32 protein-coding genes and 4 pseudogenes (1 of these 36 only partly in view) are annotated in these 41669 nt (G+C 70.0%); 18 read left to right on the top strand and 18 right to left on the bottom strand.

Annotated elements, in window-relative coordinates; genetic code table 11:
• Window positions 1-254, bottom strand: a pseudogene (locus ACIBBA_RS15160) (LytR family transcriptional regulator); the annotation flags it as partial.
• A 650-nt stretch (window positions 255-904) separates the two neighbouring features.
• Between ACIBBA_RS15160 and ACIBBA_RS15155 the strand changes: the two are divergent.
• The 3 genes and pseudogenes from ACIBBA_RS15155 to ACIBBA_RS15145 form a co-directional block, all read left to right on the top strand.
• Window positions 905-958: pseudogene (locus tag ACIBBA_RS15155) on the top strand (hypothetical protein); the annotation flags it as partial.
• Between the two features lie 49 nt (window positions 959-1007).
• Window positions 1008-1712 (top strand): LysR substrate-binding domain-containing protein, encoded by a 705-nt coding sequence (locus ACIBBA_RS15150; protein WP_396697471.1) that lies wholly within the window; start codon window positions 1008-1010, stop codon window positions 1710-1712.
• A gap of 795 nt (window positions 1713-2507) precedes the next feature.
• Window positions 2508-3398: a peptidase M23 gene (locus ACIBBA_RS15145; protein ID WP_396697469.1), complete on the top strand. Its 891-nt coding sequence runs from the start codon at window positions 2508-2510 to the stop codon at window positions 3396-3398.
• A 206-nt stretch (window positions 3399-3604) separates the two neighbouring features.
• Here the strand turns inward: ACIBBA_RS15145 and ACIBBA_RS15140 are convergent, their stop codons facing one another.
• The 3 genes and pseudogenes from ACIBBA_RS15140 to ACIBBA_RS15130 all read right to left on the bottom strand — a co-directional run.
• Window positions 3605-4192, bottom strand: coding sequence for a hypothetical protein (locus tag ACIBBA_RS15140; RefSeq protein ID WP_396697467.1), 588 nt, complete (start codon window positions 4190-4192; stop codon window positions 3605-3607).
• A 710-nt stretch (window positions 4193-4902) separates the two neighbouring features.
• Entirely contained in the window at window positions 4903-5883 is a 981-nt protein-coding gene (locus ACIBBA_RS15135; protein WP_396697465.1) for a hypothetical protein, read from the bottom strand.
• 70 nt (window positions 5884-5953) lie between these two features.
• Window positions 5954-6328: pseudogene (locus ACIBBA_RS15130) on the bottom strand (response regulator transcription factor); the annotation flags it as partial.
• Between the two features lie 141 nt (window positions 6329-6469).
• Between ACIBBA_RS15130 and ACIBBA_RS15125 the strand changes: the two are divergent.
• Window positions 6470-6805, top strand: coding sequence for a hypothetical protein (locus ACIBBA_RS15125; RefSeq protein WP_396697463.1), 336 nt, complete (start codon window positions 6470-6472; stop codon window positions 6803-6805).
• A 399-nt stretch (window positions 6806-7204) separates the two neighbouring features.
• Here ACIBBA_RS15125 and ACIBBA_RS15120 read toward each other — a convergent pair whose 3' ends face one another.
• Window positions 7205-7918 carry an SDR family NAD(P)-dependent oxidoreductase gene (locus ACIBBA_RS15120; RefSeq protein WP_396697461.1) on the bottom strand — a complete coding sequence of 238 codons (714 nt, stop codon included), beginning with the start codon at window positions 7916-7918 and terminating at the stop codon, window positions 7205-7207.
• 153 nt (window positions 7919-8071) lie between these two features.
• On the opposite strand from ACIBBA_RS15120, the gene ACIBBA_RS15115 reads away from it, so the two are divergent.
• Both ACIBBA_RS15115 and ACIBBA_RS15110 read left to right on the top strand, forming a co-directional pair.
• Window positions 8072-8929 carry a helix-turn-helix transcriptional regulator gene (locus tag ACIBBA_RS15115; RefSeq protein ID WP_396697459.1) on the top strand — a complete coding sequence of 286 codons (858 nt, stop codon included), beginning with the start codon at window positions 8072-8074 and terminating at the stop codon, window positions 8927-8929.
• Entirely contained in the window at window positions 8926-9783 is an 858-nt protein-coding gene (locus ACIBBA_RS15110) for an oxidoreductase (protein ID WP_396697457.1), read from the top strand. The genes ACIBBA_RS15115 and ACIBBA_RS15110 overlap by 4 nt, the downstream gene beginning before the upstream one ends.
• A gap of 107 nt (window positions 9784-9890) precedes the next feature.
• On the opposite strand, the gene ACIBBA_RS15105 is transcribed toward ACIBBA_RS15110, so the two are convergent.
• From ACIBBA_RS15105 to ACIBBA_RS15095, 3 genes are all read right to left on the bottom strand, one after another.
• The gene (locus tag ACIBBA_RS15105) at window positions 9891-10967 is read right to left on the bottom strand and encodes an MBL fold metallo-hydrolase (RefSeq protein ID WP_396697455.1); all 1077 of its coding nucleotides are present in this window, start codon (window positions 10965-10967) and stop codon (window positions 9891-9893) included.
• Between the two features lie 91 nt (window positions 10968-11058).
• Window positions 11059-11976 carry an NmrA/HSCARG family protein gene (locus ACIBBA_RS15100; protein ID WP_396697498.1) on the bottom strand — a complete coding sequence of 306 codons (918 nt, stop codon included), beginning with the start codon at window positions 11974-11976 and terminating at the stop codon, window positions 11059-11061.
• Window positions 11873-12361: a transposase gene (locus ACIBBA_RS15095; protein WP_396697496.1), complete on the bottom strand. Its 489-nt coding sequence runs from the start codon at window positions 12359-12361 to the stop codon at window positions 11873-11875. Before ACIBBA_RS15095 ends, ACIBBA_RS15100 begins: the two co-directional genes overlap by 104 nt.
• Here ACIBBA_RS15095 and ACIBBA_RS15090 point away from each other — a divergent pair.
• Window positions 12264-12548: a hypothetical protein gene (locus ACIBBA_RS15090; protein WP_396697502.1), complete on the top strand. Its 285-nt coding sequence runs from the start codon at window positions 12264-12266 to the stop codon at window positions 12546-12548. The two genes, ACIBBA_RS15095 and ACIBBA_RS15090, sit on opposite strands and share 98 nt — an antisense overlap.
• Window positions 12549-12797: 249 nt before the next feature.
• On the opposite strand, the gene ACIBBA_RS15085 is transcribed toward ACIBBA_RS15090, so the two are convergent.
• Window positions 12798-13730, bottom strand: coding sequence for a helix-turn-helix transcriptional regulator (locus ACIBBA_RS15085; RefSeq protein WP_396697453.1), 933 nt, complete (start codon window positions 13728-13730; stop codon window positions 12798-12800).
• 114 nt (window positions 13731-13844) lie between these two features.
• On the opposite strand from ACIBBA_RS15085, the gene ACIBBA_RS15080 reads away from it, so the two are divergent.
• From ACIBBA_RS15080 to ACIBBA_RS15070, 3 genes and pseudogenes are all read left to right on the top strand, one after another.
• The gene (locus tag ACIBBA_RS15080; protein ID WP_396697451.1) at window positions 13845-16070 is read left to right on the top strand and encodes a hypothetical protein; all 2226 of its coding nucleotides are present in this window, start codon (window positions 13845-13847) and stop codon (window positions 16068-16070) included.
• A gap of 606 nt (window positions 16071-16676) precedes the next feature.
• Window positions 16677-17877: pseudogene (locus ACIBBA_RS15075) on the top strand (non-reducing end alpha-L-arabinofuranosidase family hydrolase).
• A gap of 820 nt (window positions 17878-18697) precedes the next feature.
• Window positions 18698-19198, top strand: coding sequence for a DUF5984 family protein (locus tag ACIBBA_RS15070; RefSeq protein ID WP_396697449.1), 501 nt, complete (start codon window positions 18698-18700; stop codon window positions 19196-19198).
• A 121-nt stretch (window positions 19199-19319) separates the two neighbouring features.
• Here ACIBBA_RS15070 and ACIBBA_RS15065 read toward each other — a convergent pair whose 3' ends face one another.
• Window positions 19320-20093, bottom strand: a complete 774-nt coding sequence (locus ACIBBA_RS15065; RefSeq protein WP_396697447.1) for a phosphotransferase family protein — start codon at window positions 20091-20093, stop codon at window positions 19320-19322.
• 101 nt (window positions 20094-20194) lie between these two features.
• Between ACIBBA_RS15065 and ACIBBA_RS15060 the strand changes: the two genes are divergently transcribed.
• The 7 genes from ACIBBA_RS15060 (at window position 20195) to ACIBBA_RS15030 (ending at window position 32473) form a co-directional block, all read left to right on the top strand.
• Window positions 20195-20587 carry a YybH family protein gene (locus tag ACIBBA_RS15060; RefSeq protein ID WP_396697445.1) on the top strand — a complete coding sequence of 131 codons (393 nt, stop codon included), beginning with the start codon at window positions 20195-20197 and terminating at the stop codon, window positions 20585-20587.
• A 204-nt stretch (window positions 20588-20791) separates the two neighbouring features.
• Window positions 20792-22294, top strand: coding sequence for a sugar ABC transporter ATP-binding protein (locus ACIBBA_RS15055; RefSeq protein WP_396697443.1), 1503 nt, complete (start codon window positions 20792-20794; stop codon window positions 22292-22294).
• A complete protein-coding gene (locus ACIBBA_RS15050) occupies window positions 22291-23316 on the top strand; it encodes an ABC transporter permease (protein ID WP_396697441.1) in 1026 nt (341 codons plus the stop codon). Before ACIBBA_RS15055 ends, ACIBBA_RS15050 begins: the two co-directional genes overlap by 4 nt.
• Window positions 23313-24314 (top strand): ABC transporter permease, encoded by a 1002-nt coding sequence (locus tag ACIBBA_RS15045; protein WP_396697439.1) that lies wholly within the window; start codon window positions 23313-23315, stop codon window positions 24312-24314. Before ACIBBA_RS15050 ends, ACIBBA_RS15045 begins: the two co-directional genes overlap by 4 nt.
• Window positions 24315-24346: 32 nt before the next feature.
• A complete protein-coding gene (locus ACIBBA_RS15040) occupies window positions 24347-25522 on the top strand; it encodes a substrate-binding domain-containing protein (protein ID WP_396697437.1) in 1176 nt (391 codons plus the stop codon).
• A complete protein-coding gene (locus ACIBBA_RS15035; protein ID WP_396697435.1) occupies window positions 25519-26370 on the top strand; it encodes a sugar phosphate isomerase/epimerase family protein in 852 nt (283 codons plus the stop codon). Before ACIBBA_RS15040 ends, ACIBBA_RS15035 begins: the two co-directional genes overlap by 4 nt.
• Before the next feature lie 136 nt (window positions 26371-26506).
• On the top strand, window positions 26507-32473 hold the full coding sequence (locus ACIBBA_RS15030; protein ID WP_396697433.1) for a ThuA domain-containing protein: 5967 nt from the start codon (window positions 26507-26509) through the stop codon (window positions 32471-32473).
• 242 nt (window positions 32474-32715) lie between these two features.
• Here the strand turns inward: ACIBBA_RS15030 and ACIBBA_RS15025 are convergent, their stop codons facing one another.
• From ACIBBA_RS15025 to ACIBBA_RS15005, 5 genes are all read right to left on the bottom strand, one after another.
• Window positions 32716-33180 (bottom strand): heme-degrading domain-containing protein, encoded by a 465-nt coding sequence (locus ACIBBA_RS15025; protein WP_396697431.1) that lies wholly within the window; start codon window positions 33178-33180, stop codon window positions 32716-32718.
• Between the two features lie 78 nt (window positions 33181-33258).
• Window positions 33259-34560 (bottom strand): vanadium-dependent haloperoxidase, encoded by a 1302-nt coding sequence (locus tag ACIBBA_RS15020; protein ID WP_396697429.1) that lies wholly within the window; start codon window positions 34558-34560, stop codon window positions 33259-33261.
• Between the two features lie 125 nt (window positions 34561-34685).
• Window positions 34686-35177: an SMI1/KNR4 family protein gene (locus ACIBBA_RS15015; RefSeq protein WP_396697427.1), complete on the bottom strand. Its 492-nt coding sequence runs from the start codon at window positions 35175-35177 to the stop codon at window positions 34686-34688.
• Window positions 35178-35910: 733 nt separating this feature from the next.
• Window positions 35911-36441 (bottom strand): hypothetical protein, encoded by a 531-nt coding sequence (locus tag ACIBBA_RS15010; RefSeq protein ID WP_396697425.1) that lies wholly within the window; start codon window positions 36439-36441, stop codon window positions 35911-35913.
• Between the two features lie 118 nt (window positions 36442-36559).
• Entirely contained in the window at window positions 36560-38080 is a 1521-nt protein-coding gene (locus ACIBBA_RS15005) for a phosphatase PAP2 family protein (RefSeq protein ID WP_396697423.1), read from the bottom strand.
• 324 nt (window positions 38081-38404) lie between these two features.
• Here ACIBBA_RS15005 and ACIBBA_RS15000 point away from each other — a divergent pair, with 324 nt between their 5' ends.
• Window positions 38405-39505, top strand: a complete 1101-nt coding sequence (locus ACIBBA_RS15000; protein WP_396697421.1) for a calcium:proton antiporter — start codon at window positions 38405-38407, stop codon at window positions 39503-39505.
• Window positions 39506-39588: 83 nt separating this feature from the next.
• On the opposite strand, the gene ACIBBA_RS14995 is transcribed toward ACIBBA_RS15000, so the two are convergent.
• From ACIBBA_RS14995 to ACIBBA_RS14985, 3 genes are all read right to left on the bottom strand, one after another.
• Window positions 39589-40833, bottom strand: a complete 1245-nt coding sequence (locus ACIBBA_RS14995; protein ID WP_396697419.1) for an RNA polymerase sigma factor — start codon at window positions 40831-40833, stop codon at window positions 39589-39591.
• A 3-nt stretch (window positions 40834-40836) separates the two neighbouring features.
• On the bottom strand, window positions 40837-41229 hold the full coding sequence (locus tag ACIBBA_RS14990; protein WP_396697494.1) for a YciI family protein: 393 nt from the start codon (window positions 41227-41229) through the stop codon (window positions 40837-40839).
• Window positions 41230-41324: 95 nt separating this feature from the next.
• A protein-coding gene (locus ACIBBA_RS14985; protein WP_396697417.1) for a class I SAM-dependent methyltransferase crosses the window boundary here: on the bottom strand, window positions 41325-41669 show its final stretch. Its footprint extends 465 nt past the window's final position; only the last 345 of its 810 coding nucleotides appear in the window; its start codon lies off the right edge, out of view — the gene reads right to left on this strand; its stop codon occupies window positions 41325-41327.

Raw genomic sequence — 41669 nt, 5'->3', positions numbered from 1 at the left:
ATGATGGTGTCGGTACGGGAATCGGCCGTCTTGTCCGGGTCGCGGGAGTCACTGCCGAGCAGCAGCACGTTCATCGCGCCGGTGACCGCCTGCGTCGGACGGGAGCTTTCCGCAAGCCCAGAGAAGGCGTCGGTGCGGGACAGGTTGCCGTTGAGCGAACCGCCGTAGGTGGCGACCGCGACGATGCCCCCACCGCCTAGCACCAGCAGTGCCGCCAGCACCGCGATCAGAATCCGTCGAGATCGTCGTTGCACTCGCTCCAACCCTTCACCCCCGGCGGGGGAACCATCCGGTGTTCGATGGTCACCCAACGTAATGGGTAAAGCTGGGAGGCGGCTTATAGTTTTGTGGCGCGCAGCAGGTTTCAACCGAACCCCTGCTGACCGCGGACGTTACTCAACCAAAAGCCTGGGCAAAATCGGTCAGTCCTTCCGGCCGAGCCCAGTTTGACGGCCGCCGGGCTGCCAACGGTAGCGCCGACGGACGACCACAGCCTTCGACCGGTCACCTGGAAGAGATGGGCTCACAGTCTCCTGTTCTGGCTTGCCGTCAAGGTCGTGGCAACGCAGTGCGCCTTCGCGCCAGCGCGGTAGACGCCATTGGCGCCTGGGTGGGTCGGGGCGTACCGGCGCGTCGGGCAGCGCGGAGCGGGCCAGGTCGGCCAAGCCGGCGTTGATCAGAAAGGAGACTAGGGGGGTCATGGTGGTCCCTCGGGGATGAGGCCGCGGCGTCGGGCGGCGTCGCGGCGAAGTCACTGAGGCCACCCTCCGTTACAGCGGTTAAGCTGTCCAACAGAAGAGTCAGATCCGAACGATCAGCGTTGGTGATTAATCGTGGAGCTACGCCAGCTCGAGTACTTCGTGGCGGTCGCCGAGGAGCGCCACTCACCCGAGCCGCCGCACGGATGCACGTAGCGCAGTCTGGCCTTTCCGCGTCGATCCGCTCCCTCGAGCGCGAGCTCGGCGCGAGCCTGTTCGTGCGCAACACGCGAAGCGTCGAGCTGACCGATGAAGGGCAGGCACTGCTCACCCAGGCGCGGCACGCACTCGCCAACGTTGTCGCCGCCAAAGACGCGGTCGCCGCGGTGCAGGGACTGCTGCGCGGCACCTTGGTGGTCGGCACCCTGCAGTGCCTCGGCGCCGTCGACCTGCCGACGGTACTGGCTCGCTTTCACGCCCGCCCACCCCGGCATCGAGATCCGGCTGCGGCAGGGCGGTTCAACCGACCTGATCGAGCGGGTCCGCACGGGCGACCTCGACCTGGCATTCGTCTCCGCACCCCCCGGCGGCGCACCAGGAGTGACGTTGACGCCGATCGCGGCAGAGCCGATAGTGCTGGCCTGCGGCTCAGCCCATCCGCTGCGCAACCGCGACAGCGTCGACCTGCGGGACCTTCAGAACGAGACCTTTGTCGACTTCTCCTCCGGCTGGATCACCCGTGATGTCGTTGACCACGCCATGGCCGCCGCCGGCGTTGAACGGCGAGTCGCCTTCGAGGTAAATGACGTGCATTGGCTGCTCGACCTCGTGAGCCACGGGCTTGGCATCGCCGTCGCACCACAGGTCTTCGCCGGCAAGAAGACGGCCGCCCAATTCGTTCCCATCATCGATGCTCCCCACTGGCCCATCGAAGTGGCGACCTCGACCGACCGCCACCCCGGCGCCGCCGCCAAGGCACTGCTGTCCCTCGATGACGTTCGGCCCCGGTCCTGACGCGGCTCGACCAGCACCATCCTCACCGCAAACACCGTTGGCCGCTGAAACCGCCACCTGAGGCCCGGCGGTACTCCTCCGGGGTACTCGGGCCATCGTTCCCGATGAGCGCATTGCCCGGACCTGCTGGTATTGGTCGGGACGTGCGCGAGCCGAGCACGACGGGGGCAGGCTCGTCGGGTCGACCTCGCAACCACCGCGACCGCCGCGTGGGACGGCGGGCACGCCTGGCTCGCCGTCGTGGTCGTCAACACCGTGATCAGTCTCTTCTACTACCTGCGCTGGATCCCCGGCCTACCGCGACCCCGCGCCGGCGTCATCCGGCAGCGATCAGTCCGCCCCGCCGCGCGAGCAGCCAGCGAGTCGGCGAGGCTCGCGGCGACAGCTGCCGCGCTCAGCCTGTCCCGCAGGCCTGCTCTGGAATGTGGCGGCGGGCATCTGAGCATCGAACGTCGGTCCGGTGAACACCAAGGGAACCGGCGATGATCGCAATCCACAGAGCAATGATCAGATACGGGCGAATCCGCTGATCTGGCGCGCGTCCGTCGCACTCGGTGGAGTCCGACATCACCCGAAAGGACGAGTTAGTGGATCACCTGGCGAGGGACGTCCACTCGCGCCGTTCGTGCCCGACGGTGTCCGGCGGCAACGAGAAGGGCGGTATGCCCGAATGGCGAGGGCCCCTACCGGCACCGCCGGACTGGTGCGGAGGATCCTGTCGCGCCAGGCTGAAGTGTGAGCACCGCCACCCGATCACCCTGGGTGACCATGGTTTCGTTTGCCTAGCCTCGGCGGATGCGTAACGACGGCAACCCCAACCACCCGCGCGGCCTCGGCGCCCCGGCTGACCGTTCGGACGATATCCCCACCACCGATCAGCCGGCCAGCACGTCCCAGCCCCGGCGCTCCACCGGATGGCTGCGTACCCGCCTCGGCGGCCTCGGTAATCCCCTCGCCGCCCGACCCGGCCGGGCCCGCATGGCGGTGGCCACCGGCGCCGTGTGCTGCCTCGGTCTCGTGGGCGTCACCTTCATCGGCGCCGACCCCGCCGGGGAGTCACTCACCCCCGACCAGCGCGCCGAGATCGCCCAGCGGGCCGAGGCCGACGCGGCCTCCCGCGGGCAGGCCCGCCAGCCCGCCGCCCCGGTCGCCGAAACCCCCACCCCGGAAAGCTCCCCGTCGACGACAACGCCCGCGCCCAATCCCAAGCCCAAGGCGACGTCAAAACCGAAGCCCGGGCCTAAACGGATCGTTCCGGTCGCTGGGCTGGACCAGGCGCAGATGGACAACGCCAAGACGATCGTGCGTACCGGCCGGGAGATGGGCGTGCCGCGCCGTGGGCTGGTGATCGCGGTGGCCACCGCGATGCAGGAGAGCAACCTCTACAACTACGCCAGTGGCGTGCTGCCGGAGTCGCAGGACTACCCGCACCAGGCGGTCGGCTGGGACCAGGACTCGGTCGGGCTGTTCCAGCAGCGGCCCAGCACCGGCTGGGGGAGCGTGCGGGACCTGATGGAGCCGGAGTTCGCGACCCGTCAGTTCCTCACCGCCCTCGAGGCGATCCCCGGCTGGCAGGACCTCCCGCTGACCGTTGCGGCCCAGTCGGTGCAGGTGTCGGCGTTCGGTTGGCTGTACGCCCAGCACGAGTGGCGGGCCACCGAGGTCGTGAACGCCGTCCTCGCCTGAGCGCGGACAACCGACGCCGCGCTGATCGCCCGCCGCCAGGCCGAGGGGCACATCCTCACCGACATCTACCCGGGGCTGCCTCGCGACCACCTTTACACCGTGCTGCACTCAGCCGCCATTTCCGGGTCTGATCTGACCCGCAACCGTCGCTGGCCGGCACCCAGACGGGTGCCGGCCAGCAGTCGCTGCGCTCGGTTGTTCGGTTGTCAGCTCGTCCAATACTGGGCGACCAGGTCAGCGGCCTGCTGCTCCCACTGCGCGTAGGCGTCCGGGTACGCCGACACCTGCACCGTCTGCGCCGCCTCGCTCAGCGGCATATCCTGCCACCCGTCGACCTGCTTCAGACCCTTGAGGAAGGCCATGGTCGAGTACTCCGGGTCGGTGATCTGCTCCGGGGTACCCCAACCACTGGAGGGGCGCTGCTGGAACAGGCCCAGCGAGTCGTGGTCGTTGGCGTCACCCAGGTGACCCAGGTTCTCCAGCTTCGACTCCTGCAGGCTGGTCGCGATCGAGACGACCGCGGCTCGCTCGTCCATACCCGACTTCTTCGTCACGGCGATGATCGCCTTTGCGTTCTTCGTCTGCTCGTTGTCTAGGGCGATCCGGGACTGCGCGCCCTGGGTGCCGTTCGGGATCAGCTCGGTTTTGTCGACCGACGGCTTGTCCGCCTGAAACAGGACGACTGGCTTCTCGTCGACCGGGGTGGCGTGCGCGGCGATCGGGCCGGCGAGCGCGCCACCGGCGAGAGCCAGACCCGCAATACCAAAAACGCTTTTGCGCATGATCGTGTTCATGTCAGTAGCTCCATTCGGGGGTTGCCATGACACCCGAGCCGACGGAGGGCCGACGTGCGGGTGTAAGCACCACGACCGGCGCTCAATGGATCCGAGGGAAGTGTGCGACCAGTCCGCGAACTCAGAATCTCGCGGTGACCCCGGTAACCCGCAGCGTTGCGGGCGTGCTGGGTGGCTTGTGCCGTCCGAACTAGGTGAAATGTGACGAGCGGCGGCCCACCATCGTTCCGCGGCCTGTGCTGCCGACCAAGCGCGCTTCTACCTCAGCCCTCGGAAAATGTAACGACCCCGGGCCGCCCAGGATTCCGCCCCCGGAATGCACAGCCTCCAATCGCACAGACGCCGGCCGCCGCCACGCCGAACGTGCCGGCGATCAGCCACCCGCTGACCGGGTCGTCCAGCCAGCTCAAACACCGGTTACGACCATGCGTGGGCTCCGAACCGACCAGACCGCACAAGTGATCATCGCTGGACACGCGTTCATCCAGAATCTCCGCCGCCGGACACTACGAACTCGGGCTCGACAGTCAGCCCAAGCTTCGAGTCGCTTCGGCGTTGAGTGAGCTCGCCCGGGTGATCTGACCGCAACCCCGACCGGGCCTGACGCGTCTCCCGATCGGATAACGCAACGGCACCCGCGGCAAGCCCGCCGCCGGAATCCAGCGAACGCTGACTTCGGCGGCGACCAGGGACGAGGCAACGGACACCGGTTATGCCCCGGGCGCAGTCGCCGCGCCGGAGCCGCGGATTACCAGCGCGGTGGCGGTGCCGGCGAACAGGAACAGCAGGCCGAGCGCCGCGAGCGTCGCCAGGTCGGGGTGCAAGAGCGGCTGCCCGCGCAGGGCCTGCCAGGTCAGCAGGGCCACGCCCCCGGCGTACGTCGCCGCGGCGACGCAGGCCAGCCGGGACCGGACCCGATCCCCGGAGCGGGGCATCAGCCGCGCTACCAGCAGCGCGAGCAGGGGCAGCAGTTGCAGGGCGTGGATGCCGACGAAATGCGGAATGCGCAGGTCGCCGCCGATGGTGCTCCACCCGACGACCGGCAGACCCGGACCGCCGTCGGGTACGCCGACACTGTGTGCGCCGACGATCGGCAGGGTCTGCCCAGCGTCGATCGCCGCCTGCTGCTCGGCGGTGGGCATCACCATCAGCATGCCGAGAGCGAGACCGACCAGCGTGATGACCAGGCCGAGCCGGATGGCGAGGGTGGTGCTGCGGTCGCCGAGCCGTTGCAGCATCGCCAGAATGGCGATGACCAGGGTGGCTCCCCAGAGGGCGTAGATGGTCACGGCCATCACGATGGTGAAGTTGGTGTCGAGCGGGGTCTCCTGGTTGAAGTGCAGTTGGCGGCCCCGGATGCCGATCTGTACGACCATCAGCCCCATCTCGACCACCAGCGCCACCCCGACGAGGGTGCCCAGCCACCAACCGGTACGCCGGACCCGCTGGTACAGCGAGAGCAGCCAGGCCAGGGTCGCGGCGTAGATCGCGAAGGAGATGCCGAACTTCAGCGGCTTGAGCCAGATAGGCGCGCCGACCAGAACCCGGTCGTCGAGGAAGAGCCCGCCGGTAGCGACCAGGCTCAGCAGCAGCATGCCGGCCGCGACGACGAGCAGCGGTCGGTGCCAGCGTTGCGGGCCGGCGATCATGGGGGCGGGCTTGTCGGGCCTGGTCAGCAGCGTTTCCGTCATGCCTCAATGCTCGCCTCGCGGGCCTGGCCGCACATCATGGCGACCCGTAGGTTGCCTGGTGGGGACAGCCCTACCGTTCCTGGTTCAAGTGGGCCAGCACGGCGCGTACCCGGCGGTGCGAGTCGGTGGCGGGCGGCAGGTCGAGCTTGCCGAAGATGTTGGTGATGTGCTTCTCCACCGACACCGGGGCGAGGACCAGGGCGGCGCAGATCGCGGAGTTGGACAGGCCCTGGGCCATCAGGTCGAGGACTTCGCGTTCTCGGGCGGTGAGTGCCGCGACGCCGCGATCCCGGCTGTTCCGGGCGAAGAGCTGGCGGACTACCTCTGGGTCCATCGCGGTCCCGCCGCCGGCCACTCGCTCCGCCGCGTCGAGGAAGTCGTCCAGCGCGGTCACCCGGCCCTTGAGCAGGTAGCCGACGCCGCCGCGGCCGTCGGCGAGCAGTTCGGCCGGCGACTTGATCTATCCGGAAAGTCGAGCGTCACTCGTCGCGGCCGCCACCCCGGCGAACCCGACAGCGGGTCCCCACACCGCTGGCCAGGGGTGGCGGCCACCCGAGTCGCACCCGCACCGGAAGGGCAGCAGCTGATGTCGCAGCCGCACCGCCGCGCCGTACCGCACCACGTCACCGACGTCCTGCTGTGGCTCCTCGCCACCGACGTCGCCTCCCACCACCTCCCCGACCCAGAACGGCTCGGCCATTGCGCGAACCTGCGCTGCCACGAGGAGGCATACCCGTGCCCGCCGGCACGCGACGCCCAGCATGCCGGCCGGGCCGCGACCCGACCCACGCTGCTCGCCCGCGCCCGGGCGGATCTCGCACCGGCCGCCGCCGCGGCGGCACGGTTCGCCGGCTGGTTCGGACCCCAACAAAGCCTGGCAACGCCACCGCAGCGGCAGACATCGTCACCGCGAGCCGTCTGACCTTGGCCGCGCAACCTGCGACATCCGCCCCCGTCGCGCCCCCCGTCGAGTACTCCCACGTGAAGACCCCGCTGGGCGGGAGAGAAGTCCGGCAAGGAATTCCAGCTGCTGTGCTGGCTGGTCGCGGCCGCCACTGGCGCGCGGGGAACGGGCTGAGGCAGGCGGTGCTCCGCGCTGCGCCATCTCCGCGCGGCCAGGCCAGCCCGGCGATGGCGAGCGCTGCCACGACGAGCGCCGACAGGACCGCGCCGCGAGGGGCCACGTTTCTCATTGCCGGTTCTTGCCCGAACTCCTCCCGCCGGTCGGTTGCCGGTTGGGAGACCGCGAACCATCCGCGGATAAGCGCAAACTCCGAACCCGAGTCACCGTCGTCGCAATGGGGTGCCGGTCACCAGACGGTCACCACGGCAGAATGCCGCTCGCGTCGTGGAACTCGCCGCTGGGACCGTTGTCGCCGAGCAGCGCGAACCGTACGGCGACGGCCGCGCCGTGGGCGGGGTCACCGGCACCGGGCGTCGGCGTGCCGCCGTAGAGGTCGGTCGCGACGTACCCGGGTGTGACTGCGTTGATCTTCACGGGCGTGTCGCGGAGTTCCTTGGCGTAGAGGATGGTCAGCGCGTTCAGCGCGGCCTTCGACGACTGGTACGCGCCGACGTTGATCGGTATCCGGTTCCTCATCAGGGTGAGGGAGCCGACCTCGCTGGACACGTTGACGATCCGCGGTGACGGGGAGTGCAGCAGCACGGGCAGGAAGGCGTTGATGACGGCGACGACGCCGAACACGTTCGTCTCGTAGGTGCGGCGCAGGTCCTCTGGCGACGTCCGGGACGGGGTGTCGTAGCCGCTGCTGATGCCGGCGTTGTTGACGAGGATGTCCAGCGCCGTGACATGCGCGGCGGCAGCCGCGACGGAGGCGGCGTCGGTGACGTCCAGTTGGAGCACCTGCACGTCGAGCCCTTCGGCGCGCAGTTCGTCGACCGTGCGCTGGCCGCGCGAGGTGTCGCGGGAGCCGGCCAGCACGCTGACCCCGGCCTGTGCCAGCTGCCGGGCGATGTGCCGGCCGACGCCCTTGTTCGCCCCGGTTACGAGCGCGATCTTGCTGTGGTGAGCCATGGCTCGAGGCTGCCCGGCGAGGTGAGCCGGGCGACAGGCCCAGCCAGTACCAGTCTCGGCGGGCACCTTTGGGTGGTATACGGCCGACTGTCTGGTTCATCCAGGTACCAGTTGTACCTGGCAGCTGGGCACGCGCGGGCGATACTTGCGGCCATGGACCGTACCGAGCTTGGCGAGTTCCTGCGCAGCAAGCGGGAGCGAACGCGGCCGCAGGACGTCGGCCTGCCGGCCGGCACCGTGCGCCGGACCCCGGGCCTGCGCAGGGAGGAGGTCGCCCGGCTCGCGCACATCTCGGTCGAGTACTACACGCGGCTGGAACAGGCCCGAGGGTCCAGCCCGTCCCGGCGGGTGCTCGGCGAGCTGGCCCGGGCGCTGCGCCTGAGCACGGACGAACGCGACCATCTGTTCGACCTTGCCGGTGTCGCACCGGAATCGCCGGCCGGACCCCGCTCCGACGTCCCGGCAACCGTGTTGAACCTGCTGGAGCACCTGACGGACGTCGCGGCGTTCGTGGTCAACGCCCGCTACGACGTGATCGCGTGGAACGGCCTGGCCGCGGCCTTGTTCGAGGACTTCTCCGCGGTTCCACCGGCCCGCCGCAACCTCATCTACCGCCACTTCCTGCACCCCGACCCCGCCGCGCGGCACTACGGGATGAGCGGCGCGGAGGAGTTCGGCCGGCTGGCGGTGGGTCAGTTGCGCGCAGCCGCTGGCCGGTACCCAACCGACCCGCAGATCCACGCATTGGTCGACACGCTGTACCGGCGCAGCGCCGAGTTCGCGCAGCTGTGGGACGTCCACCATGTGGAGACCGGACACCACCACCGCAAGACGATGCACCACCCGATGGTGGGCACCCTTGAGCTGAACTGCGACACGCTTGCCGTGCCGATGCGCGACCAGTACCTCGTCTGCTTCACCGCCCAGCGGGGCAGCCCCTCCCATGACGCACTGCGCCTGCTGTCGGTGGTCGGCACCCAGGACATGAGCACTGCCATGGACAACGAGTGAGCACGTTCCGGCTGGGGCGATTTTCGGTCGCGCGCGTCGGGTACGGCGCCATGCAGCTGACCGGGCCCGGTGTGTTCGGCCCACCGGCCAGCCGTGACGACGCCATCGCCGTACTCAGGACCGCGGTGGAGATCGGCGTGAACCACATCGACACCGCCGAGTACTACGGACCCCGGGTCGTCAATGAGCTGATCCAGGAGGCGTTGCACCCGTACCCGGGCGGGCTGGCGATTGTCAGCAAGGTGGGCGCCCGGCGGGACGACGCGGGTGCGGTACTGCCCTACGACCAGCCCGACGAACTGCGCAGGGGCATCGAGGACAACCTCCGGACGCTGCGGGTCGACCGCCTTGCCGCGGTCAACCTCAGGCTGATGGACGACTCACCTCCAGACGGCCGGTTCGATGCCCAACTGGCCGCGATGGTCACGGCTCGAGACGAAGGGCTGATCGACGGGATCGGGCTCAGCAATGTCTCGCTCGCCCACCTGCGGCGGGCGCTCGCGGTCACCGAGATCGTGTGCGTACAGAACTCGTTCAGCCTGCTCGACCGCGCTTCGACGTCAGTTCTGCAGGAGTGCGCGCGGCGTGGCATCGCGTTCGTGCCCTACGTTCCGCTGGGCTGGCCACGAGATCGGCGCGAGGCCATCTTCAACAACCCGGCGGTGGACCGCCTCGCCCGCCTGCACCACGCCACGCCGGCGCAGATCGCGCTGGCATGGCTGCTCGCGCTGTCCCCGAACGTTCTGCTGATACCGGGCACCGCCTCGCTGCGGCACCTGCGGGAGAACCTGGCGGTGGATCGCATCGAGCTGGACCGGGACGCCATGAACCAGCTCGACTCGGCGTTCGCCTGATCGGCCGGGCGGCTGGGACGTACCGCTGAAGGCCCCCGTGTCCCGCGACCCCCGGGAGCCGGCGGCTGGCCGGCGCCCGGGGAGAGCGGCCTTGCGGCGGGCATGGGTCAGGGATGGATCTGGGAGCCGAAGCCGAGGTCGAGGCGGACGGATTCGAGGATGGTCAGGGTGCTGCTCGTGGTGAAAACGTCGGCCGCGGCCAGCACCCCGGTGTATTTCGCGATGACGGGGGCGGCGGCCTGGTCGGTGACGGCGTCCAGGTAGGTCTTCACCGCCGCCCACGTGTTCGGGCCGTACTTCACGAAGTATGGCGTCGGATCGACCGTGGCGAGCGCGGTCTTCACGTTGGCGACGATGTCGGTCACGTACTGCTGATGCAGGCCGACGTCGGCGCGGGTGCCGAGCCGGCCCAGGTGGCCACCGATGTAGTGCTTCCAGGGGTAGGAAAGAGCGGTGGTGGGGGCGGCGATGAATCCGGGTATGTCGGTGCTGAGGTTGAGGTTGTAGATGGGTACCCAGCCGGGCAACGCGATGTCGACGAGCATCAGAGTGTCGTGGTCCGGCAGGTGGATGTAGATGTTGTCTGGCGCGTGGTTGGAGCCACGCCAGGCCAACTCGACGCGTTCCCCGCCGACGCGCAGGGTGCGACGGTCCTGCAAGGTGACATCGGGGGCGGGTCGGGCCGGGTCGTTGTACTGCAGCAGCAGCCGGCGGGTCTCCGCGTGGCCGACGCGCACGACATCCTTGCCGAACAACGCCGACGCGCCGATGTGGTCGGCATGGTGGTGTGAGTACACCAGGTGCGTCACCCTGTTGCTGACGCCGTTGGCGGCGGCGATCTCGTCCACGGCGCGACGGAGGTTGTGGCCGATGGTCGGCGGCGCGTCGAACAGCACGACGCCGTCGCGGGTGGTCAGGAACGCGGACTGGTAGGTGCCGTCGGTGACCCAGTACAGGTTCCGCTCCACCCGTCCGACGTAGTAACCCTGACTGTTGAGGGCGGGTCCGAGCGCCGACGGGGGTACGGGTGCGTAGTCCGGCAGGGCCGGGTCGGCCTCGGCCGGCGACGGTCCCGCCACCGCGGCCATGATGGCGCCGAACGACGGCACCGCCGCGAGCGCCGCGCCGCGGGCGAGCAACGACCGCCGGCTCGTACCGGACGGGTCGGTATTGGTTGGTGTCACGGGTGACTCCTTGGAACGTGATGGTCTGAGCTTCGCGAGCCCACCGCGAGCCGTCCAAGCGCACAGCCCGCGGTGGACGGGGGTCCGATGGCTAGTCGACGCTGACGTCGTCCTTGTGTTCGAGCAGCCACTGGTGGAATGTGCGCAGTCCGGGGTGCAGCGCGCGCACCACGGTCAGGTCGCGGGCGCTAGTGAAGGTGTCGGCGGCCTCGGTGTAGTACTGGAACATGTTTCCGATCTCCGCCGCGGCGGGGATGCCGAGAGCTCGGAACTGGTCGTGGGTCAGCGGCCGGTAGGCCACCGGCTCGCCCAGCACGTCGGCGAACACGGCCGCGAACTGCGCGCCGGTCAGGTGCTCGCCGGCGATGCTGACCGTCGCGCCGAGGTAGTCCTCGCCGGCGAAGATGCCGAGCGCGGTACGGCCAATGTCCTCGGCGGCGATCCCGGCCAACGCGCTGTCACCCATCGGCAGCGTGAGCACCAGCTGTCCGGACTCGTCGCGGCGCGGCCCGAACCCTTGCAGAAACGCCTCCCAGTAGAAGGTTGTGCGTAGGAACGTCGTCGGCACACCGAGGTCGACGAAGAACCGGTCCGCCTCCGCCTTCGCGTCAAAGTGCGGCACGGTGTAGGAGCCGTCGAACACCGGTACCCGGGGGTCGGTGACCGGGAGCCGCTCGCGAGTGTCCTCCAGCGTTGACCAGATCACGTGCCGCAGGTCGGCCTGCTTCGCCGCCCGGGCCGCGTTGCGTGCGTGGCCCAACTCGGTCTGCGCCGACATGCCTTCCCAGTAGTTCGTCACCACATAGGCGCCGTACGCACCGGCGAACGCGCGCCGCAGGCTCAACTCGTCGTCGAGGTCAGCCTCAACAACCTGAGCGCCACGCGAGGCCAACTCACGGGCGGCATCAGAGTCCGGCCGGCGGGTCAGCGCCCGGAGCGTGAACTCGCCGCGCCGCTCCGCCAGGATGGCGTTGGCCAGGCCACCGCCCTGCGCACCTGTGGCGCCCACCACCGCGATGATTGCCGTTTCGGACATGCCAATTCCTCCCCTGTCGGGGTCCTTGAGCGAAACCCATGCGCCGGATAGCGCACGGGCGACGGGGAGCTGTCTGCTGTGTCAGCCCGCCACGGGTCCAGCGTCGCGTGCCGGTGCACGACCAACCAGGTACAGCCTGGGCACGGCTCGCGGCGGGAATGTCCGTATTGCCGGGAATGGCGGTGGTCGGCGGTCGACAGCCGCAGGGGCCACCCGCGGCGGTGCCCAGGACTCGGGCCAGGTAGGAGTTGCCGTGGCCGGTGGCGTTCTTGCCTGTCGTCGTGCCCGCGGACTCCTTCACGCCGGGCGCGAACCTGGCCCAGGACACCAGATGCCCGGCGGTGGGGAAGCGCTGCATCTGGATTCCGGTCTCGGCCAGGATCACATGTGCCGCGACCGGGCGATGCCGAATCGACTGGCAGTACGTCGAGCGTGTCGAGGCGTGGAACGCAGAGCGCATCGCCGAGGTTCGCTCGGCTGGCCGTAGAGCTGGGCGCTGGCTCGGCTACAACATCGCGACCTTCCAGTCTGACGCGGAAGGTTGACCGTCAACGAACGGGCGATCAAGGCAGACAGGGCCGGCCGGCACGACGAGGACCTGGCGATCCTGCTCGAGGGAGTTCGGCGCTGTCCGCAGCGCGCATGCCACATCCCTTCGTTGCCTCACCGCAGCCGACGCGGGAGCGCACGTGGAGGTTGGGCGGCGTGAACAGCACGGCAGCGCTGCCGGGCGGTGGCCACTTTGGGGAACGCGATCAAGCGTACGTCGGCGGCGCCGGCGAACTGATATGGCCTCAGTCCTCGGGGGTCCGGCCGCGTGTTCCTGCCGTCGGGTTGTTGTTCCGTTGGTTGTCGGCGTTCCAGCTGGCCAGAAGGCGGATCGCGTCGGCTTCGGGTGTGCCGGGTTGGGGGGTGTAGACGGTGAGTATCTGGCTGGAGACGGCGTCGATGCGGAGGGTTTCGTAGGGCAGCGTGACCTCGCCGATGAGCGGGTGCCGGATGATTTTCGCGCCGGCTCGGGGGACTCGTACGTCGTTGGTCGCCCAGCGCGTCCGGAATTCTGTGCTGCGGGTCGCGAGTTGTCCGATCAGTTCGGTCAGGTCGGGGTCGTCGGGGTGGCGGCCGGCCTCGATCCGCAGCATCGCCACGACGTCCGCCGTGATCCGCTCCCACTCGGGGTACAGGTCCCGGGCCCTGGTTTCGTTCAGGAACAGAAAGCGGGCGCTGTTAGGCCGTCCGGGCAGGTCGTACACCGGCGCGAAGAGTGCGCGCCCGAGCGTATTGACCGCGAGGATGTCGAACCGGCCGTTGAAGACCACTGCGGGTAGGTGGTCCATCGAGTCCAGCAGCACCCGGATCCCGGGGGTCACCTGGTCCTTCGACGTGCCGCGGCTCCGCTTGCGGGCCGCGGGGGTCAGAGCGGCGAGCAGCCGATCGAGGTGAGCGCGTTCGTCATCGTCCAAACGCAGGACGTCGGCGACGGAGCCGACGACTCCGGCGGAGGGCCCGGTTGCCTGGCCGCGCTCGAGCCGCACGTAGTACTCCGGGCTGACCCCGGCAAGCAACGCGACCTCTTCCCTGCGCAGGCCTTTCACCCGACGGCGGGTGCCCTGGGAAGGAAGGCCGGCGTCAGTTGGGGCGACCCGAGCGCGGCGGGTGGTGAGGAACTCGCGGACCGCCGCCCGCGCGGTTTGGGCCACCGTCGAGTTCCCCGCGTTGAAGGCCATTCAAAACGTCAGCGTCTCGGCGCCATCTCTGAGGAATGGGCTACGGGTCCAAGGCTCTTCTGTGACGCTGTCCGCGTGGAAGCAGCGAAAGGGCTGGACTCCGTCGAGCTGAGGGTGCATGGCGTCTCCGGGGCGAGTGCGGAGGAAATCCTCGACCATCCGGTCGTGGTCCGCGTCGCAGGAGATCACCACGCCGGCTTCTACCGAGTTCGGCCCGGGATGGGAACCGGCGGCGGCACGACCGAAGGCATCCCCGTCGAGGCGTATCGCTGGGGTGCGCTAACGGCCGGCGCGGCGGTGCGGACAGCCTCTAGGCTCCTGCTGCTGCCGTTCATGCTGGTGAACGTCGCGGTGTGGATGCGTCCGACGGCGGCCGACCGGTTCGGTCTGCTCACCGTGTTGTGCCGCCTGCTCGCCGGCACCCTCACCGCCGCCTTCGTCCTGTCGATCATCGGCGTCACGCTGGACCTGGTCGGCTGGCAGTGTGTGCCCTACGACGAGTGCCGGGACGGCCGCCCGTACCTCGCCTGGCTGCGGGGCCTGCCGGTGGGCCCCCGCCTGGTCGTCCTGTCGATCGTTCCCCTGGTCGCGCTCTGGGTGATCTGGAGCATCGGCGCCCGATCCGCGCAGGCGCTGGAGGGTTTCGGCCTCCCACGGCAGCTGAACACCGCGATAGATGAAGGCCTCGACGAGCCCGGTTTCTGGGACGACGAGCGCAGCCCCGCATGGCTGCGCCAGGTCCACGCGGGCATTGGCATCGGCACCCTCGACGCCAGCCTGCTCGGCGGGTTGTCCAACAGTGAGAGCGACGCCGGCCTGTGGCTGTTGATTGCTCCCCTCGGCCTGCTGATGTTCTGCGCGGTGCTGCTCTGCCTCCCCGTGCCGACCAGCCCCGAACGCGTACGGTCCCTCCTGCGCCCCCTCTGGGCCGCCACGGCTGCAATCACCATCCTGAGCCTCACCTACGCCGCCCTAACCCGACCCGCCCAGCTGCCAGTCGGACAGCTGCCTGGCTACGAGGGATCGGTCGCCACGCTCATCGCGGCGCAGGGATGCCTGCTCGCCCTGCTCGCCGCCGTCACGAACGCGCGGCTGCGGCACGTCACCCACGACGTACGCCCGCTTCTTCGCTCGTTCGGGGCGCCGGTTGTGGCCGCCGCCTCGGTGATCGTCGGCCAAGCCTTCGCCGCCACCCTGGTCTACCGCGTCGCCGACCTGCTCGACCGCGGCTCCGTGCCCGGTCCGGTGCGCCCCAGTCCGTCAGGTGTCGCCCCGCTCGACCCACCCGTCGGCTACTGGTGGGCCGCGCTCGCCGCGCTCGCGGCGCTCATCGTTGTCGGCGCGTCCGGGTCAACCGCGCTCCTGCTCAGCCGGCGACGGCGTCGTTCCCTCGCCGAGCAGGTCGTCCGGCAGGACTATCCAGTCACGCCGCCAGGTGCGGCGCACCGACTGGCGGCGGTCCGGGAGGCGATCGCCCGGTCGCACCTGACCGAGGAACTGGGGCCGATGCTGATCGCCTTCTTCCTGGTCTCCTCGCTCGGCCTGGCCACCATCGCCCTCGACCTGCTGGGAATCGGCCCCACTCAACTCGCAACCCGGCTGGGCACGACGCACCAGGGCAACGCCCTGCTGGCCGCTTACGTGACTGACGGCGGGATCTGGATCATCAGCCTGCTGGTCATCGGCCTGTTGATCCTCGGGTTCCGCTCCTACCGCTCACCCGATACCCGGCGCCTCGTCGCGGTCCTCTGGGACCTGGGCAACTTCTGGCCGCGAACCGTCCACCCCTTCGCACCCCCTTGCTATTCCGCCCGAGCAGTGCCCGAACTGGCCCGCCGGGTCTCCGCGCTAACCGGTGAGGGAACGGTCGTCGTCATCTCCGGCCACAGTCACGGTTCCATCCTGGCGGCGGCCGCCATCCTGCAGCTGCCGGCACCGGTACGTCGCCGGGTGGGACTGCTCACCCCCGGCTCACCGTTGGCCAGGCTTTACGCCCGGCTCTATCCGGCCTATTTCGGCGGTCAGACGCTGTGCGAGCTGGGCGGCCGGCTGGACTGGCGTTGGCGGAACCTTTGGCGAGACACCGACCCTATCGCTGGCCCGATCTTCCACCGGCGGGGAGACGACAGTTCACGATGCGGGGATCGCAGAGCGTACGCAGTGGATGTCCGGCTCCGCGACCCGCGCGGTCTGACCATTGATCCGACCGACACTGTTCCGCCGCCGATCGAGCGACACTGGCCGTACCACACGCAGCCGCAGTATTGGGCGGCCGTGCGGGAGCTTGCCGATCAAACCGGTCAACACGGGGACCGCGGCCAGCCGAACTTCCACTCGTAGCCGAACTGCCGGGTTCCGTGCTCCGCGGCTGGAACGGCCGCCACCAGCAGCAGCGCCGCGAGGAGTCGGATTTGATCACACGGCCGGGCCCAGTCGAACGGCGGCGATCGGCAGAACCCGGCCTGACAGGACTGCCCGGTGCTGCGGACGGACCAGTCATTCACGATGTCGACCTGGGTCCGGCCGGACCCGACACGCGGGGCGCAGTCGGTCCTGGCCCAGGACGCCGCAGACGGTAGCGTCCTCCGGCTGTCCTGCCAGCCAGGACGGCGGTCGGTGGGAGTTCGGGGTGCTGTTCGACCGACGGGCGCGTACGACTCGGCCGTCACCCACGCCAACCCCGACCGGATCGTCCCCGCTTCCGCTGGGAGCATCGCCATCCCTGGCTGAAAGCTCGAACGGCTTGTCCAATCGGCCGAGCTGCTCCGGGGTTCAACGTCGCGTCTCGCTTAGCGGCTGCACCTGCTGACGTGGCCCACCGGCTCATAGCTCCCTGCCTGCGAGGCATCGACCACCGTGGTGGCATGAGACTTAGCGCGGTCTCGGAGGGACCCGGCATCGCACTGAAACGACGTGGCCGGTCTGCGCGTCGATGATGAACTCGACATCTCCCCTGAAGGGTGCGCCGGGTACGGCTTGACTTGTCCGACCGCCAACGGCGCCAACATCGTGCAGTGGACCGACGGCAACGGCACCAACCAGCAGTTCCGCCTGGCCGACTCTGACGGTGGCTACGTCCGGCTGATCAACCGGAACAGCAACAAGGTGGTGGAGGTGCAGGGCGCCTCGACCGCCGACGGGGGCAACATCGTGCAGTACGACGACTGGAACGGCAGCAACCAGCAGTGGCAACTCGTCCGCGTCGACGGCGGCGGCAACCCCACCACCCCGCCGCCCGGCACGTGCGCTCTGCCGTCGACGTACCGCTGGACGTCGACGGGCCCGCTGGCGAACCCGAAGTCCGGGTGGGTGTCGCTCAAGGACTTCACCTACGCCCCCTACAACGGCAGGCATCTCGTCTACGCGACGACGCACGACACCGGGACGAGGTGGGGCTCGATGAACTTCGGCCTCTTCACAAACTGGTCCGACATGGCCTCGGCGAGCCAGAACACGATGTCCGTCTCCACTGTCTCGCCGACGCTGTTCTACTTCGCCCCGAGGAACATCTGGGTGCTCGCCTATCAGTGGGGTGGGACCGCATTCTCCACCGGACGTCGAGCGACCCCACCAATCCGAACGGCTGGTCCTCGGAGCAGGTGCTCTTCTCGGGAAGCATCTCCGGCTCGGGTACGGGACCCATCGACCAGACGCTCATCGGTGACAGCACGAACATGTACCTGCTCTTCGCCGGGGACAACGGCAAGATCTACCGGGCCAGCATGCCCATCGGAAATTTCCCGGGCAGTTTCGGCTCGACATCAACGGTGATCATGAGTGATGCGACGAACAGTCTGTTCGAAGCCGTCCACGTCTACAAGCTCCAGGGCCAGAGCCGGTACCTCATGCTCGTCGAGCGATCGGCTCGCAGGGCCGCTACTTCCGCTCGTTCACGGCCACCAGTCTGGGCGGTTCGTGGACACCACAGGCCGCGACCGAGAGCAACCCCTTCGCCGGCAAGGCCAACAGCGGCGCCACCTGGACCAACGACATCAGCCACGGCGAACTGATTCGCAGCAACGCCGATCAGACCATGACCATTGATCCCTGCAACCTGCAGTTGCTCTACCAGGGACGTTCCCCCAGCTCCGGCGGCGACTACGGCCTCCTGCCTTACCGGCCGGGTCTGCTGACACTGCAGCGCTGATGGCCTGACAAAGCTCCGACGCAAGTGTCTCTGACGTCCGCCGCCAAGGGCGTACGTCGAATCGGGTGACGTTGTCGCCGCTCGCGTTCGCGATCGGGTGGCGTCGGAGGGGGCGGGCTCGGTGCAACGCCGAACCCGCTCCGAGGCAGGTGACGGACGACCAGCCGGACGAGCGCGGGGCCGCGCCGGCCGGCAGCAGATCAGTGCGGGTCCGATTGGGGGAGCAGGTTGGGAACAGCCGGGTGCGGCGGCTGGGCCTTGCGTTGGGAGCAGATTGGGTGCAGGCCGGCTAAGTGGTCACCGCAGCGAAGAGGTCACCCGACCCCGGCCTGCCGGCGACCTCCGGCCGGCATCGGGGCCGGCCGGCCACACCTCGGGAAAACAGGCATTCCAGAGGTCATGCGCGGTCTAGCGTGCGTCCGTGAGTGGAAGGGGCAACGAGGTGGAACGACACGGGCTGAACCGCCGTCCGCACGGGACTTTCCGGTGTCCGACCTGCAGCGCGGCTCTCTCCCTGTGGGCTGCCACCGCTGCCGGCCCCGATGAGACTGGCGAGCTTCCGCCCCGTGAGTTCCGTCGATGCCTGGAGTGCCTTCGCCTGGCGGTCCGCATCCAAGGCACGCACGAATGGCAGGACACGAGCGAGGAAGCTGCGCCTGCCCGCATACGCCCCATGATCGCCATGCTCTAGTCCGCGACGACACCAACCCGCCGTGGGACACCTTCCGACGCCATCGATCTGCCGCCACCCGTGCGGACCGGGTCGCGACCGCCATGTCGACATCCGCTGACGCCGCAGGGCGGACGGGATACTGCCTCGATGATCCGTTTCCGCTTCGAGTTGTATCCGCCGGACGAGGTGTCGTCGTGGGACGGTGACCAGCCAACGCTGCACTGGTTCGGGCTCGCCGAGGGCTGGTACCGGCTTGAGGTCGGTGGGCAGCAGTTGCTGCGGCGGACCACCTCGAACATCCGCATCCCTTCGTCGACTACTACCTGGCCCGGCTCTGGAAGACGGGTCAGGCGGAGGGCTGGTGGCATTTCATACGGCTGTTCGCCGTACAGCAGCGCCAGGCGATGGGCGGGGGAGCGTCGAGGCTGCCGCGGTTGCGGTCGTAGCGGCGGGCAGTGCGGGGATCGGCGAGGCCGAGGAGGTCCTGGACGTCGCGCAGTGGGGCCGCCGTCGTCGAGGGCAGCGGCGTGGCGCAGGCTGTGCAGGGAGACCTGCTCGGCGGCGGCCAGGGCCGGCCACCCCGGGCGAGCCGCCGGACCAGGTGCCAGACCCTCGACTGGCTATGTCGGTTGCCGTACCGGGTGGTGAACACCGGGCCGTTGCACGCCACGTGACGACCGCAGGTGCTCTGACCTGTGCCTCAGGTCGTCCTGGATGGTCCGCTCCGTGCGGCAGAACGGGCACTCGTGGCCGTCGGGCTCGTGCGGCCTCACAGCCGAGCTTTCAGCACATCGACCTCGCAGCCTGGCGCGGACGGGTCGAAGCCGTGCTCGACCAGCCAGCGGATCGCCAGCAGGCTTCGCAACGACCACCACGCGCGGATCACGTCGAGGTCGACATCGGTGCCGTAGCCGGCGACCACGTCGTCAAGGTGCTCCTCGTGTCCGAGCGTCAAGACGGCGAGGTCGTACAGGGCATCGCCCTGGGCGGCCTCGGACCAGTCGATCACGCCGGTGATCTTGTCGTCGCCGACGAACACGTGGGTGATCTGCAGGTCGCCGTGCATGAACACCGGTTTCCATGGCCGCAGCGCAGCCTCGGCAACCTGACGGTTGCGGGTGACCAGGTCGGAGGGAAGGACGCCGTTCGTGACGAGCCACTCGCATTCGCCGTCGAGGCGCGTTGCCAACTCGTCGAGGCTCCGACCGGGCCAGGGCGGCAGGGGCGCGTCGTGCAGCCTCCGTGCGGCGGCACCCGCCGCGGCCCACGCCGCCGGCGACGCGGTCGACGGCTCGCCGAGGCGGCCGAGTGCCGTCCCCGGGAGGGCGGCGAGCGCGAGCACGGGCGGCTTCCGCCACAGGACCTCCGGAGTCGGGATCGGTGCCATGGCCATCGCCTCGACCTCGACGTCGGTGCGCGTCTGATCAGCGTCGATCTTGAGGAACACGTCGCCGACGCGCAGGGTCGCGCGTTCGTTATGGGCGACGACGACCTCGACCTCTTCCACGTCGGCCATTTTCGCGAGGATGACGACCGACGTCACGCGCTTATCGCGTGCGACTGGGCGGCCGGTCGACGAGTGTGCGACCCGAGGCCGCCGATTCCCGCCGCCGCCCGCCCGCCCGAGTGGCAGGGTGGTTGTCCATGGACAGGAAGCAGGTTGCCGGTTGGCTCGCCGCCTACGAGCAGGCGTGGCGGACGCCGGGCACGAGCGGGCTGGTCACGCTCTTCACCGAGGATGCGAGCTACCAACAGGGGCCGTACTGGACGCCCGTGGTCGGCCTGCCGGCCATCGCCCGGATGTGGGAAGCGCAGCGCAAGGGCCCCGACGAGGTGTTCGACATGACCCGGGAGATCGTCGCGGTCGACGGCGACACCGCGGTGGCGCGCCTGGAGGTCCGCTACGGCGACCCGGTCGACCAGGAGTACCGCGACCTGTGGGTCATGCGGTTCGCCGAGGACGGACGTTGCCGCTCGTTCGAGGAGTGGCCGTTCTGGCCGGGACAGCAGCCGGCCAGCCTGCCGGACGGATTGTGACCGGCGAACTGGTCACGGTCGCGGCGTCGGCGGTCATTCCCTCATTCGACCGCGAATCGGGATGATACGTCGGCCGCCGCGAGGACTTTCGCCGCCGGCCTTCTAACTATCCGCGATAGCGCCCTGACTTTTCGTTGACCCGGGCATAAGTCGTCGTTACGGTCGACGCATGTCTATGGCCGATCCGGTAACGGCGTCGCCGACATGACGTCCGAGGTGACGACCAGCGTCCGGCTGACCGGGATCAGCAAGTCCTTCCTCGGGGTGCCGGTGCTGCACGGGGTGGACCTGGAACTGCGCGGCGGTGAGGTGCACGCCGTGATGGGCGAGAACGGCGCGGGAAAGTCCACTCTGCTCAAGGTGCTGGCCGGGGTGCACCGGCCGGACGGCGGCAGCATCGAGGTCGACGGCGCCGAGGTGTCCTTCGCCGGCCCCAGCGATGCGCAGCGGGCCGGCATCGCGATCATCCACCAGGAGTTCACTCTGCTGCCGCACCGCAGCGTCGCCGAGAACGTCTACCTCGGCCGCGAGCCCGTACGCCGGATGCAGGTCGACCGGCGGCGCATGGTGGCCGACACCCGCGAGCTGCTGGACTGGCTCGGCGAGGACGGGATCGACCCGACCGATGCGGTGTCGTCGCTGTCGGTCGCCCAGCGGCAGGTCGTGGAGATCGTCAAGGCGCTGTCGACCAACGCGCGGGTGCTGGGCATGGACGAGCCGACCGCCGCGCTCGCCGACCACGAGGTCGAGCTGCTCTACGACCTGGTGCGCCGGCTGCGCGAGCGGGGCATCGCGATCCTCTACGTCTCGCACCGCATGCGCGAGGTGTTCGACCTCGCCGACCGGATCACCGTGCTCAAGGACGGGCGCCTCGTCACCTGCGCCCCGACCCACGAGCTAACCCCGGCGGACCTCGTCCGCCACATGGTGGGCCGCGACCTGGGCGAGTACTACCCGGACCGAGGGGACCCCGACGACCTCGGGCCCGTGCGTCTCACGTTGCGCGGTGCCGGCAACGGCCGCGTCCGCAATCTCGACCTCGAGGTACGCGCCGGAGAGATCGTCGGGCTGGCCGGGCTGCAGGGGTCGGGTCGCTCGGCACTCGCGCGCGCCGTGTTCGGTGTCGAGCCGTTCACCAGAGGCGGGTTGGAGGTGGACGGGAAGGCTCAGCGGGTGACCCGGCCGCGCACCGCCGTACGCCTCGGTATCGCGCTGGTCACCGAGGACCGCAAGGGCGACGGGTTGGCGCTTCGCCAGTCCGTACGCGACAACACGTTGCTGGTGCGCCGCGCCGCGCTGCGCGGCGCGCGTTCCCGCGCCCGCTCCGACGTGCCCGCGCTGCTCGACCTGGTGACAGTGGTGGCCCGCGGCGAACACCAGGAGGTGCGCTTCCTCTCCGGCGGCAACCAGCAGAAGGTCGTACTCGCCAAGTGGCTGGCGGTCGAGCCGAGGGTGCTGATCGTCGACGAGCCGACGCGCGGCATCGACGTCGGCGCGAAGCGAGCCGTGCACGAGCTGCTCCGTGACCTCGCGAAGCGCGGCGTGGCGGTGCTGATGATCTCCTCGGAACTTCCCGAGTTGATCGGGATGAGCGACCGGATCCTCGTCATGCACAACGGCGCGCTCGCCGGTGAGCTGCCCGCCGGCGCGAGCGAGGGGGCCGTGATGGCGCTCGCCACCGGGCACCGGGCCGGTGAGGCGGCATGAGCGTCCTTCAGCGGGACACCTCCCCAGCCGGGCAACTGGCCACCCGGCCCGTGCTGCGCCAGCGGCTCACCCCGGTCGTCGTCGTCTACCTCGCGCTCGTCGCCCTGCTCGTCGTCGGCAGCGTCCTGGTCGGGCTGCGCGGCGAGGTCCTGCTCGACCAGGCCGGCATCCTCAACATCCTCACCCGGTCCACCGCGCTCGGGCTCGTCGCGATCGGCCAGACGATGGTGATCCTCACCGGGTCGCTCGACCTGTCCGTCGCGTACCTGATCGGCCTGACCTCGCTGCTCGCGGCGGAGACCATGGCCGGGCAGAACGGCATGGTCCTCCCCGGCGTGCTGCTCGCGCTCGCCGTGGCCGCCGGCGTCGGGCTGGTCAACGGGCTGGTCATCACCGTCCTCAAGGCCAACGCGTTCATCACGACGCTCGGGGTGGCGCTGATCCTGCGCGGCTATCTCGAGAACAACTACACCGGCCCGGCCGGCGACGTACCGCGCGGCTTCCAGCACCTCGGCTACGACCGGATCGGCCCGGTGCCGGTCGCGGCGCTGCTCATGCTGGCCGTCGCCGCGCTCGCCTGGTGGTACCTGTCGCGGACCCGCCCCGGCTACCACATCTACGCCGTCGGCGGCGACCTCGAGGTGGCCCGGCTCTCCGGGGTGCCGACCCGTCGGGTCGTCGTCACCGCGCACGTGCTGTGCTCGCTCGCCGCCGGCCTCACCGGGATCTACCTCGCCAGCCGGCTCGGCTCGGGAGCCCCGTACGTCGGCACCGACGCCGGCTACGACCTGGAGTCGATCGCCGCCGTCGTGCTCGGCGGGACGTTGCTCGCCGGCGGCCGGGGCGGCGTCGTCGGCACCATCGGCGGTGTCCTCATTCTCGCCACCCTGGACACGATCTTCGACGACCTCGCGGTCGACCCGTTCTTCAAGGACGTGGTGCGCGGCGTCGTCCTGGTGGCCGCGGTCGCGCTCTACGCGCGCCGGATGATGGCCGACCGCGCCCGGGGGAGGCTGACGTGAGCTGGCGTCCCCGCCTGGCCGAGGGCACCGCGCCCGTGCTCGTCGTCCTGCTCCTGCTGCTCATCGGCCTCGCGATCGCCGGCCCGGCCTACGACGAGCCGTCCGGCTACCTGGCGCTGCTCAAGCGCGCCGCGCCGCTGATGATCCTCGCCATCGGGCAGTACTTCGTCATCGTCTCCGGCGGGTTCGACCTGTCCGTCGGCGCCCTGGTCACCGCCGGGGTGGTCATCGCGGCCCGGCTGATCGACGACAACGACTCCGCGACCACCTGGGTGATCCTGCTCGTACTCGGGTTCGGCCTGCTGGTCGGCCTGGTCAACGGGCTGATCACGACGAAGCTCCTGGTGCCCTCGTTCATCGTCACGCTCGGCATGCTGCTGGTGCTCGACGGCGCGACCTTCCTCTGGACCGACGGCGCGCCGCGCGGCGCACTGTCGGCCGGGTTCCGGCGGTTCGGTCGCGGCGACCTGGACATCCCCGTGCTCGGCGAGGTCCCGTGGTCGGTGCTCATCCTGCTTGCGATCCTGGTCGCCGCGGCCCTGTTCATGCGCAGCGGCACCGGCCGGGCGCTCGTCGCGGTCGGCGACAACGAGGCGACCGTGCGGCTCTCCGGCGGCCAGGTAGACCGGCTCCGGCTGCTCGCGTTCGTCCTTTCCGGGCTGCTCGCCGCGGTCGCCGCGATCCTGCTCGGCGGGTTCGCCGGCGTCTCGGCGCAGGTCGGCAACGGCCTGGAGTTCCGGGCGATCACCGCCGTCGTGCTGGGCGGCGTGCTCCTCGGCGGCGGACGCGGGTCGGTGGTCGCGGCCGCCGCCGGCGCACTGTCCCTGGAGGCGCTGTTCACGCTGCTGAACCTGCTCGGCGTGAGCGGCGCCCTCGAGTCGGCCGTGCAGGGCCTGATCATCATCGCGGCCGTCGCCTACGCCTCGCTCGGCGGCGGTCTGCGGCAACGGCTGCGGTGGCGGCCGAAGCGCAACACCGTGCACCCCGCTCCCTCCTGACGTCCCCACGGCTGGCAAAGGAGATCGGAAATATGACCAAGAGATGGCCCCTGGTGGCCGTGGCGGCTGCCCTCGCACTCGCCGGATGCTCGAGCGACCTGCCCGACGACACGGCCCCTGGCGGCGGGTCGTCCGGCTCTGACACCCGTAAGTCGGAGTTCTTCGACCAGGCCGAGTACGACCGCCAGCTCGCGTTCCGCAACGCCACGCCGCAGGGCCCGGACGGCAAACCGTGGGAGCAGATGCTCGAACCGGAGATGGTCGACACCGCGAAGTTCGCCAAGCCCGGCGGGAAGTACACCCTGTGCTTCTCCAACGCGGCGGTGGACAACCCGTGGCGGCAGGTGGGATTCAAGACCATGCAGCAGGAGGTGAAGCTGCACCCGGAGATCACCGACTTCGTCGTGCTGGACGCGGAAGCCAAGGACGACAAGCAGATCAGCGACCTCCAGTCGCTGAGCGGCCGGAACTGCTCCGCGATCATCATCTCGCCGAACACCACCGCCACGCTGACGCCGGCCGTCGAACAGGCGTGCGCGAGTGGCGTACCGGTGATCGTGTTCGACCGGGGCGTCAACACCAGCTGCCCCGTCACGTTCATCCACCCCATCGGCGGCTTCGCCTTCGGCGCGAACGGCGCGGAGTTCCTCAAGGAGAAGGTCAAGCCGGGCGGCAAGGTCCTCGCCCTGCGCATCCTGCCCGGCGTGGACGTGCTCGAGCAGCGGTGGGCGGCCGCCAACGAGATCTTCGCCGGTAGCGAGCTGGACGTGGTCGGCGTGGAGTTCACCGACGGCGACGCGGCCAAGACGAAGAGCATCGTGGCCGACTACATCCAGCGCGAGGGTGAGATCAACGGCGTGTGGATGGATGCCGGCGCGACCGCCGTCGCCGCGGTCGAGGCGTTCCAGGACGCCGGTGTCGACGTGCCCGCTGTCGTCGGCGAGGACCAGCAGGACTTCCTGCGGCTGTGGGTCGACGAGGGCCTGACCGCCGTCGCGCCGACCTATCCCACCTACCAGTGGCGCACTCCGGTCATCGCCGCGCTGAAGATCCTCAAGGGCGAGCAGGTGCCGAAGGAGTGGGTGCTGCCGCAGCCGCGGATCACCAGCGACAACGTCCGGGAGTATGTCAAGCAGGACATGCCGCCACTGCACTACGCGATGTGTGGCTGCGAGGGCATGCCGGGCTACCCGGGGCCGTGGAAGTGAGCGGACATCCGCTCGGGGTCAACACGTGGGTGTGGACCTCACCGCTGACCGACGCGACCCTGGCCGCGCTCGCGGCCAGGGTCGCGGGGTGGGGCTTCGACGTGCTCGAACTCCCGGTGGAGAACCCGGGCGACTGGGACCCGCAGCGGGCCGCGGGAGTGCTCGCCGACCATGGCCTCGGCGCCACCGTGTGCCTCGTGATGCCACCCGGTCGGGAACTCGTCGGGGCGGACGAGGCCACAATCCGGTCCACGCGGGACTACCTGTTCCGGGTGGTGGACGCCGCCGCGACGGTCGGCTCGGCGGTGATCGCCGGGCCGGCGTACGCCTCGGTCGGCCGCACCTGGCGGCTGTCACCGGGCGAGCGGACTGCGGCGTACGCGCAGCTTCGGGAGAGCCTCGCCCCCGTCGTGGACCACGCGGGCGCGGCCGGGGTCACCGTGGCCGTCGAGCCGCTCAACCGCTACGAGACGAGCCTGCTCAACACCGTCGGGCAGACCCTCGAGGCGATCGGCGACCTGCCGCACTGCGGGGTCGCGCTCGACCTCTACCACCAGAACATCGAGGAGACCGATGTCCCGGCGGCGATCCGCGCGGCCGCCGGCCGGGTGGCCCACGTCCAGGTCTGCGGCAACGACCGCGGCACGCCCGGCGTCGACCACCTGGACTGGCCGGCCATCCTCGCCGCGATCGACGAGGCGGGCTACACCGGCCCGCTGTGCATCGAGTCGTTCACCGCGGAGAACGCCACGATCGCCACCGCCGCCTCCATCTGGCGGCCGCTCGCCGAGAGCCAGGACGCGATCGCCGTCGACGGCCTGAAGTTCCTGCGGGCGGTGATGCCGTAGGCCCACCGCCAGCTGCACCCGGTCCGGCGGCGCCGGCACGCCGCACGGTCACGACAGCATCAGTTCCTCGCGTCCCAGGGAGGTACACCACCCCATGAACGTGACCTGGCGTCCCCGGTGGGGACGGTTACTCGCGATGCCGGTCGCCGTCGCCGTCGCACTCGCACTGTCCATGATCGGCACGCCGCCGGCGGCCGCGCACCCGGGCGCGCACGGCGACGCCCACGTGCTGATCTTCACCAAGACCACCCAGTTCCGGCACGCCGAGGCGATCACCCAGGGCGTCCCGGTGCTACAGGCCGCCTTCACCGAAGCTGGGATCACCTCCGAGCACACCGAGGACTCGGCGATCTTCAACGACGAGGACCTCGCGCACTTCGACGCCCTGGTGATGTTCCAGGCCTCCGGCGACCCGTGGACCGCCCAGGAAAAGGCGGCGATGGAGCGCTACATGCAGGCCGGCCACGGCATCGTCGCCATCCACAACGCGACCGACATGCGCGGGAACTACGCGTGGTGGGACAGCATGATCGGCACGCTGATGCCCGGCCACGCCGCCACCGGCAGCAGCCCCGGCCTTCCGGGCACCGTGCGGGTCGAGGATCAGACCCACCCGTCGACCAGCCACCTGCCGCAACGGTGGGATCGGGCCGACGAGTGGTACAACTACGCGCTCAACGTCCGCGGTGACGCGCACGTTCTCGCCACGATGGACGAGACGACGTACGACCCGGGCGGCAACGCCATGGGCTACGACCACCCGATCTCGTGGTGCAAGCCGTACGACGGCGGGCGTGCCTGGATGACCGGCATGGGCCACTTCGGCGCGCACTACACCGGTGAGACGCGGCTGGTGCAGCACATCGTCGGCGGCGTGAAGTGGGCGGCCGGCATAGCCGAGGGCGACTGCGGCGCGACCACCTGGGACAAGTTCGAGCGCGTGCCGCTGGACCAGAACACCAGCGCGCCGTACGCGATGGACGTCGCGCCGGACGGCCGGGTGTTCTACACCGAGCTGGTCCGCGGCGAGATCCGGGTGTACGACCCGCGCAACCAGACCACATCGACCGCGATCACCATCCCCGTCTACTCCGGCGGTGAGGACGGCCTGCTGGGCATCGCGCTCGACCCGCACTTCGCGGACAACGGCCACCTCTACCTCTACTACTCGCCGGCGAGCAGCGACGACACGAACCCGGAAAACTTCGTCAACCGGCTGTCCCGGCTGACCGTCGGCGCCGGCTCGCAGATCGACCGGGCCAGCGAGAAGGTGCTGCTGGAGGTGCCCGCGCGGCGGCTGCCCGACGAGCCGGGGCACACCGGCGGCGGGCTGGACTTCGGCCTGGACGGCAACCTCTACCTCGGCGTGGGCGACGACGTGAACCCGCACTCCGAGCCGTCCGGCGGCTACGCGCCACTGTCGGAACGCGACAACACCTTCCACGACGCGCGGGCGACCTCGGCCAACACCAACGACCTGCGCGGCAAGGTCCTGCGGATCCACCCGGAGGCGGACGGCACCTACTCCGTTCCCGAGGGCAACCTGTTCCCGGCGGGCACCGCGAAGACCCGCCCGGAGATCTACGCGATGGGCTTCCGCAACCCGTTCCGCTTCGCCATCGACCCACAGTCGGGTGCGCTGGCCGTGGCCGACTACTCGCCGGACAACGGCAACGACAACCCCGACCGCGGCCCGGCGGGCATCGCCGAGTGGAACCTCATCACCGAGCCCGGCTTCTACGGCTGGCCGCTGTGCATGGGCGACAACGAGCCGTTCCGGGACGTCGACTACCGGACCAACCCGGTGACCGTCGGCGGGTACTTCGACTGCGCCAACCCAGTCAACGACTCGATCCGCAACACCGGCCTCACCCAGCTGCCGCCAGCCAAACCGGCGAAGATGTGGTACGGCTACAAGCGCTCCTCGGTGCCGTCGGTCATCCCGCAGGGCGGTGGACTCGCGCCGATGGGCGGGCCGTTCTACCAGTACGACCCGGACCTGAAGTCGGACACGAAGTTCCCGGCGTACTACGACGGCAAGCCGTTCTTCTACGAGTGGTCCCGCAACAAGATGTACTCGATCATCACCGACGGCGACGGGGGCGTGGAGAAGGTCAACCCGTTCCTGCCGGAGGAGCAGTTCCTCGCGCCGATCGACTCGAAGTTCGGCCCGGAGGGCTCCCTGTACGTGCTCGACTGGGGTGGCGGCTTCGGCCGGGACAACCCGAACTCGGGCCTGTACCGCATCGACTACATCTCCGGCTCCCGCTCGCCGGAGGCGAAGGCCACCGCCACCCCGGATTCCGGGCCCGCGCCGCTTGAGGTGCGGTTCGACGGCGCGCCGTCGTCCGACCCGGAGGGGGAGCAGCTGACGTACGCGTGGGACTTCGACGGCAACGGCACGGTCGACTCGACCGACCGGGCGCCGACCCACACGTACGCCGACAACGGCGTCTACGACGCCCGACTCACGGTGGCCGACCCGCACGGCAGGACCGGCACCACGACCGTGCCCATAACCGTCGGCAACACCCGGCCGCAGGTGCGTTTCGAGCTGCCGCCCGACGGCGGGTTCTTCGACTTCGGTGACGAGGTCAGCTGGAACCTGTCGGTCACCGACGCCGAGGACACCCAGATCGACGATGCCGACGTGGTGATCCAACCGGCGCTCGGCCACGACGAGCACGCCCACCCGGCCGAGCCGCTGCACGGGCGCACCGGCACGGTGGCCACCTCGCTGGGCGGCGGGCACAGCGACGACATGAACGTCTTCTACGCCCTCGACGGCCGCTACACCGACTCCGGCGGCGCCGGCGGGATCCCCGCGCTCACCGGGTCGGACACCACGCTGCTGTTCCCGAAGCAGCGGGAGGCGGAGTTCTTCGACTCCTCGCAGGGCGTGACCGTGGCGCCGTCGCGGGACGTTGAGGGCCACGCCGACGCCATCACCGGCCAGAACGGCGCCTGGGCGTCGTACGACCCGGTGAACCTGCGCGGCGTCGACAAGCTGGTCCTGCGGGTCAGCGCGGCCGGTGCGGGCAGCGTCGAGCTGCGCCGCGGCGCTCCGGACGGCGCGCTGCTGGGCACCGCACAGGTGCCGGCGACGCCCGCCGGCCGTTACGCGGACGTACCGGTCGACGTCACCGACCCGGGGGAGACGTTCACCCTGTACGCGGTCTTCCCCGGCGCGGGGGAGCGGCGGCTGAACTTCATCGAGGCCGACGGCAAGGGCGTCTCGCCGACGAGCAAGCCGAAGGTCGCGGTGACCGCCCCGAGGCCGGACGACGATCTGGAGCCCGGCGCGATCCAGGTCACCGCCGACGCGAGCGATGCCGAGAACACGGTCACCAAGGTCGAGTTCTTCGTCGACGACACCTCGATCGGCACCGACACCACCGCGCCGTACGAGGTGACGTGGAACGCCACGACCCAGAAGCGCTACCAGCTGACCGCGGTCGCCACCAACGACAAGGGCGCCAGCACCACCTCCCGCATCGTGGAGGTGGAGGTCGGTGACCTGTACGGCGACTGGCAGACCTTCAGCAACACCGACGCCACGTTCGAGCGGCCGGACACCGACACCTGGGTGATCAACTCCGGCGGCGCGAACATGTGGCAGGGCACCGACCAGTACGGCTCGGTCTACCTGCCGGCCGCTGCGGGCAACGAGTGGACGGCCACCGTCAAGATCGAGCGGCAGGGCAACTCCAACCCCTCTGCCAAGGCCGGGCTGATCGTCCGCAACGACGTCACCCAACCGGCCAGCTCGCCCGGCTACGCGGCGATGACGATCCGGGCCGGCCTCGGATTCGAGTGGTTGCGCGACACCGACGGCAACGGGCAGCTCGATGCCAGCACCGGAGCCAGCACGACGAGCTACCCGGCGTGGGCGCGGATCGTGCGCGACGGCAACCAGTACCACGGCTACTGGAGCAAGGACGGGGTGACCTTCACCCGGGTCGGTGATCCGGTGACGCTGACCGGCGCGGCGAGCCCGCAGGACATCGGACTCGCGGTGACCGCGCACAGCACCCTGGCCACCAGCGAGGTGGAGTTCTCCGGGTTCAGCCTGGTGGACGAGGCCATCCACCCCGAGCCGGAACCCGAGCCCGAGCCCGCACCGGGCTGCGTGGTTAAGGGCTCGGACACTTTCGACGGCGCCGCGCTCAACACCACCCGCTGGACGGTGGCGCGCAACGCGCCGGACCGGCCGGTGCGGGTGGCGGACGGCGTGCTGGCGCTGCCTGTCACCAACGGTGACATCAACGAGGCCGCGTCCGGCCCGATCAGCTACGTCGGCCAGCCGGTGCGGACCGGGGCGTGGACGGTCGAGACGAAGGTGTCGATCCCGCACAGCCGGGAGTGGCAGCATGCCGGCCTGCTGATGCACGGCACCGACAACGACTACGTGAAGCTGGCGTTCACCCGCAGCTCGTCCGGCGGGCGGCTGCTCGAGTTCCAGACGGAGGCGGCGGGCACCAGGACCTGGCACGCCAACCTGGCGGTACCCGCCGACTTCCCGTCGGCCGTCCACCTACGGCTGGTGAGCGACGGAACGAAGCTGACCGCCGCGTACTCGACCGACGGGCAGACCTGGACGGCGCTGGCCGGTCAGGCGACGCTGAACCCGCGCGCCACCATCGGCCCGATGGCCGCCGGCGACACGGCGGCCGGCGAGGTCGACGCGGTGTTCGACCACTTCACCGTCACCCCGGACTCGACCGACGACGGCGTACGCGCGCCGAGCGACGAGTTCGGCGGCGACGCGCTCGACGGCTGCCGGTGGGACCAGGTGGTGCGCTACGACTCGACGAAGGTCGCGGTGGCCGACGGTCAGCTGCGGATCGAGACGCAGCCGGGCGACATCAACGGCGACAACTCCGCCTCGCCGCGCAACTTCCTGCTCCAGGACCTGCCGGACGGGGACTGGACGATCCAGACCCGGCTGACGCCGACGATGCTGCACCGCTGGCAGCTCGCCGGGTTCCTGGTGTACGCCGACGACGACAACTACGTGAAGTTCGACGTGCTGGCGACGAATACCAGCGGCTCACCTGTCGACCTGCGCGCCGAGCTGGTCTCCGAGCGCGACGGGCAGTTCGGCAACGGCGGCAACCGGTCGATCGACGTCGCGGAGGCGACCGAGAGCGGCTGGTACGACCTGCGGCTGAAGCGGACCGGCAACACCTACTCGGCCGAGATCAGCGACGGCGGGGTCAACTGGACCTCGCTGGGTGACCCGGTGACCAACGACGCCGCGATGACGTCGTTCGGTCTGATGGCGCTGGGCCCGGAGCAGGTGTCGCCGGTGACGGTGGCGTTCGACTACTTCCGGCTGGTCGACACGACGCCGCCGTCGGTGTCGGTGGTGGTCGACCCGGCGGCGCCGAACGGCGCGAACGGCTGGTACGTCTCGCCGGTCACCGTGTCGGCGAGCGCGACGGACGACAGCAGCGGCCCGCTCCGGATCTCCTACGCGGTCGGCGACGGCGAGTGGGTGGACTACCGGCAGCCGGTGGCGGTGACCGAGAACGGCAAGCGCGAGCTGCGGTTCCGGGCGGTCGACGAGGCGGGCAACGTCTCGCCGCAGTCGGTCGTGTCGGTGCAGGTCGACTCGGCTGTGCCGGTGGTGTCGTTCGGCGGTGTGAAGGACGGCGGCTCCTACGAGTTGGGTGCGGAGTTGCCGGTCACGGCGTCGGCGCAGGACCCGGCGTCGGGCGTCGCGTCCGTGCAGGTGCGCCTGGACGGCGAGCCGGTCACGGGGGCGGTCGCGCCGACCGCGGGCACCCACCGGGTGACCGCGGTGGCGACCGACAAGGCCGGCAACGTGGTGGAGTCGACGGCGTCGTTCGAGGTGGTGGCGACGTTCGCGAACACCGGGGCGCTCATCGAGCGGTACCGCGCGCAGAAGCTGGTCCTGCCGCACCGCGCGGCAGCCCTCAAGGTTCAGCTTCAGGTGGCCGAGCGGATGGCGAAGGCCGGTCGCAAGGCGCAGGCCGAGGCGGCGCTCGACCGGTTCGCGTCGTTCGCCGCGACCGTCGCCGACGAGCGGGCGCGCACCCAGTTGCTGGCGGCCGGCGTGTACCTGAAGGCCCACCTGTGAGGTGATGACGTCGAGCCGGTGCCGGCCGGCTCGCGACCGGTGCCGGAGCACGCCTCGCGTGCTCCGGCACCCGTGTCGTGGACGGCCCCACGGGTGGCGGGCAGCCCGGCTTGATCCACTCGGGGTCACTGAAGTCGCGGTGTCCGCCGCCGGCGACACCCCGACTTCATGGGAGCCGAGTCGATCACGGCTGGTGCGGGCGCGTCTGATCGTCCTTCGCGTACGCGCTCAGACGCAGCTCTCTACTCGGGGTTCTTGGAATCCAGGAGGAGCCCGAGCGCCTCGACGACGAGGCGGTGGTCGTCGAGTTGAGGCAGGCCCGAGACGGTGACGGTGCCGACCGGGCCGGTGCCCCGGAGGATGATCGGGAAGCAGCCGCCGTGCGCGGCGTACCGGGCCGGTTCGAGGTGGGACTGCTCCTCGAAGGTGGTGCCGCGGTCGCGGTAGGACTGGCCGACGAGGTAGGAGCTGTGTCCGAACCGGCGGACGACGCGGATCTTGCGTTCGATCCAGTCGTCGTTGTCGGCGGTGGTGCCGGGCAGCGCGTAGTGGAAGATCTGCTGGTCGCCGAGGCGGATGTCGACGGTGACGGAATGGCCCCGCTCCCTGGCCAGCCTGACCAGACGATCTCCCAGGTCCCAGGCGTCGTTGTGGTCGAAGCGGTCGAACTGGAGGCGTTCTTCCTGCTCCTGAAGTTCTGGCGTCACGGTGTACCGCTCCCTTGCTCGATCGTCGCAACGATCTAAGCAGAGCAGAGAACCCGGCGCGGCCGCACGGTGTACGGACTACCTCAGCGGGCGGAAATGGTGCCGCACCGCATAGTGGAAGACCGCCTCACCGAGCTCCGCGCCGTCGACGTCGGCGCTGCGGAAGTGGACACCGCCCCAGACACGCGCGCCGATGAGCTCGTCGAGCGCCTCGGAGAAGCTCTCGAAGTGCCGGGTCGTCCCGGAGTCCGCGCTGGATCCGCTGAAGGAGACGTCGTCCCTGCCGAAGAAGTGCCGGTACAGCGACATTCGCGCGCCGGTCCCGCACGCGTGGCCGGACGGGTACTCGGGGAAGGGTGGCGTGACGAGCAACGGTGTCCAGTCCGGGTCCGCCGCCGTCCGGGGGTTGCCGTCCGTGTCGGCCTGCTGGATGGCGGTGACCGGACGCCAGTAGCTCCACTGCTCCTTCTGGCTGAAGCAGGCAACTCCCGAGTCGGCCACGATGAGGTCGGTCATCGCGAAGAAGCGCGCGGTCTGCAGCGCGTTCAATCGCTGGGTGGTGGCGAGCTGACGCTTGATCTCCCAGGAGGCGGACTGCCGGTCGTGCCACCAGAGCGCGGCCTCGGTCTGGTCCTGGGTGCGCACCGTGCTGGACGCCGAGCCGACCTCCCTGGCCTCGGCAACCTCCCGGGCATACGCCTTGCTGGTCAGCGGCGGCGGGCCAGGCGCGCGGAACAGAGACGCGCGGGGGAGCAGGAACGGGCGCATGTGCCCCGTCCAGGCCCCCTGGGACAGGAACAGCGGCGGTGTGGGACGCCACTGGCCGGGCTCGGTGCCGACCGTCCACTGCTGGTCGCCGAACGCGCCGTCGTCCTGTCGCGCGGCGACCATCGCGGCCGCGGCCCGGCCCCCGACCCGGATGCCGCCCTGCTTCGGCGGGCCGTCGGGGATCGCATCGAGCGCCTCGTCGTACTCTGCCCGGAGCCGTTCCTGCTGGTTGGGGAAGAGGGCGGCGAGCACACCGTGGGCAGCGGTGGCGACGGCCGCGTCCACCGATTCTGTGCCCCGGGCCGCCGGCGCGACCAGGTACGGCTGGTAAGGCTTACCGGCGATCGCGTTCACCGCGTCGTAGACCGCGCCGTTCACCATCGCGAAGCTACGCACCTGCTCGTTCGGCTGCTGCGCCGCGACGTCCCAGATCGCTGTCTGCGCGTTGAGGTCCCAGCTCACGACCGGATTGGTGGTGCCGGTGCCGGGGGCGGGAGCCCCGGCCGAGGCGGTCGCCGCCGGAGCGGTGGCCGCGAGCAGCGCGCCGAGCGCGACGGACGTGGGGAGGGCGCGGGACCAGAATCTCCGGCGCGCCGGACGGCGGCTCGACATGGGTTCCCCCGATGTTGATCTGCGGTCGGTGTGGCCGGCAACGGGCAACCGTCGACGGCGGACTGCACAACAAAATCAATCGATGATGATGAACCTAACACGAAGCTCTACTGTGGGCTGTCCCGCTATTTATCACCGGAGTTGCCCAGCCCCTGCACGAAAGATCGGAAGTCAGGTGCGAGCGGAAGCTCGGATCGCCTGTCCGCGTCGAACCAGGTGACCGAGGGCGCGCCCTGCGGGCCTGACTTGCGGTAGTCGAGGGCGATCCAGGTGTGTCCGTCACCGGCGAGCAGAACGGTGGGTACGGGCAGGTCCCATTCCTTGAGCAGGTAAGGCGTGTCGAGAATCGACAAGGTCCCCTCAGCTCGGCCTATCCCCATCACGCACTCGAACGGCACATGCTCGCTTGAGGAGGTGGCTCCGCCGGTTGGGTATGAGGACCACTCGTCGGCAACCACACCGCCGTTCTGAATCCGAAGCAGGTCGAGCAGGGCCGCGGGGAGTTTCACGCCAAGGAGGCCTTCCGCGTCCCGGATGGCTGACTGAGTCAGAGGAGGCTGACGACCGTGAGGACTGTCGCTCCAAAAGGACGCCGTTATCTGGTCGAAGCGAGTCACGAACAGCAGCGTACGGCCGCCCGAGCACTCACCTGATCTCGCGGAGGCCTGAGACTGGACAGCAGGTTGCCGGTGGGGTGGACCCTCTCAACTCCGTCATGGGGCCGCCCGGCGTCTCTCATCGAGGGGCGGGCGGCGTGTGGGTATCGACCACCGACACGGCCTTTGACGCTTAACAGCGGCGTAGCCACCAAGGATCATCATCGGGCGTTTGAGGGTTGTGATAAGTACGCCTCACCAGGGCGTCATCCAGGCGGTCGACAACGACTCGGAGCTCTCGCGCGGCATGGCCGGGCAGCATGGCGACTGCCTCTTCCAAGCGCAGCCGTGCCCAGCCTTCGCCACAGCAGGAACAGGTGAACTCCGCTTCCCACGGTCTCCACCGACGCTGGATGCCGGATGCATGCGCGCCCCATACGCTGACCGCGGCGGCCACCATGCCTGGCAGCCAACGCCGCCCCTCCAGCGAGCGGACAGCAGCGTTCGCGGGACCGGAGAGTCCAGGAACATCCCGATAACGGATCCACGGGCTTCGCGTAATCGGCACGCGGCGACGAAGCGATCGAGGCCGCCTACGAGGCACGGCCCCTTCTGTGGAAGGTCACGCCTCAGATCCTCTCACGAAGGTCAACAGGCACTTAGCCAGCCGAAGCGACGCCCCAGCCGGGCAGCGAACCCTTCTGAAACACGGCCTAGCACGACCAACCTCAAGTGGCTGCCGATTGCGACCCTGTTACCGGCTGTCAGCCAGCCCGGTTCCTCGGTTTTCGGAACTGGTGACCCGCGGCCTGCCGGCGAGAGCACTGCACGGACAGTCACTCAACTGGCGGCTCGGTGGCCTGCGGTGCGCGGAGACGTTGATCCAAGCTCCGGCCTCACGTGTGACGAGCGCGTACCGGCTGCTGTACTCGACATCGGGGTCCAGGTGGACGACGGTGAGCGGTGAGTCGGCGAGCGGTGGTGTCTCGACGTTGACCGAGTAGCGGGTACGGATCACGGTTTCGTCGGGCCCCTCCTCGTCGACGTCGATGAGCCAGGGCGGGTTGCCGGGCGGCCACACGCCTGAAGCCCACCATTCATACCGCAGCTCGACCTCCCCGTCGGCCGGGCAGTCCCAGGCCAGGTGACTCACGGTGGCGCCGCCCGCGTTGGCCCATGCGCTCCAGCCGGTGCCGTCGGGCCGGAGGGCCAGCCAACTCGACTCCATCACGCCGTAGTCGTAGGGCTCAGTGGTCCACATTCCCACCAGCCGGTCGTCCCGCATGCGGCGCATCATCTCATCGGTACGAATGAGTGCCCGACGAGCGGCGCGCACCCCGGCAGGTCGTACGGCCCGCCGGGGTGCGCGTTTCAGCGCGAACTGCCGGGGTGCTCGGCGGCCGTCACGGCCACGGGTACAGCACGAGCGTCCACGACGACGCGGAGTCCTGCCGGCAGGAGTAGGCGCTGTAGATCTGCTGGGCGTAGACCCAGTCGTCGCCGACCTCGTCGCAGCCGGTCGCGGAGGGGTAACTTCCGCCGTTGAGGACCTTCTGCAGCATCTTGCTGGTCACGTAGTCGGCGACCTTGTTGCCGGTGGATACGCCGTAGTCGGCGTCCCACTGGTAGTGCACGCCGAGGTAGATGCGGCTGCGGGCGTTCTCGATCGCGGCCGCGCTGAAGCTGGTGAAGGTGCGGGTGACGCCGACGGCGTGCGGGTCTTCGGTGGTGGCGGTGAACGAGATGTTGTCGGTGCCGAAGTAGCGTTCCATCGTCCTGGCCCAGGCGGCGCCGAAGGTGGCGTGACCGGAGACGTACGCGGGGAACGGTGGGCTGAAATTGACGCCGTTGCGGTCTGCGGAGAGCGGACGCCACGCGGTGTCGGCGGTGGTCTGGGCGTTGCCGTCGGTGCCGGCGAGTTGGATGGCGGACTCGGGGCGCCACAGGTCGATGTTGGTGAGGTACTTGGCGTCCCAGGAGGCGATACCGGCGTCGGCCATGGCGCCGGCGACGAGGGCGAACAGGCGCAGGTTGGCCATCTGGTCCAGGCCGCGCTGGGCTGACACGATCCGGGTGTGGGCGTACAACTGGCCCGGCGGCTTGTAGGTGCCGTCGAGGTCGTTGGCCCAGAACCAGGCGATCTGGGTCTGGGTGGCGGTGCGGGTGGAGCCGGTGGCCCGGCCGAGGCTCTTGACCTCGTTGACCTGGCTGGCATAGGCGGAGCTGCTGAGCAGCGCCGGCATCGTCGAGTACCCGCCGGGCAGTCGGGGGCGGAGACTGGTGAGTTTGTACGCCTCCGAGGCGCGGGAGAACATCGTCACGTTGCCCCAGTTCGGCGTGGCGGCGTTGCCGGACCCGGTCGGACGCCAGTAGCCGGGGCTGGTGCTGGGCGTGTACGCCGTGTTGTTCGCCGAACCGTCACTCTGCCGGTAGCTGAGCATGTTGGTGCCGGCCTTGACGCCGATGCTGCGCCCCTGCTGTTGCGAAGCGTCGGCGGGAATGCCGTCCTGGGCCGCGGTGAGATCCGCCGCGAAGCTGATCGACGGATAGAGCCCGGCCAGAACGGTATGTGCGGCGTAGTCGATGGCCGTCTCGACATCGGGATTGGCCCAACCGCCACTGATGCTGTTGTCGCCCGTGTAGTCGATAGCCAAACAGTCGAACGCGTTGTAGCTGCCCGACTTGTAGCAGTTAATGGTATTGACGGCGTTGTACATCGCAAGGTGCATCATCGCGCCGGAGCGGGCCAGTGGGCCGGGCGCGCCGCCGGCCGACCGGTAGGTCTTGAGGAGCACGTCGTTCCAGTGCAGGACGTGGTCGCCGATCGGCGCTGCCTGGGCCGGGTTGGCGGTGGCCGCCACGCCGATCGGCGTGAGCAGCAGGACGAGCGCCGTGATTAGCGCGCGTTTCAGGGATTTTCGCACGACTTTCCCGCTCCCTCGTTTTCTGATGGATGCCGTACCGGACGCGAGTCTTTAAGCCGGAAGCGACGGGCAGGCGACGGGGAGATCACGGAAAAGCATCGAAAAATAGGAAAGCATCAATGCATATGGAAGTCGGATTTCCCATGGTTTTAGATGACTGTCTTCGATGAATCACGATCCCGGCCCGGCCCTCCCGCATCGGTTCGACGTGAGCCGGTCGCCGGCCCCGGGCGGCGACCCGGCCAGCGGGATCGTCACGATCGGTACTGAATTGATTGCCGCCGGCAGTGGGCACATGATCCATTCACCTGGCAGGGTTGGTGGATGGCCGCGCTGCTCCGCTCCCGACTGACCGACTGGACTGTCTCCGTACCCGTGCTCGCCGTCCTGGTGCTGCTCGGAACCTGGGGCCGGGACCTGGCCGGGCCTCTCGTCGTGGTGGTCGCGGTGCTGCTCGGTGGCGCGGTGCTGGCGGCCGTGCACCACGCCGAGGTGGTCGCCCACCGGGTGGGGGAGCCGTACGGCTCCCTGGTGCTCGCCGTCGCGGTCACCGTCATCGAGGTCGCGTTGATCGTCACGCTGATGATCAGCGGGCCGGAGAAGACCCAGTCGCTGGCCCGGGACACCGTCTTCGCCGCCATCATGATCACCTGCAACGGCATCCTCGGCCTGTCCCTGCTGCTCGGGGCGCTGCGCCGGCGGGTCGCGCTGTTCAACCCGGAGGGCACCGGCGGGGCGCTGGCCACCGTCATCACCCTGGCCACCCTCAGTCTGGTCATCCCGACCTTCACCACCAGCCGGCCCGGCCCGGAGTTCAGCCCGGCCCAGCTGACCTTCGCCGCCATCGCGTCGCTGGCCCTCTACGGGCTCTTCGTGCTGGTGCAGACCGGCCGGCACCGCGACTACTTCCTGCCGGTCGACAGCGCGGGCCAGGTGGTCGACGAGGAGGCGCATGCCAAACCGCCGTCGACCCGCGACGCGCTGATCAGTCTGGGACTGCTGCTGGTGGCGCTGGTCGCGGTGGTCGGCGATGCCAAGACCGTCTCCCCGACCATCGAGGCGGGGGTGGCCGCGGCGAACCTGCCTCACGCCTTCGTGGGCGTGATCATCGCCCTGCTGGTGCTGCTGCCGGAGACCCTGGCCGCCGCTCGCGCCGCCCGCCGCGACCGGGTGCAGATCAGCCTGAACCTCGCACTCGGCTCGGCGATGGCGAGCATCGGCCTGACCATCCCGGCTATCGCGATCGCTTCGATCTGGTTGGAGGGGCCGCTGCTGCTCGGCCTCGGCGGCACCCAGCTCGCGCTGCTCACGCTCACCGCGGTGACCGGCGTGCTGACCGTGGTGCCCGGGCGGGCAACCCTGTTGCAGGGCGGCGTGCACCTGGTCCTGCTGGCCGCCTTCGTCTTCCTGGCCGCCAGCCCCTGACATCCAACCCGGCAGGAGCGCCGACCTGCGCCAGGTCGGGCCGGCGAGCACGCGACCTACCAGGCCTCCCCCCGGTTCGGCGCTCAGTCGGCGTCGCGCAGCCGGTCGGCACGGGCGTGCAGGTAGCGCTGCTGCGCCAGGTTGGTCGAGCGGGCGGCTGCCGCGAGATAGGCGTCCCGGGCGCCGGACCGGTCGCCGACCAGCTCCAACAGGTGCGCCCGGGCGGCGGGCAGCCGTGGGTCGTCGCTGAGTCGACCGTCGGCGCGGAGCCGGTCGAGCAGCTCCAGTCCGGCCGGCGCGCCGCAGCTCATGGCCACCGCGACGGCATGGTTGAGCGCCACCACCGGGTTGTCGGAGAACCCGAGCAGCACCTCGTAGAGGGCGGTGATCTGCGCCCAGTCGGTCGCCTCAGCGCTCCGCGCCTCGTCGTGCACGGCGGCGATGGCCGCCTGCACCTGGTACGGCCCGACCGGCCCGCGGGGCAGCGCGGCGCTGACCAGCGCCACGCCCTCGGCGATCTGGTCGGCCTTCCACCGGCGGCGGTCCTGTTCGGCCATCGGCACCAGCTCGCCGTGTGGCCCGATCCGGGCCGGTGCGCGGGCGTCGGTGAGCAGCATGAGCGCCAGCAGCCCGGTGACCTCCGGATCGTCCGGCAGCAGCCGGTGCACCAGCCGGGCCAGCCGGATCGCCTCGGCCGACAGATCCGCTCGGAGCAGTCCGGGCCCGGACGTGCGGGCGTACCCCTCGTTGAAGATCAGGTAGAGCACGTGCAGCACGGCGGCGAGGCGGGCCGGCCGCTCCGCCCCGGTGGGCATCCGGAACGGCAGGCCGCTGTCGCGGATCCGCTGCTTGCCACGGGTGATCCGCCGGGTCATCGTCGCTTCCGGCACCAGGAAGGCCCGGGCCACCTCGGCGGTGCTCAACCCGCCCACCGCACGCAGGGTGAGCGCGATCTGGGAGGCCGGGGAGAGCGCCGGATGGCAGCAGAGGAAGAGCAGGATGAGACTGTCGTCGCCGTCGGTCGGCGGTTCGTCGGCGGGCGACGCCATCCGGTCGCCGGGCAGCACCCACCGGTGGACGGCATCCTCCCGGCGGGCCCGCGCCTGCTCGCGGCGGAGCAGGTCGGTCAGCCGGCGCGCGGCGACGGCGATCAACCAGGCCCGGGGATTCTCCGGTACGCCGTCGCGCGGCCAGCCGGTCGCCGCGGCGATCAACGCCTCCTGGGTGGCGTCCTCGGCGGTGTCGAAGTGCCCGTAGCGGCGGACCAGCGCGCCGAGGACCTGCGGCGCCAGCGGGCGCAGCAGCTCCTCGACGCGTTCGCCGGTCACCGGTCAGCCAGCCAGGTCCTCGAAGCCGTCGAGCACCGGACGCACGTCGACGAACCCGCCGGCCGCGTCCGGGTCGACGAACCCGGCGGCGATCTCGGTGGCCCGGTCGAAGCTGGCGCACTCGACGATGGTGTAGCCGGCGAGCACCTCTTGCGTCTCCGGATACGGCCCGTCGGTGACCACCGGCACGCCGCCGGTGAACTGCACCCGCCGGGCGTGCGCGGGGGCGCTCAGCCCACGCGCGTCAACCAGCTCGCCGGACTCGGCCAGCGCCTGGTGCACCTTCTCCATGTGCGCGTGCATCGCCGCGACCTGCTCGGCCGTCATCGGCGGCTTGTCGGTGGGTAGCCCGGACAGCAGGTCGTAGTCCTGCTGCGAGCCGTACAGCATGATCATGTACTTCACGTTGCGCTCCTTCCGTCGGCGCCGGCGCGGCGCCGCTCACCGGAGACGTCGAGGCTGGCCCCCGGTTCCGGACATCCGACTGCGCGTCAACACACCCGTCCCGTGCCGAGCAGCGCGGCCGTGGGCAGCCCGAGCAGCCCGTCCGGGCCCAGGTGGGTGGCGGTGAGCCGGTCGTACTGTTCGCGGACCCGCCGGCGCAGCCGCTCCGGCGCGTCGCTGAGCAGCAGCCCGAGCTGGCCGATGCCGTTCGCCGGCCCGGCCCACCAGTCTTCCCGGTCCGCGCGGTGCACCCAGGACAGCGTCTCGCAGCGCACGTCCGTCAGCCCCGCGCCACGCAGCAACCCGGTCACTCCCGCCGGGGTCCGGTCGAAGTTCCGCTCGGCGGCCACGCGGGGCAGGTCGGGGCGCGGTGGACCGCCAGCCGCGTCGTA

Source organism: Micromonospora sp. NPDC051006, assembly GCF_044456245.1.
Classification (GTDB): domain Bacteria; phylum Actinomycetota; class Actinomycetes; order Mycobacteriales; family Micromonosporaceae; genus Micromonospora.
Note: the sequence above shows the minus strand (reverse complement) of the source record. Positions and strands in the feature narration are given on the sequence as shown.

What these genes read in the sequence shown, in the direction of transcription:
- ACIBBA_RS15095 (WP_396697496.1), bottom strand. Translation starts at nt 12,361, where the DNA reads ATGCAGCGCTTCCCCACCGCCGGGCATCTGGTGTCCTGGGCCAGGTTC.
- ACIBBA_RS15115 (WP_396697459.1), top strand. Translation starts at nt 8,072, where the DNA reads ATGGACCGTACCGAGCTTGGCGAGTTCCTGCGCAGCAAGCGGGAGCGA.
- ACIBBA_RS15055 (WP_396697443.1), top strand. Translation starts at nt 20,792, where the DNA reads ATGACGTCCGAGGTGACGACCAGCGTCCGGCTGACCGGGATCAGCAAG.
- ACIBBA_RS15070 (WP_396697449.1), top strand. Translation starts at nt 18,698, where the DNA reads ATGATCCGTTTCCGCTTCGAGTTGTATCCGCCGGACGAGGTGTCGTCG.
- ACIBBA_RS15140 (WP_396697467.1), bottom strand. Translation starts at nt 4,192, where the DNA reads ATGAACACGATCATGCGCAAAAGCGTTTTTGGTATTGCGGGTCTGGCT.
- ACIBBA_RS15050 (WP_396697441.1), top strand. Translation starts at nt 22,291, where the DNA reads ATGAGCGTCCTTCAGCGGGACACCTCCCCAGCCGGGCAACTGGCCACC.
- ACIBBA_RS15060 (WP_396697445.1), top strand. Translation starts at nt 20,195, where the DNA reads ATGGACAGGAAGCAGGTTGCCGGTTGGCTCGCCGCCTACGAGCAGGCG.
- ACIBBA_RS15030 (WP_396697433.1), top strand. Translation starts at nt 26,507, where the DNA reads ATGCCGGTCGCCGTCGCCGTCGCACTCGCACTGTCCATGATCGGCACG.
- ACIBBA_RS15135 (WP_396697465.1), bottom strand. Translation starts at nt 5,883, where the DNA reads ATGACGGAAACGCTGCTGACCAGGCCCGACAAGCCCGCCCCCATGATC.
- ACIBBA_RS15000 (WP_396697421.1), top strand. Translation starts at nt 38,405, where the DNA reads ATGGCCGCGCTGCTCCGCTCCCGACTGACCGACTGGACTGTCTCCGTA.
- ACIBBA_RS14990 (WP_396697494.1), bottom strand. Translation starts at nt 41,229, where the DNA reads ATGATCATGCTGTACGGCTCGCAGCAGGACTACGACCTGCTGTCCGGG.
- ACIBBA_RS15040 (WP_396697437.1), top strand. Translation starts at nt 24,347, where the DNA reads ATGACCAAGAGATGGCCCCTGGTGGCCGTGGCGGCTGCCCTCGCACTC.
- ACIBBA_RS15145 (WP_396697469.1), top strand. Translation starts at nt 2,508, where the DNA reads ATGCGTAACGACGGCAACCCCAACCACCCGCGCGGCCTCGGCGCCCCG.
- ACIBBA_RS15120 (WP_396697461.1), bottom strand. Translation starts at nt 7,918, where the DNA reads ATGGCTCACCACAGCAAGATCGCGCTCGTAACCGGGGCGAACAAGGGC.
- ACIBBA_RS15020 (WP_396697429.1), bottom strand. Translation starts at nt 34,560, where the DNA reads ATGTCGAGCCGCCGTCCGGCGCGCCGGAGATTCTGGTCCCGCGCCCTC.
- ACIBBA_RS15085 (WP_396697453.1), bottom strand. Translation starts at nt 13,730, where the DNA reads ATGGCCTTCAACGCGGGGAACTCGACGGTGGCCCAAACCGCGCGGGCG.
- ACIBBA_RS15150 (WP_396697471.1), top strand. Translation starts at nt 1,008, where the DNA reads ATGAAGGGCAGGCACTGCTCACCCAGGCGCGGCACGCACTCGCCAACG.
- ACIBBA_RS15010 (WP_396697425.1), bottom strand. Translation starts at nt 36,441, where the DNA reads ATGCGGGACGACCGGCTGGTGGGAATGTGGACCACTGAGCCCTACGAC.
- ACIBBA_RS15125 (WP_396697463.1), top strand. Translation starts at nt 6,470, where the DNA reads ATGTCGCAGCCGCACCGCCGCGCCGTACCGCACCACGTCACCGACGTC.